Below are 57,671 nucleotides of genomic sequence, written 5' to 3' on the forward strand. Positions count from 1 at the left end.
TAGTAAGATATTTCTATACCTTATTTCTTCACAATACGCTCTGTTTTATCAAAGCCTTGTCCTTTTAATTTCATAATATAAACACCTGAAGACAATCCTTTGACATCAACTTCTATTTGATTCGTTGGAATTGAAGTTACGGTTTTCACCAAACGTCCGCTTAAATCAAATAATTGAATCGTCATTTTTGCTAAATCTACTTCTTCAGGAATAGTCACATTCACTACATCAACTGTAGGATTTGGCCAAATTGAGAAAGACAAATTATTTAAATCAAATTCATCCACTGATAAATTATTAAAATCGCTACGGCTCATAATAACAGAATACTCTTGTTTTCCGCCTCTTAGAACTCCTTTATGCGATACTTTTACTGTATAAACACCTGTTTCAGCAGCATCAATCTCTACTTTCTCAATATTATCTACATCATTATCTCCCTTCAAAGTCACTAGATTACTAAAATCTTTATTCAATCTCCAAGGAAGATACTCTACGCCATCCTTAAATACACGTAAATCTAAATCATTTACCAAAGAAGGGTTATTTTTCGCATACGCTTCATTGTAATTGTCTCTTGAAACTGTTCCTTCTGGATCAGTCCATGCCAAGGTTACAATGACTTTAATTCCACTTTCTCCTACAGTAAATTGTTTTTCATAAATTGCTCCTTGTGCTAATTCATTTTCTTCAAGAATAACTCCACTCACTTTACTACCTGCTAAAACTTGTACTCCAGCTTTCGCATTAATTAATCCCCAACCAAATTTGTGATCTGGACCTGGAGCAACTCCAGCTTCATCTGCAGTATGCACCATTAACGCGCGAATTGTAGCTGATTTAAAAGGCATTGTTCTATTTTCAATAGCCCATTGTTGCCATAAAGCAATTATGCCTGATACGGCAGGAGCCGCCATAGACGTACCGCTCTCTGTTATGTATTTACCATTATTAGGATTACCCGTTACTGGTGAAGGTAATTCGTAACTTGTTGAAAAAACAGCTACTCCTTTTGCAGAAATATCCGGTTTGATACGAAAATCGTTTGTTGGCCCATAATTACTAAAAGCTGACATAACAACACTCGCAGGCCCCGTATAACTATTTACCTGACCTACTGCAGCAACAACCACAGCATTTTTCGATACAGCTGTTCCTGTAAGTAAATCGTTTTCATTTTTACTTGGATTTATTTCTCTGTAATCGCGTCTATCATTTCCTGCAGCAACTACAGGTTGGTAATATTTATAGGCATAGGTAATCTGATCATACTCTTGACTACTCTCCATATAGGTTCCAAAAAAGCTCACAGGAAGTACAGTTGCATCCAATCCGTACGAATGATTTGAAACCAATAAAGCATCCGCTTGAGCTGCTGCTCTCATTTCTACTCCATCATCATCCCAGTCATAGCTCAAAATACTTGCTGCAGGAGCAATTCCCTTCGCTCTTGCATCTAGTCCTTGCGCACCAATTGTTCCAGATACGTGGGTAGCATGCAAGCGTCCTTCTTCAAACTGCATAAGTGCTCTTTGCCCCATAGTACCTAAATTCGGTAATTGGTTTCTCAAAGTCATGCGACTTCCGCCTGTTTGTCCTTGAAATTCCACATGTGTATTCAAAGCAGAAGCACCATCCCAAACCCCAACTTTAATTGAACGACCATCGAGGTTTAAACCTAAACTTCCGCCTGGAGCAACATCATTAACTTTAGCGGTGATTCTACTTCCAGCATTGCTTGTGATATAATAGATATAATTTCCATCTGCATCAATTCTTTGTAAAGAATAAACTCCTCCATCCTTTGTAACACCTGAAACTGGTTTGTTATTTTCTTTAGCTATTTTATAAGCCGTTGTTCTAGCTAAAGCTTTTTCTTCTCTTAAAGCTTGTAATTCCTCCTTATTTATCGGTTCATAAGCAGAAGTAATTCTTTTTTTGATTTGTTCGTTTTGTGCACTTAAGCTCACACTCCATAAAGAAAATAAGCTAAATAACAACAAAGTATTTTTTTTCATAAAGGGTACGTTTTAATTGTTTCTATTTTTGGGTGAGGAAAGTTAAGCATAATTCAAATACCAACACTTAATTTTAACTAAAAAACACCCTATTATAAATTCATTTCAAAAAAAGAGATTAACAAAAAGAGCGATCACTAACAATAACAACAGCAAACCCATCAAAAACATAGGGAATTCACATCAAATACATACACAAAAAAAAGGTTCAATTACATGCAATTGAACCTTTTTATATATTTCTTATAATAAAAAACAAACCTATCACTAGGATAAAAAATAAAGGGAATCTTTTAGAGAAACCCAATTTCCGCATGAATTCCTTGTTCTTCAAACCATACGTTTCTACAAAGAGGACATAGATATAAATAAATACGCCTAAGTAAAAATAGATTAACGGATTGTAATAGAATGCTTCTTTAAACTTTCCATGTAACAAAGAAGCTACTGCTCTTTGTCCTCCACACCCCGGACAATCTAACCCCGTATACTCTTTAATTGTACAAGTTACAACCACAGGAAAATTATTCAATCCTTTAACTATAGCGAAAACAATCCCTAATGGTATAATAAGGTAATAGAGAATCCTATAAAAAATTCGCATCCTATTCGCTTTCTTAGCTACTCGTTTATTGAGCTTGTCTTATTGCTTCTTGAATCGTTTCCATATAAGCATCCAATCCTCCCATTTGTTGAATATTATACCACGTATAAATAAACTGAAGAACTACAATACCTAAAGCTATAAAGCTAAGTATCTTCGCATTTTTTGCAGATTTAACGGATCCTTCATAGTCTCCTTGTTCATATTTTTTACCCGATTGCGAGGACATAACAATAGCAACAATACCCACAATAAGTCCAAAACAAGAACAAAAGCCTAAAATTGTAGCTACAATAGAAAGCGCCAAGTAATTATTTGGTTTAGCTGGCATTTGGTTTTGTGCTTTACTACCAAAAGTCCCAAAACTTTGTTCAAAATTAGTCTGTTCCATTTCTTAAAATTTTAACGCAATATACTACTTTTAGTCAATATTATACAAAGCGTTTGATATACTGTTCTAATTTTTCCTGATAGATACTTTGAGCTCCATCAACAATTGCATCTACATCTTCAATCGTCAATATTGGTTTCAATTTAGCATCACTGCGTAGCCAATCGAGGTATTCAGAATAAAACTCTGCTGCAGTAAATTCGCCTTCTTCTTCTAAGACTTCTTTATCTTGGAAGTAGAACTCGTCTTCATAGACAACTGCTTCTACGTCATACGCCGCTATTTGCAATAATTCTTGAAAATTTTTAGCTACGATAAAAAAGCCTCCGTCATCTCCGAAAGCGACAATTGGAGCTTTTGATAAATCTTCTTCTCCTTTATCGTATACCCAAAAAGCATAAATGCTACCTGAACTATTTGCTTCTGCAAAAGGAATAAATGCTTTGACAAATTCTTCCTCCGTTGAATAACTTTCAATCAGAGGTGTCTCTTCTGTCATTAAATAAATAGCATTTGAATAATAAGATGGAACATTTTCAGATACTTGAAACTCTAATAAGCTCTTTAATTCCTTGGGGATTTTGTACCCGCTAAATAATGCAGTAAATTCTTGTTTTACCATTGTACTCTTCATTTTCGCCTTGGATAGAGGCGCAATTTTCAACTTAAATTAAATTAAATCAACCAGCTAGTGCTCTTCTTCAAGAACCCTACTTTGATTGAATAAAGATAAAATTTTTTCTTTTACAAAAAACAATTCTACAAATATTCTTATTTTTTTCTTTACTCCTGCTATAAAATTATGATTTTCAATTAAAAAAACCACTTATAACAGTCCTTTTTACGAATAAAAAAACGCAAATAATAGCTTAAACTCACTGAACTGTCCTTTAACGCATCCTAAATACTCGCTTAATTGCTGTATTTTTGACCGATAGATATATATGTATGGCTCAATCAAAAACCATTTACCTTGCTTCAGCAATAATAACCAACCCATTTAATCACTTTTTAACGGTTCGAAAAAGGGGTTCTATTTATTTTATGTTGGCAGGAGGTAAAATTGAATCTGAAGAAACACCAATTACAGCTTTACAACGCGAATTAAAAGAAGAACTTGGTCTTGCTATGGATCTAACTAAAACCCATTATTTAGGTACCCATCAAACACAAGCAGTGAATGAACCCAATACTCTAGTTCATGCCACAGTATATCACCTTGAACTTCCGGTTCTCTCGATACATCCTCAAGCCGAATTAGAAGAAGTAAAATGGTTGACCTTTGACACCTATAAACAAGTTCCTCTGGCTAATCTTTTAAAAGAATTCGCCCTTCCCTACTGGTTAAAAAACGAAAAATCCCAGTTGTAACTGAGATTTTTTTATATATCTATCCTTGTTTCTTTACAAATTTCGTAAGAATAACAATGGTTTGTCCATCCACTTTTCCTTCAATATATTCTATATTATTTGGATCTAAGCGAATATTGCGAACAGCCGTACCTATTTTAGCATTTATAGAAGCCCCCTTTACATCTAAATCTTTAATTAGCGTAACTGTATCTCCTGTTGATAAAATATTTCCATTGCTATCTTTATGCAATTCGATTGATCCATCTCCAGCATGGTCTCCAGTCGCTTTTGCAAATTCCAATACTTCCCCCTCCAAATACATCATCTCTAAATTATCAGCAGCCCAACTTTCTTGTCTGAAGCGATTCAACATGCGCCACGCTACAATTTGAACAGCGGGAATCTCACTCCACATAGAAGTAGTCAAACATTGCCAATGCTTACTATCTAGTTCTTGTTTTTTCTCAATTTGATCTAAACAGGTCTCACAGATATAAATTTCTTTATCCGCTTCATTTGCAGCTGCAGGCGGAACTTCATAAACCTTTAATTGTCCTGTGGATTCACATAGTTCACATTTATTTCCACTTCTCTCTTTTAACTCCGCTTCCGTTTTCATAATACTAATAGAATATAATTTAAAAATGCAAATATAACTTTAAAAATCTATTTATAAAAAACAATAAAACACCTTTGCATTAAAAAGAAATACACCGATATCCTAACAATTCAATAAATTGGGTTTCTGAGTCTTTTTGTACTAAATCAGCACCTCCTTTTTTCCCTTTAGGACAGTTTTAGTTTAATTATCTTTGTTTTAGTTCCCATTATTGGAAACTATTCTTTCAATCTCAACTTTTAGCAAAGATAGTAAACACCTTATACTAAGCTTGATGACTTTAGCTCCATTCTTTTAACTGTTAGAATTTCGCGATCTCAGTTTTCATTAATTACTTCTGTTTTCCCTTATTTTAGTTAGGGTGTTCTTCGGGACTTGTTCGAGAAAAAGACTTCTATCCGAAGTATTCCAAAAGCATTCCCGAAGAACACTCGAACAAAACCAGGCCATCGACAGACCTTGAATCAAAAATCAACCTATGCTTCAAAGAAAAACAACATAGATGTGTTGTTTTCACTGCAAGTCCTTAATCATTAATCTTATACTAATACAATATAAAGCCAACTAATATTCTTGCAAAAGGTGTAACTTTACTCCTTAACAACACATTTTTTTTACAATGAAAACAGATATTGAAATCGCAAGAGAGAGTGAGCTGAAAACCATATATGAAATTGCGAAAGCGATTCATTTGTCCGATGATTACGTCATCCCTTATGGAAAAAACATGGCCAAAATCCAACTTCAAGCAGAACAGAAAGAGCAACAAAAGAAGTCAAATTTAATTCTTGTTACCTCCATTACGCCAACCAAAGCAGGTATTGGAAAAACAACGGTTTCAATAGGATTAGCATTAGGTTTAAATAAAATAGGCAAAAAAGCGATTGTCGCTTTAAGAGAGCCCTCTTTAGGACCTTGTTTTGGAATGAAAGGAGGCGCTGCTGGTGGTGGTTATGCTCAAGTTTTACCGATGGAAAATATCAACTTACATTTTACAGGTGATTTTCATGCTATTACTTCCGCACATAATACGTTAAGTGCCTTGTTAGATAATTATATCTACCAAAATAGAGCGACCGAAAATGGACTTAAAGAAATCTTATGGAAAAGAGTGCTCGATGTAAATGACCGCAGTTTGCGTTATATTACAACTGGGTTAAGAGGAAGTGCGAATGGGATTCCACAAGAGAGTGGTTTTGACATTACACCTGCTTCTGAAATTATGGCTATTATGTGTTTAGCCACAGATATTGACGATTTACGAAGACGTATTGAAAATATTCTCTTGGGTTATCGCCATGATGGCAGGATGTTTACGGTAAAAGATTTGGGTGTAGCGGGAGCAATTACTGTTTTATTAAAAGATGCTTTAAATCCAAACTTAGTTCAAACCACAGAAAATACAGCTGCTTTTATTCACGGGGGGCCATTTGCTAATATTGCACATGGTTGTAATTCGGTTATTGCAACAAAAATGGCGATGAGTTATGGCGATTATGTTATTACGGAAGCTGGTTTTGGTGCAGACTTAGGGGCAGAGAAATTCTTTGATATCAAATGTAGAAAGTCTGGTTTAGCACCAAAGTTGACTGTTGTTGTAGCTACTGCTCAAGGCTTAAAAATGCATGGGGGTATTGCGATAGAAAAAATCAAAGACAAAAGTATTGAAGGCATTAAAAAAGGGTTAGAAAACTTACAGAAGCACGTCGAAAATCTGCGTTCTTTTGGGCAAAGTATAGTGGTTGCCTTTAACAAATATGCCACAGATAGTACGGAAGAGATTGAATTGATTGAAACGTATTGCCGAGCAAATGGTTTAGGCTTTGCGGTTAACAATGCTTTTGTAGAAGGCGGCACAGGTGCTATTGCGCTAGCGGAAGAAGTACTAAAAGCTATTGAGCAAAATCCAAGTCAAAAACTTCAGTTTCCGTATACGGATGACATGTCAATTGCTGCGAAAGTAGAAGCCATTGCTACCAAAATATATGGCGCGTCCTCAGTAACCTTTAGTGCTGTTGCGCAGAAAAAACTCAATCAGATCAAACACACAGCCATGGATCAATTTCCAGTGTGTATTGCTAAAACCCAATATTCATTCTCTGCAGATGCCAATGCTTTTGGCGTAGCTCGAGATTTCTCGATTGCTATTAACGATATAGTCATCAACAATGGCGCAGAATTTATTGTAGCTATTGCGGGCGATATTATGCGAATGCCGGGACTTCCTAAAGTGCCTCAAGCCACAAAAATAGACTTAGTAAATGGCTTAGTGGAAGGTTTGAGTTAAACCCCTCACTAAGTTTGTCATATAAAAAGGCGGAAAAATTGAATTTTTCGCCTTTTTTGATTCCCTAAACTATGAATTAGACAACGAACACACCTTCTTATTTATATTTTAATTTTTAACAATTTTCAATTAATAACAAAAGTCATTATTCATTATATTTGAAAAAATTTAGAAAAATTAGCTAATAAAAATACACATATCACCTAATTTTAATGAAAGATATAATTCACCACCTTTTCTTCCCTGTTTCTAATGCCATAATGACTGTTTTAATGCTTATTTCTGTCATCTATTGGTTACTTTCGGCTCTCTTAGGTGGATTTGAAGGAATGGGAATAGACACTCAACCAGATGTAGATGCTGGTATAGATACTGATTTTGATTTGCAACAAAATCACCTTGATGTAGTCCAAGATAAAAATCACGAGGTTGATGAGCCTACAATTTCTAAAGAACCTAGTTTATTTATGAAATTACTTCATTATATGAATGTGGGTAAAGTGCCTTTCATGATTGTATTGACCGTATTCAAATTTTTTACTTGGGCTGGTTCTTTATTGACTACCGTTTCTCCGCATATAAATAAATTGGGCAATTGGTCTATCCTTATACTTATTCCGCTTGCTATAGTCGCAATCATTCTGACGCATTACGCAACAATTCCCTTAGGCCGTTTTCTAAAAAAGACGGGGTATCACGGTGATGTAGTCATTGATTTTATCGGTAGAGAGGGTTTGATGCAATCGAGTATCGCCAACCATAAACACGGAATTATGCAACTTGTCGTCAACCAAGATCCAATCAAAATCATGGTCATTAGTTCAAATGGAGATGTACTCCATTTTGGGGATAAGGTTAGTATTATCTCAAAATCAACAACTGCCAACCTATATGTTGTAAAACGCATTCAATAATTTTATCAATCACTAAACACAAATTTTATGGACTTTGAATTAGGAACAATAATAGCTATCATCATAGGCGCTTTATTTCTGTTAATTCTATTATTTTTTGCTGTACTCGCTACTTTTTACAAAAAAATACCGCAGGGAAAAGCTATTGTTAGAACAGGTATTGGCGGCACCAAAATTGCTTTTAACAAAGGAATCTATGTGGTTCCAGTGTTTCACAAAATGGAAATCATGGATATTTCGGTCAAAAAACTTCAAATTGACCGCATGCAAAAAGAAGGTTTAATTTGTAAAGACAATATTCGCGCCGATATAAAAGTTGCTTTTTTTATTCGAGTAAACAAATCGATTGACGATGTAATTAATGTAGCACAAACCTTAGGTTGTGAGCGTGCCAGTGATGTAGAGACCATGCGCAATATTTTTGAAGCTAAATTTTCTGAAGCTTTAAAAACAGTAGGGAAAAAATTTGAATTTATTGAATTGTATGAAGCTAGACGTGAGTTTAGAGATGAGATTATCAATATTATTGGTCGTGATTTAAATGGATATATTTTAGATGATTGTGCTATTGATTATTTAGAGCAAACGAATATTTCTTATTTGGATCCACAAAATATTCTGGATTCAGAAGGGATAAAGAAAATCACAGAATTAACGGCTCAGCAAAATATCAATGCGAATCTTATTCGCCGCGATGAGCAAAAGGTAATCAAGAAACAAGATGTTGAAGCTCGAGAAGCTATTCTTGAGTTGGAAAGACAATTATCCGAAAAAGAAGAAAAACAACGCAGAGAAGTTGACAACATCAAGGCGCGTGAAGAGGCTGAAATTCAAAAAGTGAGAGAAGAAGAGCGCTTAAAATCAGAAAGTGTACGTATATCTACGGAAGAAAGTTTAGCTGTATTAGAAGAAAACAAGCTCCGTCAGGTTATTATTGCAGCTAAAAACAAAGAGAGAACAGATGCTGTAGAAACGGAAAGAGTAGAAAAAGATCGTGCTTTAGAGCAAACAGAGCGAGAGCGAATTGTGTCTTTAGCCCAAATTAATAAAGAGCGTGTAGTTGAAGAAGAGAAAAAGACCATTCAAAATGTGATACGCGAAAGGGTTCAACTTGAAAAAGGAGTGGTTGAAGAGCAACAAGGGATCAAAGATGTTGAAGCTTTTAGAGAAGTAGAAAGAGAGAAACAAGTAGGAATCACTCAGGCTAGTAAAGTTGCAGAAGAAAACTTAATAAAAGTAATTAAGGACGCGGAAGCCAAGAAATTTGCACAAGAACAAATTTCGCAACAAATCTTAATCGAAGCAGAAGCGCAAAAAGAGGCTTCAATTAAACAGGCTGAGGCGCGTAAAATATTAGCGGATGCTAAAGCCCGCGAAGATGCTACTATAGGTTTAGCAGAAGCTGAAGTAATCAAAGCGAAAGCAGAAGCTACTGAACAAGAAAGCATTGTCGAAGCGGCTAAAATTCAACGCATTGCCATGGCAGAGGCAGAAGGTATTGCAGCAAAAGCGGAAGCAAAACGAAAAGAAGGTTTAGCTGAAGCTGAAGTAATCAAGGAGAAAGCCATTGCTGATGCAGATGGATTAAAAGAAAAAGCAGATGCGATGAAACAAATGGATGGCATCGGCAAAGAACACGAGGAATTCAAATTGCAACTTCAAAAAGAGAAAGAAGTGGAACTTGCAGCCCTAATGATTCAAAAGGATATTGCTAAATCTCAAGCAGATGTACTTTCATCAGCCTTACAAACGGCAAAAATTGACATTGTGGGTGGAGAAACGATGTTCTTTGAAAACATTGTTAATCAAGTAAGTCGCGCTAAAGGATTTGATCAATTGATAGCAAAGAGTAAAAATGCACAAGATATTAAAACCGCTCTTTTAGGAGATGGCACTTCAATTAATCAAGGCGAATTATTCAACAATATTAAATATTATGCCCAACAATTTAATGTTACAACCGAAGATTTAAAAAATCTAAGTATTGCAGCTTTAGTATTGAAAATGCAACAAAATGCTACCGATGATAACCAAAGTTTATTAGGCACAATTTCAGATGCAGTACAACGTTTGGGCATTGGCAATAAGAAATTATCTTAAAACACATCAAGTCACTCTTTATTTCAAAGAGTGACTGTTTGTCGTTTATTCCACTACCTTATTTTTAATTTACCTCCTACTAGATGTTCTATTTCTAGTACAAAGTATCCTTAATATATGGCTGAATTAGAAAACCAACCGGTCGAATCCTTGGATTCGAATACGTATGAGATTATTCAACGCAGACTTCAACAGCAAAAAGGGGATTTAATTCAACGATTAAATGCCCTAAATGACAATCGGAAAGAAGTTTTTACTGCTGTAGATCTAAAACTTATCGCCAATCAACGAATTACCACTGAAAACAATTGCACAGCAAGAGGTATTATTGCTTTTGACGATCTCTGTATTTTTGCATACAATGTTCACTTTGGACTGAAAACAGCCATTGAACTAACTGATGTTTTTAGTATCTATCGCTTCGAAAACAATCAATTTATACCTCAACCTCTTGATTTTATTCAAGATGATAACTTTATCAACGATTATAAAAACTTATATAAATACTACAGAGATTCTATTTTTAGCAGTTTTAGAAAAACAGAGAATTACCTCTATATGGTTTTTCAAACGGGTAAAAATGTTGATAATCTAAAAGCTTTTAAATGGTTGATTAAAGAGGAACAGCTGATTTATCAAGATGATCGAAGTATTCACGAAGTAGTTAAGCGTCCCCAGTTTGAATTTGAATGGAATAAAACAACACTGGAACATCGCCGTTTAGGGGTACATCCACATGTGTCTATTCAAGACAAAATATTTATAGAAGCTGTTGGTGGGGATATTACTTTTAAAATAGAAGATAATACGAGCAATGGACAAGGAATTTATGCTGAACCTGTAAAAAACAGAGATCAGCAACTGGATGATGCGGATTACTACTACGCTGATTTAGGGAATTTTATTGTCTTGCGCATCAAACCGTATCAGGAAGAATTTCGCGCTTTTATTTTTAATACAAAAACTAAACAGGTTATTAATGTGTCTGCCTTAAACCATACGGGTATTTTATTACCTGATGGACAAGGGATTGTTTTTTCGAATGGGTATTATTTACAAAATGGCGCCTACAAGATCTTTGATACAAACAGTAAGAATCTTGAATTCATCAAAAGCCTTGCGTCTCACAATGGGGAGGATTTCTTGTATGTTTTCTACCAGGCCGAAAGTCACATCTATACCTTAATGTCATATAACATCATTAAGCAACAAATAGAAACCCCTATTATTTGTAGTGGTTTCACTTTGTTTAACGATGGTAAACTCATTTATTTTCGCTCAGAAAATGAGGCGATTAAACATCATGTTGTTCAAATATGGCAGACTTCTTATGCTTCGACTTTACTTGAAAACAAAGAACAAAAAGAGAATCAACTCTATAAAATCGGAAATAAGGATCTGGTCAAAGCCATGGCAGAATGTCAAGAGATTATTCATCTGATCGACAAAGAAGATTCGTATGAAGGTTTGTATGATGACATTGCTAAGAAAGCGACGGCTATTGTCGATGCTTATTTTTGGATTAAAACAGAAGAAACCAAATCTTTACATGAACCCTTAGAACAAATTAAGGCAATCGCGCATACGGCAATTGATGAATTTGAAAAGGTTCAAGAACAACGCAAAAAGGCTTCTACTCGACTCACCGAATTAAAGGCTACAGTAGATAAGCAATTGTTCAATGTAAAAAATGCAAAAGGAGATACGCTCGAAAGTTTAGTTCATTTACTTGCTGCCAATAGAAAATTAATTGGCGAAGTGATTAGTTCTCGCCAGATTAAATACATCAATTTAACGCTTTTAGATGCTTTTCAGGAGCAACTAGGAAAAACAAATGAAACACTTTCGAATAAAACCATTGCCTTTTTATTAGAAGAGCAGGCCTTAGTTCAGTATGAAAGCAAGGTGTTTGTTCAAAAAGAGAAGGTTCAAGGAGTTACGAAAGTAATTGAAGCAAATGCCATCGATGAGCAGTGTAAATCCATTTCGGTTGAATTGGAATTGCTCATTGACATCCTCAATAGTTTAAAAATTGAGGATACGACGCAAGCAACAAAAATTATAGAAAAGATTTCTGTTATTTTTGCTTCACTTAATGAGGTACGAGCGCAATTAAAACGCAAAATTGATTCTTTGCGCACCAACGAATCAATTGCCGAATTTCACGCCCAATTAACGTTACTCGATCAAAGTATTATAAACTTTTTGGAATTATCCAATTCGCCAGAAAAATGCAATGAATATCATTCTAAAGTAAGTGTTCAAGTCGAAGAACTGGAAAGCAAATTTGCAGATTTTGATGATTTTATTTTAAAAATCGCCGATAAACGTGAAGAAATTTCTAAGGCTTTTGATACGCGAAAAACGCAATTAGTTGAGCAAATTAATAGGCGTACAAATGCTTTAGAGCAAATTGGTGTACGTATTTTAAAAAATATTGAAAATAAATCTTCCTCTTTTCAAACAAAAGAGGATATTTTATCCTTTTTCTCCACGGATTTGATGGTTGATAAGGTTCGTCAGCTTATTCTGGAGTTAAGGGAATTAGGTGACGTATCCAAAGCGGAGAATTTAGAAAATAGTGTAAAAACCAGTCAAGAAGATGCCCTGCGAACACTGAGAGATAAACAAGATCTCTTTGTTGAGGGTGAAAATGTGATCCGTTTGGGTATGCATCAATTTGCAGTAAACAATCAACCGCTGGATTTAACCATCATCCGCAAGAATGATATTTTGTATTATCACTTAACGGGTACTAGTTTTACCTATCCTATTAAGAGTGATAAAATTTATAGTTTCAAAACCATATGGAATCAAGATCTTATTTCTGAAAACCAAGAGGTTTATAGGGCTGAATATTTAGCTTATCATGTAATTACATCCCTAGAAAAAGATAAACAGACCACTCTTCAGGAAGCAATTAAACATCGCACAGAACAAAATTATAGCGAAGGCTACCTCAAAGGGGTTCACGATTTTGATGCACTAGCCATTAGTCAAGCTGTATTGCAATTAAAAAATGACTTAGGTATACTTACCTATTCTCCTGGTATTCGCGTAGCTGCACAGCTCTTTTGGTATCAACTTGACGATGCTTTGAGAGAGCTAGTATTGAAACAAATTAACAGTGCTTCTGCGGTGCAAAAGGTTTTCCCTTCCAGTACTAATTACCATTATATTCTGGATCAATTAGAGGAATTATATGTTCAATGGGAATCTCCTCTTCGTATACTAGACGAAAAACAAGCAGTTAGCCGCTATTTATTTGAAGAATTTTCTACGGGTATTTATTTCACTAAATCAATACAGGCGTATCAATTAAAGAAAGAATTTATTGCCTTCTTACAGCAAAAAAATGCCTATGCTACCTTTGAAAATGACATTCAGGATACTACGTTGAATCCAATAGCTTGTTTTTATTTGATTCAAAACTGGTTGTATTCTTATTTAGCTTATGCCTCCCTAGAAACGGCTAAAAAATACTTGAATGAAGCTTGCTGTCTGCTTCTCTTTGAGAAACACGCGAATTACACGTTAAAAGAGAGTAAAGATGTGCTTGTATTACAAAATTTAAAAGGCAATCACATCTTAATTAGCAAGGATTCTTACACTTTGGATTACCATATATTTATGCATAAACTCGCGGCTTTTGAAAAAACAAGCGTGCCTTTATTTAGCGAATTTATAGCAACGAAAGAAAATCTTTTAAATACATATAAACAAAGTTTGAAGATTTCTGAATTAAAACCCCGGGTTCTAACTTCCTTTGTGCGAAATAAACTGATCAATGAAGTTTATTTCCCCTTGATTGGCAATAATTTAGCCAAGCAAATTGGCGTATATGGTGAGCAGAAGCGCACAGCTCGTATGGGTATGTTACTTTTGGTATCTCCACCTGGTTATGGAAAAACAACGTTAATGGAGTACCTGGCTAATACCCTTGGTTTGCACTTTGTCAAAATCAATGGTCCTACTATTGGTCATTCGATTACTTCTATTGATCCAAATGAAGCAAAAACATCGGGTGCTAGAGAGGAACTAAAGAAAATAAATTTATCGTTTGAGATGGCTGACAATGTGATGTTATATTTGGATGATATACAGCATTGCAGTGCTGAGTTCTTGCAAAAATTTATTTCTTTGGCGGATGGGCAACGCAAAATGGATGGTATTTTTGAAGGAGAAAGTAAAACGTATGATTTAAGAGGGAAGCGCTTTTGTATTATTATGGCTGGAAACCCTTATACAGAATCAGGTGAGAAGTTTCAAATTCCCGATATGTTAGCCAATCGCGCAGAAACGTATAATCTAGGGGATGTTATTGGCAATACCGACCATTTGTTTAAATTGAGTTTATTAGAAAATGCCATTGCTGAAAACACCTACTTACAACAATTGAGTAGTACTAGTTTTGATGATTTCTATCGTTTAATTAACCATATAGAAACGCAATCTGAAGATACGCTTTCTTTAGAAGGCAATTTTAGCAATCAGGAAATTGAAACCTTTACGACGGTTTTAAAAAAGGCAATTATCATTCGTGATCTTGTACTAAAAGTCAATCAGCAGTATATTTTAAGTGCGAGTATGGACCAAGCGTATCGCACAGAACCGGCCTTTAAATTACAGGGCTCTTATCGCGATATGAATAAAATGCTCAGCAAAGTTGTTCCCTTGATGAATGACAAAGAAATTGAGGAACTCATTTTAACGCATTACGAAAATGAATCTCAAACGTTAACCTCTGATACGGAAGCTAATCTTTTAAAATTAAAAGAATTGGCGAATCAGCTTTCGCAAACGGAACGAGAACGCTGGGAGGATATCAAGTCTATATTCCTCAAGCAAAATAAATTAGGCTTTGCAGGTAAAGACAATCAAGCAGCCCAGGTTTTAGGTCAATTGATGGATTTCAACCAAAATCTAGAAAGCATTGCACAAGCGATTAAAATAAAGTAAAAGAAGAACGATTTGTACCCTTACAGATCGTTTTTCTTTTTTATACCTTTGTCCTCGAAAACAAACGAGTATTCAATCTTCTAATTAAACGTATGTCTAAACACATCGCTCGAATAGCTGTTACAGTCTTATTCTTCTTTTTTGGTGGTATATCTGCCTCATGGGCCTCTCGAATTCCGACCCTCAAAGAATATTTTGAAGTTAATGATTCTGCTTGGGGGTTTGTCCTATTATACATCTCCATCGGAACGTTAATATCCTTGCCTTTTGCAGGCTCTATCATTGCAAAACTAGGAAGCAAGCGATCAACCGCTTATTTCTTATTGTCTTATTTTGTTCTTTTGATTGGTATTGGCTATTGGGATATCCTGTGGCAATTAAAGATTAATTTAGTTTTATTTGGTGTTTTTAGCAATCTAACCAATATATCAATTAATACACAAGCGATAAACGTTTCTAAACAATACAAAGGACAAATAATCGGTTCTCTTCATGGTACTTGGAGTATTGGAGGGTTTGCCGCTTCTTGGCTAGGAGCGGAAATGATTAGTAGCTATGTACCGCCTTTAAATCATTTTATCTACTTTTCAACGGTTGGAATTATAGCTTCTCTTTTTATGTTTAAATTTTTAGTTGCTGATACCCCTACTGTCGAAAAGGTTCAAACAACCCAAAGCAAAAAATGGAATTGGCCTGATAAAAATTTAGCCATCCTGGGCTTATTGGCTTTTTTCTCTATGGTTACCGAGGGGACAATGACGGATTGGTCTAGTGAATACATGAAGCACATTGTTTTGGCTCCCATCGAACTCGTTGGTTATGGACTAACGGCCTATATGTTTACGATGGCTAGTGGCCGTTTTATCTCAGATTATACGGTACGGAAATATGGGGAGCGCAAAACGCTATCGGTCTGTGGTTTACTCATCTTTATTGGCTTAGGAGCTGCTGTATTATTTCCTTCGGTATATACCACTATTCTCTCTTTTATGGTAGTCGGTTTTGGTGTTTCAGCAGTCGTTCCTATGGTGTATCATCTTGCAGGAAATAGCACAACTATGCCTCCTCAACAAGCTTTAACTTTAGTAACGAGTATCGGTTTTATTGGCTTCTTTTTAGGTCCACCAGTAATTGGTTTTATCGCACAGCAATCCTCATTAAAAACTGCTTTTGCCCTAATTGCTGTTCTTGGTTTATCGATTACCTTTTTAAATCGCTTTATTAAACTAAATGATTCCCATTAAAATAATTCATCGCGCTGAATTGAATCGCAAGAACTCATACAAGTGTTCATTTTTATTTCTATATTTGATTATATTTTAAACTATTATTAATGTTTACATTTTTGCAAGCTTCACCAGATGCAATTACTACTGCCGTGACTGATTTAAACGAAGTAGTAACACAAGAAAGTCAAATTTCTGCTTTAGATTTCGTAATGAAAGGGGGGATTTTTATGATTCCTATTATCCTTTTGTTCATTTACACCATTTATATTTCCATCGAACGGTATTTATACATTCGAAAACAAACCAAATATGATGCAACCGTTCTTCCGAGTACTTTAAATTTATTGGAAAAAGGCAATATGGATTCGGTAGAATTAACCTTGTCAAGAGATACTAATTCATATGCTAAAGTAATCTTAGAGGGTACACATTCTATTGGAAGACCTATTACAGAAATTGAAGGTAATATGGAACGACTTGCTTCTATTGAAATTGGAAAAATGGAAAAAAAGATGAGTCACCTTGGGTTAATTGCTGGTATTGCTCCAACATTAGGTTTCGTAGGAACAATTCTAGGTGTTATTCGTATTTTCTATAACATTAGTATTTCTGAAGATATTAGCATTGCTAATATATCGGGAGGGCTTTATGAAAAAATGATTAGTAGTGGTTCTGGTTTAGTAGTTGGTATCATAGCCTATGCTGCTTATCACTTATTGAATACATCTATTGACACTTATTTGCTCAATACGCAGCAAACGATTTTAGATTTTATTAATGCAATACAAAGACCAAATGGCAATCAAAAGAAATAAACGTTTTAAGGCGGAAATCGCAACTTCCTCTTTAAGTGATATTATGTTCTTCTTGCTTTTATTTTTTCTTATTTTATCGACATTAGCCAATCCCAATGTAATAAAGATGATGCTACCAAAGGCAGCGTCTAATGAAAAAACAAATAAGCAACACTTGACTATTTCGGTTACAGAAGATAAGCGTTTTTTCCTCAATAAAACCGAAGTACCTTATGAAGAATTAGAACAGGTATTATTAGCTGAATTAGGAGGAGATACCGATCAATCTGTGGTTATTCGAATTCCATTCAATTCACAAATTCAAGAATTAGTAGATGTCTTGCAAATAGGGGTCAAAAACAACATCAAATTTGTAATTGCTACCCAAAAACAATAAAGTTATAAAAAAAAGGAGCGATAATTTTATCGCTCCTTTTTTAATTCAATTTAAACTGATATACAATTTTACCAACTTGTTTGGCTGGTGCTTTATCATTGGGTTGCCATTTGGTTTGTAAAGCCGCTATTTTTGCTTGCTCTAATAAACAATTGGCTGTATTGGTAGTTCCTTTAACTCCTGCTCTTGCATCGATAGTATTTCCGGCTTGATCTACCCATACTTCAACAACTACTGTTCCTATTTCATTACAGATATACTTTGGAATCGCTTTTACTGTAGCACTTCGTCCATCGAGTGAATACCCAATGCCATCTCCTCTTCCATCTCCGTGGCCATTGCCAACACCGCCTCCGGAACCACTGCCAATTCCTGTACCTGATCCACTGCCCGTACCGCTTCCACTTCCTGTACCATTGCCTGTTCCTGTACCATAATATCCGCCATTGGTAGATAATCCTCCTTTTCCTTGCCCGGTAGTTCCACCACCGCCAGAACCATTTCCGCCATTCATAAAGCTACTAATTGCATCTTTCGTTGTATTGGATACATCTGGTTTTGCAGGTGTAGCTGCTTTTTTCTCTGTGGTTGCAACTTTCTTTTCTGTCGTTTTCTTAGCTACATTTTCCAACTGTTTCTCAACTACAGGCTTTGTTTTCTTCGTTTCTTCTTTTTTATTGACTACCACAGCACTATCATCTCCTTTTTCATAAGCCAAAACCTTCGCTTCTTCTACGGGTTCCGCTTTGGCAATTTGCTGTTCTTCTTCCACAACCTCAACGGGTTTTGAAGAAGTAGTCAAATGATCGCCGGGGGTGCCTTCTAAAGAAATGGCAACACCATTTCCGCCACCACCTCCACCACCAAAATTGGTATAGGAAGTCTGGTTATCTATAAATTTGATAAAGAATAAAAGAAGGAAAAACAAGAGTGTAATACCCAAGGTGATAAAGATTGACGTTTTTTCCTCTTTTGAATATTTTAAATTCATATCAACGAATAAGTGCGATTAAAAAGTTCATTTATAATAACAAATGTACTTATTTTTTTGATTATACTCTTTTTCTTAGCGTCATTTTAAGAAGTAACTACAATACTTCCTTTGTCCTCATCTTTTACAATGGATAAAGATAAGGGAATTCGCTCTTGCAATTCATCTACATGGGAGATAATTCCCACGATTCGATTCTCTTTGTGTAAACTACTTAACGTTTCAAAAACAATCGTAACCGATTCTGCGTCTTGGGTTCCAAATCCTTCATCAATAAAGAAAAAATTCTTATTTGACTTAGATAAACTCTGTATACTTTCTGCCAACGCTAAGGCCAAGGAGAGAGAAACTTGAAAACTTTGTCCGCCTGATAAGGTTTTAACACTACGAGCTTTTCCGTTATTCAGATAATCTATAATTTCAAAATCATTGGTTTCATTGAGTTGTAAACTCAACTGATTATTGGTCAAACGATGAAAACGCTGATTGGCAATATCGCAAAGGTTACTCAAATAAATACTCGATACATAATTAACAAACCCAGCTCCCTTGAACATATTATCCAAAAGATTGATGTTTTTTAATCGCTTTTCAACCTGATTAAACGCTTCTAAAAGCGTTGTTTTTTCTTTGTATTCTTTTTCCAAACGCTCTATATCACCCGCTAATCTCACTACTAAGGTTGTTTGCTCTTTGACTTGTTGTTCTAAGCTTGCAACCGTTTCTTCTTGCATTTGAAAACGAGATTGATCAAAAGCAATCGATTCGAGTTTGGTTGACAAATGCTTGACTTGATTGCGCAGTACTTCTAATTTCAATACAAATGCTTGAATGGCTGCTCGAGTTTCTTCTACTTGTATATTTTTAGCCAAAATGCTTTCTACGTCTTGAATCGTCTGAAATTGAAACGCTTCGAGTCCTTGATTTACCTTTATTGCAATGCTTTGTAAGGCAACCGTTAATTCCTCTAGGGATGCCTGTATATTTTTCTGCTCTGTTTCTAAAGACGCGAGAACTGGCACCAACTGCTGTAGGGTTTGTGTGAGTGATTTATACGATTGCTCCACCTCAACAATCTTCTGCGCTTTCACTTTAATTTCCTGCTCCAAAGTCGCTTTTTCTTCGGCTAACTTTTCACGGAGATTAATTAAGTGGATTTGCTTTTCTTTGGATTCAATTTCTGCTTCCAATCTCGCTTGTTTAAGCTCAAGGTCCACGAGTCCATCGGTATATTTTTCTACATTACTTCTAACGATGTCCGCGTCTTTTATCGCCTGTTGTTGTTGATATTCTGCTTTTTCAATCGCTTCATTAAGTTGTATGGCTTTTTGTTTGAACTGTTCGAGTTGTTCTATATTTCCACTTTCAACCTCATTCCAACAATAGACCTCTTTGTGTTTGTTCGTTACTTCTTTCTTTTCTTGAATTTGGATTAATAGCTCCTTATATTGAACTTGAAGTAGGTGTTTTTTATCAAGCAAAGCTTGAATTTCTCTTTCTTTATGATTTAACGCCTGTTCATCTTCTTTTATTTTATCTAGTTTTACTTCTAAGTCAACAAGCAACTTTGAGACATCTTCTCCTACTAGAATTGCTGGATGTTCAAGTGCACCACACAAAGGACAAGCTTCACCTTCATGTAAGGCGGAAGCATACTGAGCCAATTGTTGAGAAACACGCAAATGATTCAATTCACTTGTGGCTAACGCATGAATTTGCTGATTCACTAGCCGTTGTTGAGCTAGCCGCTGTAACCATTCTTCTTCTGTTGTAAAATCTAAGTGTTCCAGTGCTTGTTCCAAGCGCTGAATTTCTTGTTGTATTTGTGTTTGCTTTGTTGCTAATTCACGTTCTGCGCGTTGAAAATAGTCAAGATCCGTAAACCATTTATCTAAAGCCATCAATCGCATTGGATCTATTCGATCTCCTTTTAATTTCTTGAGCTGCTGCTCGCTGACTTCAATATGGGTTTGTTTTTCTACTAATTCTCTCTTCGTTTCTACAACGATTTCCTTACCTTTAGTTAAACGTTCTGCCAATCCATTTTTGGCCACTGTGGTTTCTTGAATAGCCTGTACGATTTGCAACTCTACTAATTCTGCTTTTTCTCTTTCTAGTGCCTCATATTGCGTTTCAATCTTACTAAACGCTGCTTTTACTTGGAAAAACTGTATTTGTTTGCCTTGAAATTCTTTTTGTTTTTCAAGGAAATTGGCTTGTTTCTCTTGGAGTTTTACCGTTATTTGTTGCTGTTCTAGGAGTAGAGAACGAAACGTTTTATCTACTTTTTCATATTGTGCTAATGCTTGTTCTTGCGCACGCACGTTTTCTGCTTTTTCTTCTAATTCTTGTAGACTCTTGCGACTGTCTTCTAAGGTTTCGAAATCACTCTTTACGGCTTTTAGTTGTTGATAAAGTTCCTGCTCTTTTTTGTATATACTCGTGATTTGCTTTAACTGTTGGTCTTCTTTTTGATGTTGCGTTGTATGCGCTGCAATTTGCTCTGGAGTAAGCAACGAAAAACGCTGCAATTGCCCTTGTAGGTGGTCGTATTTTTGGCGTGTTTCACTATACAACGTTTTGGTTTTCCCAGCCAAATCGAATCGATCTAAACCAAAAATCTCTTGCATCATCTTGGTTCTGTCTTTTCCCCCTAATTCAATAAATTCTTTAAATTTCCCTTGGGGAATACTAATGGTGCGTTTGAAATTCTCATAGCTCAAACCAATTACCCCCTCTATATCCAAATCAGGCAAAGGAATCCACTGCTCTTCTTTCCAGTGATACAACACGGCATCTCCACGTTTTACATCTTCAAAACGCTTCGAATTGCGTTTAAATTCTCTGTAAATTCGATATTTTTCTTCTTTAAAATTCAAAAATTCAAAATCAATACTCAAGCGATCTGATTTTAAGTTCATCATGTTATATGCGCGATTATCTCGTGCATTTAATCGCTCACTTTCTCCATAGAGCCCAAAAGAAATGGCTTCTAAAATAGAGGATTTACCGGATCCTACTTTTCCAAAAATTCCGAACAACCCCGCTTGAATTAACTGGGTAAAATCAATGACTTGTTTTTCTTGGTAAGAGTAAAAACCTTCTAAGGCTAATTTAATTGGTATCATGTAAGTCTTAGTTTATAATTTCATTGAATAAGTCCATTATTTCCGCATTAGGTTCTTGCCCGTTGTTTTTTTGTTTAAAATAATCGGCAAATAATCCTTGTATATCTTGTTCGAGGTTGACTTGTTTTCTTTGATTTTGATTGGATTGATGGGCTAAATTAACCACAGGTATAAGGGTAATAATACCATCATGGGCTTGATGAATTCGCTTAATATCGTCTGCTTTTAAAAAGGTATCACTAACAAGTGTTAGCTCTACTAAATGGTCTGGATTCTCTTGCAACCATTCCACCGCTTCATCTACAGATGAAAATCTTTTTCGCGTCAAAGGACGTCCTTTCGTCAATGGGATTTTTTGATAGGTAGCTGTGGTATTGGGTTCTATTTCAACAAGCATCACATATTTTTCTTGTCCTGCTTCGCTAAAGCTATAACACAACGGACTACCCGCATAGACCACAGGGCGCTCCACCTCTCCAATTTGATGCGCGCGATGTAAATGTCCAAGGGCTGTATATTGTATTTGTTTGGGGATACTATCACTGTAGATTAAATCAGCATTTCCGATTTTTAAGGGTTTCTCTCCATCGGGTTCTTCGAGTTCTTCACCCCCCTTTTTCATCATATACAGATGGGAAATCAAAAGATTCACTCCTTGGGTATCACAATAGGCTTGCGCAAGGGTTTCCCAACTATTTTGCAATACTTCATTCAATGCGATTGTTTTATCTGCTACATGCAGGGCCTTTTTCAAACGCACTTCGTTTGCATAGGGTGTATGTATGATGCGGATAGGAAAAGGAATGTGATTAAAGGTAAGTTCTACAAATCCTTCTACCGATTGGGTTATTGCAAAGGTTTCCTTGTCTTCAAAAGGCTTGACCACGGTATTGGGTAAGCCTATTAATAGAATGCCACAAGCGCGTGCCAACGGATCGGGGGCATCAATTCGCTCAGGGCTATCGTGATTTCCTGCAATTGCCAAAACAGGACGTTGTCCATTACGCGTTAAACGGCGCAGGGTTTTATAAAATAAATCCTCCGCTTCAATTGGGGGGTTAAAGGCATCAAATAAATCACCTGCAATTAGAACTGCATCTACTTGGTGTTGATCTGCAATCTCACAAATTTCATTCAACACTTCTCGCTGTTCTTCTATTCTAGAAAAATTATCCAAACGCTTGCCTAGATGCCAATCTGCCGTATGTAATAGCTTAATTTTCATTGTTACTTTGGTGTTTACTCTTCAAAGATAAGGGATTAATTGGAAATGGTGATGGGTGAAGGGTTATGGATTGAACATCCCTAAATAGGGTTGACCCTTGACAAAAAAGAGGTCGAATCAAAAATAACGCTCTATTTTCAATTCGACCTCTTTTCTATGCTGCGATTGATTTAAAGTTCTTTATTGCATTAATCAAATTCTTCAGCCATTGCCCAAAAAACTAAATCTCACATCCTTCTGGACCGCAAGCATTGGCATCTGGATTGCCTTTCATTTCAAATTTAGGTTGGCTTTCTTCAAACGCTTGTGTTAAGGCTTCTGCAAATGTATCTACGGGCTGTGCTCCAGAAATACCGTATTTGCGATCAATTACAAAAAACGGAACTCCAGAAATCCCTAATGTTTGGGCTTCATCAATATCGTTTTTCACCTCTTGGGTATGCGCTTCACTAGTCAATAAAGCGATAACCTCTTCTTTATTTAAACCAATATTCGTGGCTATTTCAGTCAAAACTTCAATTTGTCCTACATTTTTTCCTGCTGTAAAATGAGCATAAAATAATGCTTCTTCCATTTCATTTCCCTTGCCTTTGCTTTGTGCGAAGTGAATTAAACGGTGGGCTCTAAATGTATTTACTGGAATTGAAATGTCTTGTCTAAAGTCAATATCTACCGCCAATCCTGCTTGTTGCAACTGAGTCATCATTCCTTCAATTTGCTCTTTTGGCATTCCTTTTCTAGTCACTAAATAATCGATTGTCGATTCTGCTACCCCTTCAACGGGTAAAGTAGGATCTAATTGAAAACTCTTCCATTCTACTTCAACCTTATCCTTAAAAGGCAATTGTTCTAATGCGTCTTCAAAGTGTTTTTTTCCTACATAACAAAAAGGACACATCACATCGGACCATATTTCTACTTTCATTGCTATACATTTTTAAATTAAAATAAGGGCTTTTTCCATCCCCTTATTTCAAAGATACAATTTAATGAGGATTTGTTGCTAAACCTTTAACAGATGCTCCTTTCGTTTTTTTATCTCGCATCCAATACTCAAACATATAGCTTACAAATTGCTCATTTTTCATTTAACAATGCTAATTAGTATTATTCCTTTTTTAGTATTTTCAATCCACCAAAACACAGAGAAACTATGAAACAATTCTACCTCTTATTTATTTTTATTTCAACCTCAATTTTGTCCTATGGGCAACTGCATAAAAAGGTTTATTTTTTAGGTAATAGCTATACCTATTACAATAATTTACCAAGCTTAATCCAAAAGACAGCTCAGTCCATGGGAGATGTATTGGAATATGATTCAACCACAGGTCCAGGTCTTTCTCTTCAAGATCATATGTATAACCCTGCTGTTACTACTAAGCTCAATAGCAAAGCATGGGACTACGTTATCTTACAAGACCAGAGCCAACGTCCTGCTTTGGATGATTACTACACCTTTCCTTACGCTGCTGTATTAAATGATCGCATTAAAAACTCATCGCCCTGTGCAAAGACGTTATTTTATATGACTTGGGGTTATAAAGAGGGAGATAAAACAAATTGCAATCGCGGATTAACCCATATGTGCACCTATGAAACCATGGATGATAGAATCTACTATACCTATATGCGTTTAGCTATAGCAAACAAAGCACATGTATCTCCAGTAGGTAGAGTATGGCGCAAAATTCGTCAGCAATATCCTGTATATGAACTATACGATGCAGATAAATCTCATCCTTCCTTACTGGGGTCTATGGTAGCTGCTTATACTTTTTACACTCTTATCTACAAAAAAGACCCTACTACAATTTCATTCAATACTGGATTAACTACTGAACAAGCACGTAACATCAAACGCCTTGTAAAAGAGCTCGTTTACGATGATTTAGAACAATGGTTTGTGGGTGTACACTACACCAATGAGGCTACTTTTGAATTTGAAACTATGGATGTACCAACAGTAACCTTCACCAATACAACGGCTTCTTTTGAACAGGTTCATTGGGATTTTGGTGATGGTAAAACTTCTAATGAACCAAACCCTGTTCACGTTTACGAACAAACAGGGGTATTTACAGTTACGCTCACTGTTACAAGTTGTAGCGAAACGTATACCAAACAAGCTGTGGTTACAATCGAAACTTTAAGTACGTTGAAATTTGGTAATACTAATTTTTCAATCTATCCAAATCCAACGCATGATTATCTACTAATTCAAACTGAATTAGAAGCTACTTTTCAAGTGTATGATCTAACAGGCAAAAAGCTTCATCCTGTTATCTCCATACAAAATGGTTTTTATCAATTGGATGTTCGCCACCTAGCGAGAGGGACGTATTTACTACAAATTGAAACATTAAATGGGCAAGAAAAATATAGATTTGTAAGAAAATAATCTCTTTATTTAAGGAAAGAAAATAAATCTTTCAATTTTTTTGCCTAGTTTTACCACTGTATAAATTAATTATTAATTCACCTTATACATTTTTTATACAGTTGTCTATATATTATCACACTATCAACTCTATAGATTAAAGCAAAAGGAAGCGTATTGGCTTCCTTTTGTTATATACGTTTATTTTATATTTTTATAGTGTTACTGCAATAGGATCACCCGTTTTTTTGATTTATTTCACCCAACTCTCTTTTCCTGCAATAATTCCCGAAATCAAAAGTGTAGTGGACATCACCAACAGGAATACTAAAGAATAAATCCAATCTTTCGACAGGTCAAATAATGCTCCAAAGATAGGTGGACCACAAGCGGCAATAAGGTAGCCAAAAGATTGTGCCATACCTGATAATTCCGATGCTTGCACTGTACTTCTGGTACGCAAAACAAATAACAACATGGATAAACTAAAGGCCAATCCACTGGCTAATCCAATTAGAATACACCAAAGTACAATATACTGCGTTCGGAAAATGATAATACCCAAAATTCCTGTCAAGAACAAAACGCCAACCCCAATAGCTAAGCCTTTTTGATTGTTCATTTTACTTGCGATGATTGCTCCAATAAAAGTCATGGGTAATTGTGCAAATTGTACATAAGACAAAATCCATCCAGAGTCTTCTACGGACATTCCCCAGGTTTGCATTATTTTGGGTAACCAAGCCGCTAAACAATAAAATAAGAGAGATTGAACGCCCATAAAAACCGTTACTGCCCAAGCTAAGCCTGATTTATACAGTTTAACTGTTGGTTCATCTAGGGCAAAGTCGCCTTTTATTTTATCTTCCTTCTTCTTTTTTACTTGTGGAATCCACACCAAAATCGTTACCAACGAAAGAATCAACCAAATACCAATAGACCCTTTCCATCCCATCGCAGTAGTTGACCCCAAATGGATACTAAATCCTGCGGCCAAGGCTGCTGTTAGATTCATTGCCACCGAATAGATACCCATCATACTTCCCACTTTATGTGGGAAATTGTTTTTAATAAAAGCGGGCATTAATACATTTCCAACGGTAATAGCCGTCCCCACTAAAGCCGCTCCTAGAAATAGAGAAACAATACTTCCCAAAGGACGAATGAATAAGCCAATGCTCAATAAAATTAAGGACAGTAGCAATACCACTTCCATTCCGTATTTTCGAGAAAACCTTGGAACAATACCCGACAGAAAAGCAAAAGCCATTAAAGGAATCGTTGTAACTAGTCCAGCAGTGGTATTTGATAAAACTAAAGCTTTACTTATTTCACCAATCACAGGGCCTACTGAAGTTAGAGGTGCACGAAGATTTGACGCAATAAAGATAACGCCGAGTAACATCAAGATTTCTTTCATCTTTGAAGTTTTTTCCAGGTGCTTAGGTATCGTATTGCTCATATTTATTTGTTGCATTTGTTTGACAGGTCAAAATTAAAAGGAAATAAATGATTATATTCGGCATATATCATAACTAAAACGACAAATATGTATGGACCCGAATTAGTCGATCAAGTCAATAAAAATGGTTTTGTTTGGCATGCAGAAAACTGGAAACACAACAATGAGTTTCACCATCACCACAAAGCACAGCTTGTTTTTGTAGAATCGGGTTACCAATATCTACACACCCAAGACAACCAGTTTTTGCTGCCTCAAAATCATGCGGCTTGGATTCCGTCGAACCTCCCGCATAAAACGACCTCTGCTTCTGAATCTGTTTCTTTGCGCACTTTATATTTTAATACAGATGGAATGCCTCCTTTTTATGATGATTTGTATTTATTTTCTGTTCCGACCGTATTGAGAGAGATGATTATGTACACGGAAAAATGGTCCTTAAATAGAAAATATCTGCAAAGTGAACAAACCTTTTTACTAGCCATTTTAGAAGAACTGCCTTCGTTTATTCAAGCGTCAATTCCCTTGATTGCTCCAGTACCCAAATCGGCTCATTTATTAGCTGTTACCGCTTCTATTCATCGATCCTATACTACTGCTATTTCAATTGAAGATCTAGCGGCAAAAAGTTTTATAAGCATGCGAACTTTAGAACGGCAATTTAAAAAAGAAACGGGTATTAGTTTGGCTAAATACATTCAAATGGTACGCATCATTAAATCCTTGGAGCTCTTAAGTGAAGGGCATTTAACGATTGGTGAGATTGCTTTTCGCGTGGGTTATACGAGTGCACAATCCTACAGCAATGTCTTTACTAAACTCTTAGGCAAACGCCCGAGTGCTTATTTTGAATCTAATACAAAATAGGAAAGCCAACTTTTTCAAGTTGGCTTTCCTATTTTAGGGTATTAATTAATTCTCTACAGGTAAGAAATTGTATTCTTTTGCATAGAATAACATTTGTTCTTCAAATGTTTTAGGTTGTTTAATTACATAATCTGTAACTTCACCTTTATCATTTGTAACTGGAACAATATATGGATTTACAAATCCTCTATAGGGTGCAGCATTAAACTTCGAATTGCGTTCAAGTACTTCTTTGTGGATAGCTTGATCGACTTTCACTCCATAGGTTTCTACTAATTTTTTAGCTGCATTGTAGTCTCCTTCTGATTTGATGCGTTGCGTTTCTTTTAGTAATTCTCCAAATAGAGCGTGTAATTTTTCGTAGTTCGTAATATTGAAATAGGTTTTTCCATCGCGCACTACTTTCTCAATTACATTGTCTTTTTTACCTTTTTCGAACACCCAAGCACTTACCCATTGGCGGTTTCTCATATGAGCCTCTTCAATATCTGCTCCTGGTTCAAGGCGAACTAATTGCGTCATTAATCCATTTCTGATATATCCATCATAAGCAGCCATACCAACCGATTTCCAATCTTCTACCAATCCTATTTCTTGTAATTTAGGGTTGTATAAATAGAATAAACCAACTAAATCAGCACGTCCTTCTTCTAAAGTTGAAGCATAGCTTTTTAGGGTTTCTTTTGGTTGACCGATTCCTGGGTTGATTTGTCCCGAAGCATGTCCAATTACCTCATGCAAAGCGGTGTGTAATTTATCGGCTAATTCGCCATATTTCTCTTCCAATTGTACTTCCTGCTCATCATTTGCAAACTCTTTTAGTTTACCTGATCCTCCAGCGTGATTATACGAATCGATAATATTACCCAATGAAATTGATTTTGATCCGTGTTCGGCTCTAATCCAATCTGCATTTGGCAAGTTTACACCAATTGGTGTTGAAGGCGAAGAGTCTCCAGATTCAGAAGCAACAATTACCGTTTTATAAGTAACTCCCGTAACGTTTTTCTTTTTGTGCTCCGCCATTAACGGTGAATTGTCTTCAAACCATTGGGCTTCTTTAGTAAGTACTTCCATTTTCTTAGACATGTCAAAGTCTTTGATTTGTACTACACTTTCATAAGAAGCTTTGTGTCCTAATGGATCATTATATACTTCGATAAATCCGTTGTTGTAATCAATATTACCTTCCGTTGCTCCAACCCATGCTACATTGTAATCGTCCCATGTTTTTAGATCACCCGTTTGGTAGTATTTGATTAATAGTTTCAACGCATCTGCTTGTTTTTGATTTTCAGCAACCGTTACTGCTTTTTCCAACCAAAAAATGATTTTGTCAATCGCTTGGCCATACATTCCGCCGCTTTTCCAAACTTTCTCAACTAGTTTGCCATTTTCCTTTACTACTTTAGAATTTAATCCTGTAGAAAGTGGGCGCAAAGGATCGGGGCTTTTCATTTTGTTATAAAACGCTTCTACCTCAGCTTCAGAAATTCCATCTCCATAGAAATTAACGGCAGAACCTTCTACTAAGCCTTTGGCTAAATCAAGATTTACTTTTTTGTTGTCTACCTCATTAAATAATATATCGGCAACCCCTGCATCTAAAGTTGTTTTCGTTGCTTCTAACAAAGTTGTGAAATACGCTTTATTGAAACCAGGTTTGATTTTCTCATTCGAATAATGGTGGTGAATACCATTGGAGAACCATACTCTTTTTACGTAAACAACGAAGTTTTTCCAATCATCTGTTCCTTTATCGCCTGCATAGTTTACATAAATACTTTCTAAGGCTTGGCGAATTTTTAAATTGTGTTTATAATTCTGGTCCCAAATAATATCGCGTCCAGCATATCCTGCTTGACTTAAATAGTAAACTAATTCTTTTTCTTTCAAGGTCAAATCTTCCCAACCTGGAATTTGATATCTCAAAACTTCAATATCAGCAAACTGATCTACACTAAATTCAAAATTATCGGTTGCTTCCACTGTATCTTTTTCTACTTCCTTTTCTTTGTTTTTTCCACATGATATTGCCATTGCCGAAGCTAATACAATACATGCCATTGTGTTTAATTTCATAATTGATTCTTTAATCGTGTTTCAACAAATATATAAAATATGAATGTACGATTCACATTTCAATACTGTCAAAAGAGTTTATTTTGTTTTTTTGGGGCCGTTTTTCGGTCTATTTTTTTTAGTCTATTTTTTTAAAAAATCATCCGTAAAATGCGTATCTGAACTTGGCTTACTAAATTTCTCTTGATTGTAATCTTGCGATTGATTACGGGGAATTGATAGTGATTGCCAAGCTTGATTTTTGATCAATTTACCAATAAATACGATTTGTCCAATATGATAGGGATAATGCGCCAATTGACGGTACAAGGCTTCACCCACGGTATGATCTTGATTTCTAATTTTGATCTTAGCCTCAATATTTTCAGAGGTAATTGTATCCAATACCTCAAATAAGATTGTCCAGCTTTTTTCCCAATTGGTTATTAATTCATGCCTATCATAAATTCCAACAGCAAATTCACGATCTCTATCTCTCCACTCTTTTTCTCCATCTTCTGTAAAAAAATTGGTGAAACGCGACGTTAAATTTCCCGATATATGACGCATCAACATAGCAATAGAATTACTTTCTTCATTGTATTGCCAATTCATTTCCTCTTGAGATAACAGCAAGATTGTTTTATCTGCTAATAAGCGATAATACTCAAACTGTTTGCGAATACCTTGTACTTCTTGTATTGTCATGAATTGCTTGTATTTAATTTCTTCTAATTTACTGCATTTTAAAGATAAATAGGTGTTAGAGCTAAAAAAAAATGGCATCTAGGGTACTCTAAAAGTACTTCATAAAGCCGTTCTAATTTCACCTTTATTTTTTTATTTTTCACAACCAAATAAAGCATATTGGCACAGTAGTTGTGTTTTTATTCAAAACGTTTTTTCATACTACTTTTGCCCTATACGTCCCCTAATTTCGTATAGGGCATTTTTTTTATTCAACCAAAAAGCCTTATTTTGTAGTAAACTATCTTCTCAAATACGATGCTGTTAGAAATGAAAAGAACGTTCTTTAGGCTTTTAACGCTCAAAGACAAAGAAGCTTTATTTGCTATTTACTCCGATAAAGAAGCCATGCAATACCGGACTACACCGCCTTTTGAAACCCTTGATGAAATTGATGGTTATCTTGAACAGGTAGAACAAGAGCATCGATCAGGCAAAAAATTTCGTTGTGCTATTGTTCACAAAGAAACGAATCAATTGATGGGTACTGCTGTATATACGATTCTCGATCAGGAGTCTGCGGAAATAGGTTTTTCCATTGGGAGAGCTTTTTGGAAAGGAGGCTATGGAACGGAAGGAACCTGGGGATTAATTGACCTCATCAAGCAACAAGAGCCCTATATCCGACGTATTATTGGCGTTGCACAAACAGCAAATGAAAAATCAGTTCGCATGATCGAACGCATGTCTTTTACTTTTATCGAACAACGGGACGATAAAAGTTTTTTTGAATACAAAATTTAAAATAAACAACACCCCCTTTATTTACAGTCTTTTGAACCAAATAAAAGGGTTGTGTTTTTTTAAAATAACCTGGGTGTAAGGTTGTTTAGACCGATTTATTCCAATAAATTTGCGGCAATTCATTTCAACTATGTCTTCACTTTCCCCATCGATGCATCCCATATACAACCTACAATTTATTTTAGTTTGTTTGAGTTCTTTGTTATTCTCTGCTAGTTTTAATATGCTAATTCCAGAATTACCTGATTATTTATCGAGTTTAGGTGGAGCGGAATACAAAGGATTAATCATTGGATTGTTTACGATTACAGCGGGAATTTCAAGGCCTTTCAGTGGAAAATTAACCGATAAAATAGGACGAGTTCCCATTATGGCCATTGGTTCGATTGTTTGTTTTGTTTGCAGTTTACTCTACCCTATTTTAACCACGGTTTCTGGTTTTTTATTCTTGCGATTATTACATGGTTTTTCAACTGGATTTAAGCCTACAGCTACTGCAGCTTATGTGGCAGATATTGTTCCGAAAGAACGCTGGGGGGAAGCCTTGGGATTACACGGCATTTGTTTTAGTACAGGGATGGCCATTGGTCCAGCAATTGGCAGTACCATAAAAATTTACACTTCTATTAATTTTTTGTTTTATACTTCGGCTTTATTTGCACTCTTATCGATTTTGATTTTGTTGAATATGAAGGAAACACTCAAAGAAAAAGAGAAATTTTCCTTTTCACTTTTTAGAATTTCTCGCAAAGATTTGTTTGATTTCAATGTTTTTCCCGCCGCTTTAGTTACTTTTTTATCCTATATCGCTTATGGGGTTATTTTGACTTTAATTCCAGATTGGACGGGCCATTTGGGACTTGAAAACAAAGGTATTTTCTTTATGATTTTCACCATTTCTTCTTTGTTAGTTCGCTTTTTTGCAGGAAAGGTATCCGATCGATATGGGAGAGTTATAATTATTAACATTGGCTTATTTTTATTGGTTCTCTCACTTCTCATTATTGCGTTTTACCAATCGGTTAATGGCTTATACTTAGGGGCGTTTATGTATGGAATTTCCCTTGGTGTTTTATCTCCTGCCTTAAATGCATGGACCATTGATTTTAGTTCACCGGATCAAAGGGGTAAAGCTATTTCTACGATGTATATCGCCTTAGAAGCAGGGATTGGCGGAGGTGCATTTGCCGCGGGTTGGTATTACAGAGACCATATTGATCATATTCCGACTACGATGTATGTCAGTGCAGGAATCATACTTTTGAGCTTGATCTATATGTTTTCCAAAAAATTCAAAACACACTAATCCTACCTCGTATTAAAGTATTTCGCAGGTGTTATACCCCTATGATTTTTAAAAAATTCAATAAAAGCGCTATCGGATGAAAAGTTCAATTGATCGCTGACTTCTGAAAGGGTTGTTTTTTCAGCTAAAAGTTCAATCGCTCGATAAATGCGCCACTGTTGACGCCAAGCTTGGTAAGACATATCTGTTTCGCGTTTAAAAATTCGCGTAATTGTTTTTTGACTCGCTCCAACCTGTTTTTCAAATTCATGTAAAAAAGGAGGTACGTTTTTTTCAAGCATAAATTGATGCATGAAGGATTGCAAGCGATAATCCGAAGGAATACGCAATTCATGGTCTACTTCTTGCGCCTCATAGAATTCATCCCAAAATACTTGAAGTATATGTTGCTGTTGTACGGTTGGCTCTCCTATCCAATCCCACCAACAGATTCGCTCAATGACTTGTGCTAATAAAGGAGAAACGATTCGTGCTTGTAACCCTAAGTCTACAAGTTCAGTTTTTCGAATCGATAAATAGATGGATCGATAAGCTACCACATTTCTAAACGTTACCCGATGTTCAAGACCCGCTGGAATATACAATATCTTTTGTGGGGGTAGAATTATTTGACAATTTCGCGTTAGCAAAGTCATGCATCCGCTTGGAGCATATAGAATTTGTGCATGGTCTGTATGGCAGTGAAAGCCAGAATCATGTTGCACCAGATCTGAAGCCAAACCGATTACCTCTTGCTCAATTTGCCTTAAATTTAATTCTTGTTCTTTTGTCAAATAAGCCATTTGTCCGATTTTTGATATTTTTTGCTTTTATCCTGTTATAAAGATAGCTTGAATTCTTCGGAATTTTGCTTTGTAACTAAAAAAGAGATGAAAGCAAAATTACAACTAAGTTTTATGGTTCTTCTACTGATGTTTCCTCAGTTTGTTGAAACCATTTACAGTCCAGCTTTACCGAGTATTACAGCCTATTATCACATTACAGAAACACAGGCCTTACTAACTATTAGTACGTATTTTATAGCCTTTGCTTTAGGTGTAATCTTTTGGGGGATTCAAAGTGATTATCTTGGGAGAAGAAAAGCCATGTTAGGAGGTTTGGTAACCTATCTACTTGCTTCTACATTTGCTTTAGTAGCGCCAAGTTTTGCCTTTCTTTTAGCGGCTCGAATACTAGCGGCATTTGGAATTGCGGTGGGATCTGTGGTTACCCAAACCATGCTGCGCGATAGGTATACCGGTCTAGAACTCAATAAAGTTTTTTCCATCATGGGAATTGCACTATCCATTAGCCCCGTAATTGGTTTATTTTTTGGAGGAATAACCGTTTCTTTTCTGGCGCATTTCGGTGTTTTTGCTTTATTGGCTATACTCGCCTTTTTTGTGCTTATTAAAGCATATTATCAATTACCTGAAACCAAACCAACACAAGTTAAAATCACTAAAAAAGAGCTTTTGTTACTTGCCAAAAAAATGTATACCGATCGCTGTATTTGGCGCTATGCTTTGTTAATAATGAGCTACAACGTTTTGTTGTTTAGTTATTATTCCTTTGCTCCTTTTATTTTTGAATTAAATGGATATGACTCCTCTGTCTATGGTTATAGTGGGATTATCTTAGCTATAGGATCATTTGGAGGAAGTTATTTCAATAAAATTTATATCACTAAAGGTATCGTAAGTTCTACCCTAATTCTCCTATCAGCTAGTTTAGCACTTGTAAATGCGCTATTAGTCTTTTTACTGGTCGATTCTATGTGGTTTTTACTTCCTGTATTAGGGATTGTAGCCTCTTTTGGAATTGCTATTCCAAATATTCTAAGTCAGGCTCTACTTCCTTATAAAACTGCGCTTGGTTCGGCAGGTGCTCTATTTGGTTTATTGTATTACTTACTTATTGGCTTGGGCTTATATTGCAGTAGCCTTATTGGTAACTTAGGAAGTGTATTACTTGTATTTGCTACTCTTGCATTGGTGTTGGCACTTACTTTACCGAAACAGAAGTAATGCCCTTATTTTTCATCAAAAGCGAGACGTGTAACAATTGGAAAGTGATCGGAATTTCTAAAATCGCTATAGGTAGTAAATGCTTTTACTTCAATACTCGGATCAACAAAGACATAATCGATGCGCATGGGATAATAGGGGAAATCGTAGCTTTTTCCAAATCCACTACCCGCTTCAGTAAAGGCATCTTTGAGGTCTCCTTTAATATTGCTATACACATAGGAAAAGGCACTGTTATTCATATCCCCGCATATCACTTTGCGGTGAGAAGCATCTTTCATATGGGACTGGATTAATTCCGATTGCAATTGTTGCTCTTTGAACGCATTTGAAATGCGTCTAAAAATGCGTTTTGATTTTTCTTCATCCAATTTCTCATGGATATCTGGACTAATACTCACCGACTGCAAGTGAATACTATACACTCGAATTGTATCCGATTGAATTAGTAAATCCGCAAAGATGACATTGTTATTGGAATTTGGCAATTTAATTTCTCCTTTGTCTATGATTCTATATTTAGAGTAAATAGCTTGTCCGGTAATAATTTTATCTCCGTGTGAAACTATATATTTATAGGGATATTGTTTAAAACTCAGCCCTGCACTTTTAGAATATTCTTGTAAACACAAAATATCGGGATCTTGTAAATCAACAAATTCTTTTATTTTTTGCGGTACTAACTCATCGGGAATCCATTTAAATAAATTGAATAAACGAACATTATAAGTCATCAACACAATATCATTTTGAGCTGTTGCTTCGTTTTTGCCTGTAATCTTGTAAAACTTAGTAATAAAAGTAATACCCAATAACAGCGTTAAAGCAGATAGAATAATTTGCTTTTTTACTTGAATCCCCCAATAGAGTAAAAAGAAAAAATTAATTAATAAAAGAGAGGGCAGAATTAGGGTAAAAACGGATAAAATCGGAAATAATTTTGGGGCTAAAAAAGGCAATACATAGCCTAATAATGTTCCTAGTACAACCAGAACATTAAAAGAAAATATAATTTTATTAAACCAAGATAATTTCCTCATATTTTATTTATTTCCCTGACGAAAAAGAAAATCCTTTTCATCTTTGCTTAAACTTTCATATCCAGACCTGCTAATTTTATCCAAAATAACATCGATTTGCTTTTGGACAGCGGCCGCCTTGTTGTTCTCTTTATTACTTTCTTTGTTGTTCTCTTTATCTCCATTTTTATTGACATAGACCTTCTTAAAGGTTGATTTTTCTTTGGCTGTTCGCTTTTTGGGCTTTGCCAGATCAATGCCTTTTTTCAATAAAACCATATAGCCAAAACCGACAAGTGCCCCACCTAAATGGGCAATATGTCCACCTACATTGCTTGATGACAATTGGAATAAATCAATGACAATAATAGCACCTGCAATATAAATCATTTTTATTCTACCTAAAAGCGCTAAACGCACTTCCATAGTAGGAGCAAAAGTAGCTAAGGCAATGAGAGGCGCCATAATCGCTGCAGAAGCTCCAACTAGCCCATATCCCATTTGAAAAAAGAAAGAGCATAAATAATAGAGCATACTTCCACCTATTGCTCCAATAAAATAGACAAACAAAAATTGTCGAGATGAAAAAAAGGTAAAGAAAAGATTACTAACAAAGAATAACATAATCATATTCAATAGTAAATGCCAAATATTTGCATGTACAAAAGAATAGGATACAAAGGTCCAAAAACGACCTAAGGTAGCCACTCCATCCGCTACAAAAGCGACATAGGGAAATACGCTATGATATACCGCAGAAAAAACGATTGAAAGTCCGTATAACAAAACAAAAGCCACAACATTGGCAATAATCAATAGTTGAACTTTATCTCCTAATTTAAGATTCCTCTTTAAATCATCTATTCCTTTCATCTTCTTAATTCCAACGATTGTGTTTGAACTGATTTTGTTTCCAATACCTCACTAGTAAAAATCCAGTAATTGCACCTCCTACGTGAGCGAAATGGGCAATTCCCGTTCCACCACCAAAAATGCTAAAACCTCCAGTAAATCCACCGATTAAGTCAATGGCTAAAATTCCAGGCACAAAGAACTTTGCTTTAATAGGCACTGGAATAAACATCATCATTAACTCCGCATTAGGAAACATATAGGCAAAGGCTACTAAAAATCCATATACGGCTCCCGAAGCTCCTACAACAGGTGTATTAAAAGCTGACAGCAGCGCATGTAAATCAGCCGAACCTAAAACAGATTCCCATTGGAGATTATACTGTCCTCCTCTTAATAAAGCATAGATTTCTGATTCTTGATAACCTGCACTAACTAATTGACTAACGCCATGAGACACAGCATAGAAATTCACGCCCATATGCAATAAAGCTGCTCCTAAACCTGATACTAAAAATAAAAGGTACAATCGCTTGGTTCCAAAAATTGTTTCTAAGGTAGTTCCGAATGAAAATAAGGCGAACATATTAAAAAATATGTGCATATATCCACCATGCATAAACATATAAGTCAAAGGTTGCCAAAATTGAAATTTAGCATTCCCAAAATAATACATCGCTAAATAGTCATACGTTGCAGGCACGAACATACTTCCTACAAACAAAAGAATATTTATAATTAATAACTGTTTTACTCCTTCTGATATTCTCATTACAGTATAAATTTTCGTTCAATATCTTCTACTTTCATCGTGATAAAAGTAGGTTTCATAAATGGCGATATGTTGGGTTCTTTACAACCAAATAAAGAATTCACAATATCTTCTTGTTCTATTTCATTTAAAATTGTTCCTGATTTTACGGCCAAACTTTGCGCCAATGTTTTTGCAATTCGCTCCGTTTGGATGTAATTGGTTTCAGGAATTCCCTCTTGAAAGCTAGTAATCAAATCATCTAAAACAATTTGAGCTTCACTTTCCGCCACATTAACCGGTAATCCCGATAAAATAACGTGATCTTCTTTCATCGCTTCGAAATCAAATCCCATTTGTTTCAATGAGGTTCGGATTTCTTTTAACAACACCACTTCATAGGGTGCATAATACAAAGTTAATGGAAAAAGCAATTGCTGAGAAACCGCATTTGATTTGGTAATATTCCCAATAAACTTTTCATATAAAATACGCTGATGTGCCCGGCCTTGGTTGATAATAACCATTCCTGATTTAATGGGGCTAACAATATATTTTCTCTGAATTTGAAAAGTACGAGAAGCAGATGTTGTTCCCGTATTTTCATCAAATAAACTTCCCGTTATTTCTTCTTCTTCAAAAGTTAAGCCACTCACATCAATTGCACCTCCTTTTCCTTTTAATCCTTCAAAAACTTCTTGCCAAGCACCCACTTCTGCGGCAGATGATCTTTTACTTTCGGTTTTATTGGATTTACTAGCAAAAATAAAAGATTCATCGGCTTTTCTTCCTTCTTGTTTAAACGATGAAAAATCGAGATTTGACTTAGACGTTGTCCCTTTACTTTCAAAAACTTCAGAATCTACTTCTTCTACTTCTTCCTCTTTACGCAAAAAGGAACTTTCTTCAAAAGGATTGAATCCTCTTTCTACAAAATCGGATCTTTCTTCATCTAACAGGCGCGTTGAGGCTTGTTTAAATGGATTAAAGATCTCTTCTTCGGGATTTAAGAATTCGTTGCTAAAAGGATTATAATGGGTATCTATTTCAATCAAAGGGGTATCCACTTCTTTATCCTTAAACTCATAAGGAACATCTAAAGCATCATCCCGATGAAAATCAAGTACAGGTGCTACATTAAACTGTCCTAAGCTGTGTTTAATAGCCGAACGCAAAATACTGTATAAAGCCTGTTCATCGTCAAATTTTATCTCTGTTTTGGTTGGATGAATATTGATATCAATGGAATTAGTAGGTACCGTTAGATAAATAAAATAAGTAGGCTGTGTTCCGTCTTTTAACAAGCCTTCATAAGCAGCTAAAACAGAATGATGGAGGTAGCCATTTCGAATAAAGCGATCATTAACAAAAAAGAACTGTTCTCCGCGGCTCTTTTTTGCAAATTCCGGTTTACCAATAAAACCGCGAATTGTAACGATTTCCGTTATCTCTTCGATGGGTACTAATTTTTCATTGGTTTTGACTCCAAATACATTAACAATTCGCTGACGCAAATTAGAGCTCGGTAAGTTAAACACTTCACTTCCGTTGTGAATCAGGGTAAAACTAATGGCAGGGTGCACTAAAGTAATGCGTTCAAATTCATCAATAATATTTCGTAATTCGACATTATTAGACTTCAAGAAATTTCTTCTTGCAGGGATATTAAAGAACAGATTTTTAACGGAGAAAACGGTTCCTGGTGGTGTCACAGTAACTTCTTGAGTCATCACTTTAGATCCTTCGATCACCAGGTGAGTTCCCAGTTCACTTGTGTGCATACACGTTTTCAAATCTACATGTGCAATCGCAGCAATAGACGCTAAGGCTTCACCTCGAAATCCTTTGGTTTGTAGGGCAAATAAATCTTCTGCTTTGGAGATTTTTGATGTTGCATGGCGTTCAAAAGCCATTCTGGCATCGGTTTCATTCATTCCCTTGCCATTATCGATTACTTGAATTAAGGTTTTCCCAGCATCTTTCAGTACCAATTTAATTTCCGTTGCATCTGCATCAACCGCATTTTCAATCAATTCCTTAACAACAGAAGCGGGTCGTTGAACCACTTCTCCTGCGGCAATTTGATTGGCTACGTGATCTGGTAATAATCGAATAATATTAGACATTTAAAAAATGAAGATTTTTTTTGATTAAAAATTTTTACTCTATTTCTACAAATTTAATTAAATAAATAGGGGAATTACTTCCTTAACTATTTTTTCACTTTTCAATTTGTATAATAAAAAAAAGCCTGCTTTTACACAGGCTTATCTTTTTGTTTTTATAAACGATTTAAAGCAATCATTTTCAGGGCAGTGACCGCGGCCTCTATGCCTTTATTCCCCATATCTCCGCCGCTTCGAGCGAGAGATTGTTCAATTGTGTTATCTGTGAGAACACAAAAGATAACTGGAATATCCGCTATTAAGTTTAAATCTTTAATTCCGTGTGTAACGCCTTCACAAACAAATTCAAAATGCATCGTTTCTCCTTTGATAACACAGCCAATAACAATAACTGCATCTAAATCTTCAAAGCGCTCGATTATGCGTTTCGCACCAAAGATGAGTTCAAAGCTTCCGGGAACATCCCAACGAATTAAACTTTCTTCTGCTAGACCACAATCTAAAAGTGTTTTTTTAGCTCCGTCAAATAAACCATTTGTAATTGTATCATTCCAATTCGAAACTACAATTCCAACTTTCATATCTTGAGCGGAAGGCAATGTTGTTTTATCGTATGCGGATAAATTTTTATTTGCTGTTGCCATATTATTGAGCAAGACCGATTAAAGATTCTACTAACGTTGCTTCCATTGCTGTTGAGTAGTTATTCTTAATCTCTGTAAATAATTTTAATGCTTCTGCTTTTTTTCCATCTTCTAAAGCAGCAAGTCCTGCTTTATATAAGAATCGAGGTGTACTGAAATCATTTTTATTGTGATCTGCTGCTTTTTTGTAATACTCTAAAGCATCTGCTTGTTGTCCTAATTCAGAGAAAGCATCTCCAATAGCCCCTAGAGCTAAAGATCCTACGATGATATCTGAACCTAATTTATATTGTTCTAATTGTTCAATCGCTTTTTTATACTCCCCTTGATTTAGGTAAGTAGTTCCCGCATAATAATGCGCTAGATTAGCTGATTGTGTACCTTTATAGTTTTCAATAATGCCTAAGAATCCCAATTTACCTTCTCCACCATTTAAGGCTAAGTTGAATAAAGATTGTTTATCTGCTTCGTTTGTAAAAGCATCATTATAGTAGGCTTGTGCTTGAAACATCTCATTAGATGCTTCTTCGTTTTTAGGTTCAACTACAAACTTATTATACCCAACATAACCAATAGTAACCAAAGCAATTGCTCCAACGATTCCAAAAATTGCTTTTTGGTTTCTCGCTACCCAACCTTCCATTTTGTTTGCTCCTTGATCTAAGGAATTAAATACCTCTGCCGTAGTACTTTTAGAAGTATCAACTGAACTATACTGATCAAATTCGTTATCTGCCGTTTCGTCTTGCGGTTTAGGAGCTTTATAACCTCTTTTATTATAAGTTGCCATGTATAAAAAGTTTAATGAAAGGCAAAAATATGATTTTTATTGTAATATAAAAGTGCTTACTATTAATATTTTTGATAATTTGCAACCAAATTAGACAATACTATCACTCACTCGTTAAAAACACCTATATTCCCGTGTATTTAAAAAAAATAGATCTTCTAAATTTTAAAAACATTGAAGATAAATCTTTTGAATTTAATGCTAAAATAAACTGTTTTATTGGACTCAATGGCGTTGGTAAAACCAATATTTTAGATTCCATCTATTATATTGCTTATGGGCGTAGTTATTTTAATCCCATTGCAGTACAAAACATCAAACACGATGCTGATTTTTTTGTTATAGAGGGTCTGTTTGAAAAAAATGAGCAAAGTGAGCATATTTTATGTAGCTTAAAAAAAGGGCAAAAAAAAATCCTTAAACGCAACAATAAAAACTACGAGCGTTTTTCAGATCACTTCGGGTTTATTCCTCTAGTTATTATTTCTCCTTCAGACAGTGATTTAATCACTGAAGGGAGTGAAACAAGACGCAAATTCTTGGATAGTGTTATCTCTCAAATGAACAGTAGCTATTTACAGTTATTGATTCAACATCAAAAATTAATTACTCAACGCAATGCTTTGTTGAAGAGTTTTGCAAGCAATGCTTTTTTTGATCGGGATACCCTTGAGATTTACAATGAGCAAATTGAGACTATTGCTCAACCTATTTATGAAATACGCCGGAATTTTTTAAGTGAATTCATTCCTGTTTTCAATCAATATCATCAACTGATAACCGATAGTAAGGATGAGGTTCATTTGGTTTATGAATCACAATTAGAACACCATACGATGCGTGAGCTATTTGATCAAAACATACAAAGAGATCGAGCCTTACAATATACTTCTGTAGGTATTCACAAAGATGATCTTGTTTTTTTACTCAAAGGAAGTCCAATTAAAAAATTTGGATCCCAAGGGCAACAAAAATCTTTTTTAATTGCTTTAAAATTGGCTCAGTTTGAGTTTTTAAAGAAGCAACATGGCACTTCTCCTATTTTGTTATTTGATGATATCTTTGACAAATTAGATGAGCTTCGGGTACGTCAAATTTTAGAATTAGTCAACCTAGATACGTTTGGTCAAATGTTTATTACAGATACCCATTTAGAGCGAACAGAAATGCTTTTAAACTCCATCAACCAAGATTTTAAAATCTTTACTGTAGAATAAAACACCCTGATTTCAATTCATACGCTATGATACAAGAAAATATCTCTTTAAAACCCTATAACACCTTTGGTATTGACGTTAAGGCAAAACGCTTTATTGAAGTCAGTTCCCTTGCTGAATTAAAAGACCTTATCCAAGCTACTCCTGGCGAAGACTATTTTGTTCTAAGTGGAGGAAGTAATATGTTATTGACGCAGGATATAGATCCACTTGTAATCAAACTAAATTTAAAAGGGATTCAGGTTATTGAAGAACACGATGATTTTATTCTCATCGAAGCAAAGGCTAGCGAAGTATGGCATGATTTTGTTCAATGGACCTTGGCGAAGGATTATGGTGGATTGGAAAACTTATCCTTAATTCCGGGGCATGTTGGTACTACACCTATTCAGAACATTGGTGCTTATGGCGTTGAAATTAAAGACACTATGATTAGCTGTAAAGCACTGAATATAAAAACGTTAGAAATAGAAGAATTTACGCAAGCTCAATGCCAATTTGACTATAGAGAAAGTATCTTTAAAAAAGAAGCTAAAGATCAATACATTATTCTTTCTGTCGTTTATAAATTGACCAAAAAAGACCATATTCTACATACTAATTATGGTGTAATTCAGGCAGAATTAGCCACTATGGGCATTACATCTCCAACCATTCAAGCGATTAGTCGTGCTGTTATTGCGATTCGCAGTAGTAAATTACCTAATCCTGCAGAAATAGGGAATAGTGGAAGTTTTTTCAAAAATCCGATTATTTCCAAAGACTTATTCGAAATCTTGCTAAAAAAGTATCCAACACTACCATCTTACCCAATTAATGAAGCGTCTATTAAAATTCCCGCAGGTTGGTTAATAGAAACGATTGGATACAAAGGATATCGAATTGGCGATGCTGGCGTCCACCAGAAACAAGCACTCGTATTAGTAAACTATGGAAAAGCGGAAGGAGTGGAAATAAAAAAACTATCCGAAACAATTCAGAATGAAGTGTTTAACACTTTTGAAATCAATTTAGAAACTGAAGTGAATATCTTTTAGATATATTGCATAAAAAAGTGATTATTGATACCTTTGCACCTTGCTAAAAAGTTACATACCCTATGCTAACCATCTTATTTTACATACTGATAGGTATTCTCCTCTTTCAGGCTCTTTATTATGTCGTATTATATAGTAATATTGCATTCAATGGGTCTTTAAAGAGTAAACCTAATGTTCAGGATACGCCCGTTTCTGTCGTGGTGTATATCAAGGATAATGAGGCAGAACTCCCTCTATTTCTCGAAGCCTTAGTTGCCCAAGAATATACTTGTTTTGAACTTGTTTTGGTCGATAATGCATCCGAAGATGAAAGCTTAGTGTTACTAGAGCAATTTGTAGCCCAACATAAATTTGCTAAATTAGTTCATGTGAACAACAATGAAGCCTTTTGGGGGAATAAAAAATATGCTTTAACGCTAGGTATTAAAGTTACGTCTTTTGATACTCTTTTATTCACTGAACCTAAAGCATTACCTAACTCGCCTCATTGGATATCGAGTATGGCTTCTCTTTTTACGGCTAGAAAACAAGTAGTCATTGCGCATACTTCTCTACAAAAAAAGAAAAAGAGTTTAAGCAATAAATATGCGAGATTTCAATTCTTTTTAAAAACGCTCCACAACTTTGTTTGGGTTGAGATGGGTAAACCTTTCTGTGGAAATAGTTACAATCAAGCCTATAAAAAAAATCTTTTCTACCAAGTAAATGGTTTTATCAAAGAGATGAAAATTACCCATGGGGAGGAGCAAGAATTTATTAGACATATTGCTACTAAATCAAATATAGCTCTTACGATTGTTCCTGAGAGTATGAATACCATCGAGCTGAAAACGTCTTGGCATACTTCGTTTCAAATCCAAAGAAAAAACGATTTACTATTGAAGCGAACCAATTTTTTCAATCAACTGAAAATAAGATTTTATCATTTCACCATCTTAGTATCTTATGTATTATTTGCTGTTCTATTGCTCCATTTATATCAGTGGGAAATTGTGCTGGGAATTTTTGTTATTCGCTATTTAATTACTATCTTCTACTTTGCAAAAATTTTAAAGAATTTCAATGAAAAGGATTTAGTTTGGCTGTTTCCTTTCTTTGAATTCACTCATATACTATCTGGCCATTATTTTGCGTTTAAACACTTTATCACACGTAAGAAAATTTGAAAACAAACGGAACTAATCAAAATATAGAAGCAGCAAAAAAAGGAGATCAATCAGCCTTTACTTCTCTATTAAATCAGTATTGGCATGAAGTATATCACTTTATCCTTAAACAAACAGGAAACGAAACCGATGCAGAAGACATTACTATTGAAACTTTTTCTAAGGCCTTTAGTAGTATTGAATCCTATGATGCTAAATTCGCTTTTAATACGTGGCTTTTAACTATTGCTAAGCACACCTATATTGATTTGATTCGAAAAAGAAAAAATGTTTTATTTGTTGATTTATCAGATGAAGAGAATCAACAATACAATAATATAATTGACGAATCAGAGACGATTGAAGATGAATTAATCCGAGAGCAAAATTTAGAAATATTTAAAAATTACATTCGCCTCTTAAAACCCCATTACCAAGAAGTAATTGAACTGAGATTCTTTCAGGAATTATCATATAATGAAATTGCGAGTATTCTCAATGAACCTTTAAATAATGTCAAAATTAAAATAATGCGTGCAAAAAAATTATTGGCAGAAATTATTTTAAAACAAATTGATCAAAATTTTACCATTTAGAAGACAAACCACATCGATTCCTACGACGAATCAAGTCCAAAAGATACACAAAAAACGAGGTTGGCTTTAAGCCACCTTTTTTTAGGGTATGCAGACAAAGTACACCTCTTTTACCTACCTTATTTCTTATCCTTATTTTCCACTCCTTTCAAAACATTCAAATCTAAAAATACTGTTTTCCAAATCATTACCTTAAAACAAGTGTACTAAATTAAAACTCACTTTGTTAATAAAACTGATAAATATCACCATAAAGGACAAATTTGTCTTCTATATTTGAAGTACAAAAATAAACTAATAAAGTGATACTTATGAATTCGAAATCACGCAATTTAAAGGAGCAACTTGGAGTACTCGCATTGGCTTTAAGTTTAGTATTTTTGGGAGGTTGCTCTCAAAAAGAATCGCAAGTTACCAAGAATGCCGATTGGGCAGAAGGACTAGTAGTTCATGGTGAAAAGGAAGCTGAATTAACCTCTCCTCCTTTTGTACCAAAGCCCGTTGGTAAAAGAGCGGCTACGAAATTAAACGTAAATCTAGAAATTCTCGAACAAGAAGGTGAAATAGTAGATGGTGTAAAGTATATGTATTGGACCTTTGGCGGTACAGTACCTGGTAGCTTTATTCGCACCCGTGTGGGCGATGAGGTTGAATTCACGCTTAAAAATCACCCAGACAATAAATTACCTCATAATATTGACCTGCATGCAGTAACGGGTCCTGGAGGAGGTGCCGCATCTTCGCTTGTAGCACCCGGGCATGAGGTTACTTTTTCTTTTAAAACACTTCATCCTGGCTTGTACGTTTATCATTGTGCAACTGCTCCGGTAGGTATGCATATTGCCAATGGTATGTATGGATTAATTCTGGTAGAGCCAGAAGGAGGACTCGCTCCCGTTGATAAAGAATACTACATCATGCAAGGGGATTTCTATACGCAAGGCAACTATGGTGAAAAAGGGTTACAACCGTTTGACATGACAAAAGCCATCAAAGAACAACCTGATTATGTTGTGTTCAATGGGCATGTAAATGGTTTGGTCAATGACAATGCCATCACAGCTAAAGTTGGAGAAACCATTCGATTATTTGTAGGGAATGGTGGTCCGAACTTAGTTAGTTCTTTCCATGTTATTGGAGAAATTTTTGATCGCGTACATGTAGAAGGAGGTGATTTAATTAATGAAAACGTACAAACCACGCTCATTCCTGCGGGAGGAGCTGCCATTGTAGAGCTAAAAGTAAATACACCTGGTACATTTGTATTGGTTGATCACTCCATCTTTAGAGCCTTTAATAAAGGAGCTTTAGGAATGTTAAAAGTTGAAGGCGATGAAAATGAAAAAGTATTTGCTGGTAAAATTAGAGAAGGCATCTACTTACCAGAAGGAGGAACTATTCAAACCATGCCCATAGACGCTGGTAAAAAAGCTATCATTGAAAACAAAACGCTTGCTCAACAGATTACAGACGGAAAAAATATATTTACAAGAACTTGTTTTGCTTGTCATCAAGCGGAAGGTCAAGGGATAGAAGGTATATTCCCTCCCCTTGCCAAGTCCGACTACCTCAATGCAGATGTAAGTAGAGCTATTAAAACGGTAATCAATGGATTACAAGGTGAAATTACCGTTAACAAAATTCAATACAACTCAATCATGACGAGTCAAAACTTAAGTGATCAGGAAATTGCTGACGTACTGACCTATGTATATAATAGTTGGGGGAATAACAAGACCACCGTTACCCCACAAATGGTACAAAAAAATAGATAAAAATGTTTGCTCACCTAATCCTCAAACCTCTTGTATTTTTTCTGAGCGTACTGACCTTAACTGTGTCGTATGCTCAGCAAGATACACCTATGAAAACCATCAAAGCAGGAACCTTTGTTCCTCTATATCGGAGCACATCGGATGGATACGTCAAAGTCAATGCGTTTAAACTTGATCAGTATGCGGTTACGAACGAGCAATTCACTGCATTTTTGAAGAAAAATCCAACGTATCAACGTTCGCAAATCAAAGCTATTTTTGCGAATAAAAGTTATTTATCCCATTGGAAAGGTGACTTAGATTATGGCGATTTAAACCCTAAGGCACCTGTAACGAATGTATCTTGGTTTGCGGCAAAAAAATACTGTGAATGCCAAGGAAAACGCCTTCCTACTATGGATGAATGGGAATATGTAGCCATGGCGGATGCAAATAATATGGATGCTCGAGAGAAAAAAGACTACAATCAATATATTTTAGCTTGGTATGAAACACCTAAAACCTATCTGAATCCAGTGGGCAGTACCTTTAAAAATTACTGGGGTATCTATGATATCCACGGTTTAATTTGGGAATGGGTATCCGACTACAATTCGGTCTTCTTATCTGGTGAGAGCCGAAAAGACAAAGGCAATGACGAGAACTTATTTTGTGGGAGTGCTTCAATAAATGCCACTGATTTAATGGACTATGCTGCCTTTATGCGTTATGGCTTTAGAGGAAGTCTTAGAGCTAATTTTACCACAAAGAATTTAGGTTTTAGATGTGCTCAAAACCTCTAAAAAAAAGAATATGAAAAATATAGCTATTGCATTTGCCTTGTGTTTTACTTTGTGTTTTACAGGTTGCAAAAAAACTGGAACAGTAGAGCCAATCGCAACACCCGCAGCAAGGGAACAACTGACGGAACAATCAACGCCTAAACAGGAAATATCAGACCTCTCGATTTACAATCTTCCCTCCACTTGGACTACCCAAGACGGAACAGATATAGAACTTAAGGATCTTCAAGGTAATGTCTTGGTAATGGTTATGATTTATACCTCTTGCAAAGCTGCTTGTCCGCGATTAGTAGCCGATATGCGCAACATAGAAGAAAGAGTAAAAGGCAAAAATTTGGCCAAGGTAAAATATGTACTTGTAAGTATAGACCCTGAAGTCGATACTCCAGAGCGACTAAAAGCCTTTGCAAAAGAAAATAAAATGGATGGCAATCAATGGTTATTTTTGCGTTCATCAGAAGAAAATACACGCGAATTTGCAGCTACTTTGGCTGTAAACTATAAAAAAATATCTCCCTTAGATTTTTCTCATTCGAACATTATCAGCGTATTTAATACCCAAGGAGAATTAGATTATCAGCAAGAAGGATTGGGGATAGACTATGCGCCTACAGTTAAGGAAATAGAGAAACAATTAGCTTCCATTGACTAGAAAAAAAATTAGTTATAAATTCAATAAGATACTGCTCCAGTAGGTTGACTTACCTCAAGGGCAGTATTTTTTTTAGCTCTATTTCTTTTTGACTACAAAAAAACTCAGAGATATCTCAGATTGAATACTTTCTTATCCATTAAAATCAAGAAACAGCAACAGCAACTCCCTGTTAAACAGAATTGTACAATAACTCATCTGCATGCGGAATACAAGTTAACTTCAATGCCTAAAGACGCATTATTGCAAGATCTATCCCTAGAGCAATGGAAGCAGTCAGCAACGTCTTTAAGAAGACGATAGGTAATTGACTAAGACAAGCCACCATACCGGATAAAACTACCTAAAACAAGCATTACAAGGCTAATTATCGTTACAGCTAAAATATGAAAGGTCATCAAAGGAAGTTTTTTGACATCTACCTTAAGTCGAGGTAAAACAAAAAATTGAGCACTCAAAGCAAATAGTACTATCGTTAGTAAACAAACTAACTTAAAAGAGATAACGCGTTCAATTGGCGTTTCGAAAGCAAACCAAGTGGCTAACTTTACATTATACAGGTAGGCCATCCTTATTCCCGTGATTACCAGCACCAACAAAGCAGGCATGCCAATCCATTCATATCTGCTTTCAAAATTAAACAGCTTTTCTACCGATTTTTCTTTCCAAACCTGAGGTAATATCACCGTAGACAATATAATATGACCACCTACCCAAATGGTAGCTCCTACCAAATGAAGAATTAATAAGAAATGCAACTCGTTCATGATTTGTTAATTAATACGCTTATAAAATCCTCATCAGTAAGGGCTTCTCTTTTTCATTATACCCTTCTAATTTAAACATTAACTAGCTGAAAGGAAACAAAATATGGTATAAATTTTGCTGTTTTTAATAAATAACACGAATAAAAAAAATTAAATAACGCTATGATCTTTTCCTCAGAATTCATTTTTCCTAATTTTAGACAAGAAGCACCTCTGCGTACAAAGGCGCTTCTATTAAAACTAAAAAAAATTAATTCATTTTGTGTTCTAATGCAATCGCACTAGGAAACAAAATATTATTCTCTAAATGAATATGTTTATGTAAGTCTTCTTCAAACTCTTTCAACATGGCATACGTAACCTTATACGTATTACATGCATCCGCAGGGGGCGTATAATTATTGGATAGGGCAGCTATTTTACGAAAACGCTCCCCTTCACCATCATGTTCATGCATCATCATAGCCACTGGATTTTCAACTGTTCCAAAATGAGGAACTTCAATCGGCTGTCCGGTTATCGTTGCTCCTACCATTTTACGCACGAAGGGAAATAAAATCAGTTCCTCTTTTTTCAGATGTTGACTTAACTCTTCAGCACATCCTAAAAACAAAGCATTAATTTCTGCAAGCTCGGGATGTCTTTCTCCATGTACTTTATTCAATTTCGCAAGAAACTGTACTAATACAGGAATTTTTTCTTCGATATAGCGATGATGTGTTTTTTCAATATAGTCCGCTAATAAATCAAGTGGCCAATGTCTAAAATCAATATTATTTTCCGCCTGTTGACTTAATAGACGTTCTAGTTCACCTACTAATTCTTCTGCATTCACTGCTTTTTTTTCGCATACTTCATCAATAGTACGTCCTCCTTTACAGCAAAAATCAATGCCATATTTATTGAATACTGCTGCTGTTCTAAAATCTTCTGCTACAAATGAGCCTACTGTTCTATTTTTCATAATTTCTTTTTTTAATTGTTAATTTAAATATGAATAGCACGATGGCAAAAATACCTACGGCAAATAGTACATCACCGATTGTACGAAGCCATTTTAGTGTAATCATAGTTGGTTGTTGCATCAATTCACTGGATCTCGCATACCACATTCCGTGTTGAATACTTTCGACTGCTTGCCATATACCGATTGGAAGAAGACTCAATAAAGCCATAAGTAACAAGCCCCAATTCAGGGACCAAAAACCTATTTTCAACCATTTATCATTCCACGGTACGTTTCTATACATACTTCTCAAGACAAATAACATCAATCCTATACCTAACATACCATACACACCAAACAGAGCTGTATGTGCATGAAGCGGGGTTGTATTCAATCCTTGTACATAATACAAGGCTATAGGAGGGTTAATAATAAAACCAAATACACCAGCACCTAAGAAATTCCAAAATGCTACAGCTATCATAAAATAAATAGGCCATTTATAGTCTTGCAACCATCCTTTATGTTTAGATATCTTATAGTTTTCAAAAGCTTCATATCCAATTAAAGTTAAAGGCACTACCTCCAACGCACTAAACGTTGCTCCTAAAGCCATAACCGCGGTTGGTGTACCCGAAAAATACAAGTGGTGAAACGTTCCTATAATTCCTCCTGACATAAAAACAATCGTAGAAAATAAAGCTCCATTGGTAGCCGTTTTTGTTTTAATTAATCCCATTCTCACAAATAAGAAAGCCAAAACAACTGTTGCAAATACTTCAAAAAATCCTTCTACCCATAAATGTACGACCCACCATCTCCAATATTCAGCAATGGCTAAATTCGTTTGTCTTCCCCACATTAACCCAGCACCATAGAACAACGCAATAGCACCACATGAAATTAAAAATAGAATAATAAGGTTGCGATGACTTCCTCTTGCTTTTAGTACCGGAATCAAAGGTCTAATCATAAGTGCTAGCCATACAAAGAGTCCTACAAACAAGAATATTTGCCAGAAACGTCCTAAATCAACGTATTCATATCCTTGGTGTCCAAACCAGAAGTTTTGTACTAAATCCAATTTTTGCATGATACCAAACCATTGTCCAATCATAGACCCCAAGACAATAATTAGCAAAGCCACAAATAAGAAATTTACTCCGAATACTTGAAACTTAGGATCTTTTCCTCCTACAGCAGGAGCAATATATAAACCTGTTCCCAACCAAGCAGTGGCAATCCAAAAAATAGCCAATTGAGTATGCCACGTACGCGTAACGGAATAAGGTAATATTTGATCGATTGGAATACCGTATAAACCTTGTCCTTCTACTCCATAATGGGCAGTGATAATACCTAAGCCCACTTGCAATACCATCAATAAACAGACTACCCAAAAATACTTTTTAAGCATGGTCATACTCTTCGTGGTAACTCCATTAGAAACAGGATCTGCTACAGGTATTAATTCTTCCTCTTCTTTTTTGGAAGCTACGTGGTAATAAATAAGAACACCTACAGCAAAAATAAGTAGAATTATACTCACCCCAGACCAAGCTAACAAAGGTGTAGTGGCCTTATTACCAACTAAATCATCTGCAGGCCAATTGTGCGTATAACTTACCTCACTATCTGGTCGATTGGTTACCGTTGCCCAAGTAGCCCAAAAGAAAAAAGCATTCATTTGTTTTAGCCTAGTTGGGTCTTTAATCGCCTTAGTGGGGATTGCATAATCTTTGCGCAACTGATCAAATTCAGGATCATCTGTAAATAATTTGCTGTAATAGGTATCAAGGTATAAACGCGCTTGATTTCTTTCTTCTGTAATAGTTAAAACGCCTGTAGCATTATCATACGTATTCGATCGAATCATCTGCTGTAGACGCGCTTTTACATAGGCTTGTTCTTCTACGGTGACTTCCGCATACGATTTACCATATTCGCCATTTGCATAATAATCCAACAAGAATAAGGCTTCTCGATGTAAATAGTCTGCGGTCCAATCCGGAGCTACATAAGCCCCATGTCCCCATATCGAACCAACTTCTTGTCCGCCTATACTCTGCCATACATTTTGACCATCCTTAATATCACTTGCTGTCAAGACAACTTGACCCGTGCTTGTTTTGATTTCCGTAGGTACTGGCGGTGCTTCTTGATAAATTTCTATACCAAAGTAACCAAGTACTCCGAATGAGAATAACATAACTACCGTAAATGCTATCCATAATTTTCTTTGACTTATATTCATATTATTTAATAGAAGATGTTTTTATCCTTTATTTTTTTATAAAAAAAGAGGTCTAATTTTTAAACCTCTACATCTTTAAAAAAGTATCCCCAGACTTGGTACCATTGGCTAACTCTTTCAAAGTAGTTGTTTCTAACATTTGTTTTAATCCATTGCGAATTTCTTTAAATTTAAAATGTACAGGACAGGGATGTGTTTCTGAGCACTGCGCTAAGCCTAAGCCACAACCTTTATAGATTGAATCTCCATCGATAACATTAACCACTTCACAAAGTTTTATGTGCTCGAGATATTCTACAGGTATTTCATAACCTCCTCCGACTCCTTTAACAGATACAATAAGGCCACTTTTCGACAGCTTCTGAAGTATTTTAGCGGTAAATGCCTCAGGAGCATCTATTTCCTTTGCAATCTCTTTAAAGCCTACTCTTTCTCCATTTAATGAGGCAACAGCAATAAAGACAACCGAACGAATGGCATATTCACAAGCTTTGGAAAACATAACTATATCGTATTTATAGTACAAATATAAAACATTTATTCAAATAGAAGACAAAAAAGTCTTTTATTTGAATAAATAAAAAGCGATCTGAATTTTTCCTTCAGATCGCTTTCGTATTTCTTATTTTCAAACAAATTATCGCAAGACAATTTCTTTAATTACGTCTCTTTTGAGCTGGTCGTTGAGCATTTGTTTAATTTTGTCTTTTCCATATCCCAATTCATCTCTCACAATAGCGGAAGACAACTTTACGTATAACACCTCACGCTTAAAAACTAAGTCCGTCGTATAGGAAGCGATACCAGGGCCTAAAACTGCTTTCCATGCTTCGTATACTTCAAACTCATTCAACCCATTATCAAGATTGTTTTCCGTTCGAAAAAGCTGTAACAAATCAGACATTCCCTTACCTTCTCTTGTACGAGGGCTAATTTTTTTAGGATTATATGGATTGTATTTACTCACTATTCTTCTTTAATTTGGATGGGATTTGCCCTTTTATAATAATACGTCATTTTATTTTCGTTTTCCATCACCAATTTCTCTTGACTCACGGTGATTACCTTTTCTTTCCAAGTAGAAAAATCCGTTTTATAATCAAGCCAAATAGCTCCGTCTTTTTCTTCAATTGTGAAAGATTCAGGCACATCATTCGTCAAAAACTCGCCATTGAATTGGGGCACCACTTTATAACGTACACCCGTTTGATTTTCTTTCAGTTCAAAATAATCAACCGTAGAATTGATGGTATAATCTTTTTCCGTTCCATCAGGTAATTTTGCTTTTTCAATTTCCCAATAGCCATTGATATGTTGCTCAATCGCTTTTACATCCGCTTTTGATTGACAAGCTTGTAAAGTTACAAGTACGAATAAACTAACTATTATTTTTATGCTGCGCATCTTAAGTTCTATTTAAAGAATGAATCAACGAATTCATATTTATTAAACACTTGTAAATCTTCTAAACCTTCTCCTACGCCGATATAGCGAACTGGAATTCTAAATTCATCCGAAATACCAATTACAACTCCCCCTTTTGCAGTACCATCTAATTTAGTTACAGCTAAAGAAGTAACTTCCGTTGCGGCAGTAAATTGCTTGGCTTGTTCGAAAGCATTTTGTCCGGTTGAACCATCCAATACTAACATGACGTCATGGGGTGCATCAGCAATTACTTTCTGCATAACACGTTTCACTTTAGTAAGCTCATTCATCAAATTCACTTTATTGTGCAAACGCCCAGCTGTGTCAATAATTACCACATCTGCGTTTTGGGTAACCGCCGATTGTAAGGTATCAAACGCTACGGAAGCAGGATCACTACCCATTTGTTGACGTACAATAGGAACACCTACGCGATCTGCCCAAACTTGCAACTGATCAATAGCAGCTGCTCTAAACGTATCAGCAGCACCTAAAACAACATGTAAACCAGCCTTTTTAAACTGATAAGCCAACTTTCCTATTGTTGTTGTTTTTCCAGCTCCATTTACACCAACCACCATAATGACATACGGTTTCTTATCTTTTGGAATCTCAAATTCAGTTGATTCACCAAGTGTTGTTTCGGATAACAAACTGGCAATTTCTTCTCTAAGAATTTGATTTAATTCGTCTGTTCCCACATATTTATCACGGGTAACTCTAGCTTCAATACGCGCTATAATTTTTAAAGTCGTATTTACTCCAACATCTGAGCTAACCAAAACCTCTTCTAGATTGTCTAAAACATCGTCATCTACCTTTGATTTACCCGCTACTGCTTTGGTCAATTTAGAGAAAAAAGAACTCTTAGATTGTTCTAATCCTTTATCTAAAGTTTCCTTTTTTTCTGAAGAAAATATTCTTTTAAAAAAACTCATAACATTCTTATTAGTTGATACAAATATAAAGAATAAAAGTATACCATATCACAGCATCTGTGATAACTCAATGATATAAAAATGAAAAAAGCTACCTAGTAAGGCAGCTTTTATTCATAATATTTTAATGGTAAATTACTTCTTATTTAAGAAATCTTCAACAAAATCAGGAGCCATTACAGACTCAACAAATGTATAAGCACCTGTTTTTGGAGATCTAACCATTTTAATTGCTTTAGTCAACTTTTTAGAAGTTGTTCTTAAAGATGCTACGGTTTTCTTTGCCATGACTACTAATTATTTAATTTCTTTATGAATAGTAACTTTTTTCATGATAGGATTGAATTTCTTAATTTCCAATCTATCTGGTGTGTTTTTCTTGTTCTTAGTAGTGATGTATCTTGAAGTACCTGCTAAACCAGATGCTTTATGTTCTGTACACTCTAAGATTACTTGGATTCTATTACCTTTCTTTGCCATCGTTTTCCTTGATTTTTATGGTGCGAATTATTTTATAAATCCTTTTACTTTTGCTTTTTTCAAAACAGCAGTAATACCTTTCTTATTAATTGTTTTTAATGCAGTGGTAGACAATTTTAATGTTACCCATCTGTCTTCTTCAGCAATGTAAAAACGTTTTTTAATTAAGTTTACAGAAAACTTTCTTTTAGTTTTATTCATCGCGTGAGATACGTTGTTTCCAACCATCGCTCTCTTTCCAGTAATTTCACAAACTCTTGACATTATATCTAATTCTTTTATTATCAATACTCAAAATCAGGGTGCAAAGAAACGAAAAAGTTTTTTACCAAACAATATCTTTTAATTATTTTTTTAATATTTCGTTATAAACCAACTCTAACGCTCTGCTAATTGTACGTTCAATTACCTGTTCTCTTGGCTGACCTAATTCATATTTTACCGCATACGTACCCTTACTGGATGAAATCCCCACATATACTGTACCTACTTCAACCGCTGAATCCCCTTTGGTTGGCCCAGCATTTCCAGTGGTCGAAACCGCATAGTCAGAATGGAATTTTTGACGGGCTTGCTCGGCCATTTCACACGCCACTTGACTACTAACAACACTATAATCAGTTATAGTCTCTTTTTTAACCCCTAAGACCTCTTCTTTAGCTTGAGTAGCATAAGATACCACACCCCCTTTAAAATAAGCTGAGGCGCCTTCTTTAGCACTAAACAGAACGGCTAGTCGACCACCCGTACAACTTTCTGCACAAGCAATTGTTTTGCCTTCTGCTTTTAATTTTTCAATAACAACATCAGAACGACTCAAGTCTTCATAAGCGCGAATGTGTTCTTTCACTAACGGCGGAATAGCTGCAATAATTCTATTTAATCGATTTTCAATTTTCAATTTATCCTCTCCTGTAGAAGACAAACGCAAACGCACCCTACCTCTACTTGGCAGATAAGCCAATTGCACATCCGCAGGTAATGCCTCTTCCCAATCTGTTAAGTATTCCGCTAAAAGGCTCTCGCCAATTCCGTAAACAACACTTGTTTTATGGACGTTAAATCGCAACGTAAACTGCTCTTTTAAGATTGGCGTCAAAACATGCTCTACAATACCTTTCATTTCAAAAGGAACACCAGGTAAAGAAACATAGTGTGTTTGCTCTTTTTTAAGCAGCATACCAGGAGCTGTTCCCAGCTGATTAAACAAAACCGTTGCTTTAGAAGGAACCAGTGCCTGTTTTTGATTGATCTCTGACATGGGCCTTTTAAAAAGGTTCTCTATCATTTGTTTTACATGAGCGAGAACCGCTGTATTTTCCACCAAAACATCCTCAAAAAAATCGCAAAACACTTGTTTGGTTAAATCGTCTTTCGTTGGACCAAGGCCTCCCGTTATCACAACCAAGTCCACGCGATTCAACTGTCTATTCATCGCTTCTTTTATAGCGAGTTCTGAATCAGAAATTGACAGTATCTCTACCATTTCAAACCCTAATTTATCGAGGTAATTAGCTAGATAGTTCGAATTGGTATCTACGATTTGTCCAATCAAGATTTCATCTCCTATGGTTATGATAGTTGCTTTCATTCTACGACAATATGATAATCTTTCGCAATTTCTTTTGCTGCAGAGCGCAAGTGCTTTTTCAGCAATTTATACACTTCTTTTATTTCTTTGGTTTTTCCTTTTCGTTCAATCCACTTTTGAATGCTATTAAACTCTTCAAACGCTTGATCCATCCCTAAAGTTTCTACAATAGGTTGTAAGATGGTTACGTGTTTTTGAAGCTTTTCATAATTCTTAGCATCAATGTGTTTTTTTATCTTGTCTAACCGCTTAGACATTTGTTTGACGTAAGAAACAAGTTCTTCTACAACGAGTTCTTCTTTATTATTATGCTTGGCATATAATGATTTTACATCATAAAAAAGGGCCATAAATAGTTATTTTACAATTATATCAAAAACTCTTTTATCTTCTAAGAAACCTTCTAAAGTATCTCCCGCGCTAACTTTCCCAACCCCTGCAGGCGTACCTGTGAAAATTAAATCTCCTTTTTTCAATGTAAAGTACTTAGACACTTCTGCTATTAATTCATCTATTTTCCAGATCATTTGTTCCGTAGTAGCTTGTTGTACAGGCAATCCATTTTTGAGCAATGAAAAGCTCAAATCATCTAGAGATTCAAAAACCGTCTTAGAGATAAAATTACCTACCACAGCAGCATTATCAAAAGCCTTTGCTTTTTCCCAAGGCAATCCCTTTTCTTTCAATTTACTTTGTAAGTCACGGGCTGTAAAATCAATCCCCAAAGAAACTTCTTCATAATACTTAGAAGCAAATTTCGCATAAATATGCTTCCCAAGTTTAGTAATTTTCACAACTACTTCAGCCTCATACTGAATATCTTGTGAGAAATCTGGAATAACAAAAGGAAGTTCTTTTCCTAAAAGAGCGCTATCTGGCTTAATAAATAAAACAGGTTCATCGGGTCTTTCATTATTCAATTCCGCGATGTGTTCTACATAATTTCTTCCCACACAGATAATTTTCATACGTCGATTGTTTTATAATTTATTATTCAGCTTTCTCAATTTGATTGCCGTTAAAACTTTTTTAGTGTATAAAGGAAAATCCGCATTTTGAATCCAACCGTAATATCCGGGTTCGTTTTCCAAGACCTCATCCACTAAAACACCTTTGTGCTTGCCAAAGGTAAACACCTCTTTCCCCTCTTCATTCAAGGCGATAAAACCTGCAAAATCAACACTTTTTTTTCTGGTTGTATATTCAGATAAAAGGCGCATATCATTTTCTAAATCCCCATATCTGTCTAATTGCGCTTTTAATATCTCATACGTAGCATGGGTATCAGCAGCTGCA

The 57,671-nt window shown here is 35.5% G+C and carries 53 protein-coding genes (1 of these 53 running past the window's edge); 20 read left to right on the top strand and 33 right to left on the bottom strand.

The features are described 5' to 3' along the window. Positions 1-20 precede the first annotated feature (20 nt). The 4 genes from ACMHJ2_RS09685 to ACMHJ2_RS09700 form a co-directional block, all read right to left on the bottom strand. Positions 21-2,018 (bottom strand): S8 family serine peptidase, encoded by a 1,998-nt coding sequence (locus ACMHJ2_RS09685; RefSeq protein ID WP_413512694.1) that lies wholly within the window; start codon positions 2,016-2,018, stop codon positions 21-23. 232 nt (positions 2,019-2,250) lie between these two features. Beyond that, the gene (locus ACMHJ2_RS09690; protein ID WP_413512695.1) at positions 2,251-2,622 is read right to left on the bottom strand and encodes a DUF2752 domain-containing protein; all 372 of its coding nucleotides are present in this window, start codon (positions 2,620-2,622) and stop codon (positions 2,251-2,253) included. Positions 2,623-2,647: 25 nt separating this feature from the next. After that, positions 2,648-3,013 carry a CD225/dispanin family protein gene (locus tag ACMHJ2_RS09695; RefSeq protein ID WP_413512696.1) on the bottom strand — a complete coding sequence of 122 codons (366 nt, stop codon included), beginning with the start codon at positions 3,011-3,013 and terminating at the stop codon, positions 2,648-2,650. A 40-nt stretch (positions 3,014-3,053) separates the two neighbouring features. Next, positions 3,054-3,647, bottom strand: coding sequence for a cell wall assembly protein (locus ACMHJ2_RS09700; RefSeq protein ID WP_413512697.1), 594 nt, complete (start codon positions 3,645-3,647; stop codon positions 3,054-3,056). 314 nt (positions 3,648-3,961) lie between these two features. On the opposite strand from ACMHJ2_RS09700, the gene ACMHJ2_RS09705 reads away from it, so the two are divergent. Continuing rightward, positions 3,962-4,384 (top strand): NUDIX hydrolase, encoded by a 423-nt coding sequence (locus ACMHJ2_RS09705; RefSeq protein ID WP_413512698.1) that lies wholly within the window; start codon positions 3,962-3,964, stop codon positions 4,382-4,384. Between the two features lie 19 nt (positions 4,385-4,403). On the opposite strand, the gene ACMHJ2_RS09710 is transcribed toward ACMHJ2_RS09705, so the two are convergent. After that, on the bottom strand, positions 4,404-4,985 hold the full coding sequence (locus ACMHJ2_RS09710) for a PhnA domain-containing protein (RefSeq protein ID WP_413512699.1): 582 nt from the start codon (positions 4,983-4,985) through the stop codon (positions 4,404-4,406). Between the two features lie 619 nt (positions 4,986-5,604). Between ACMHJ2_RS09710 and ACMHJ2_RS09715 the strand changes: the two genes are divergently transcribed. The 7 genes from ACMHJ2_RS09715 (at position 5,605) to ACMHJ2_RS09745 (ending at position 17,665) form a co-directional block, all read left to right on the top strand. Further along, the gene (locus tag ACMHJ2_RS09715; RefSeq protein ID WP_413512700.1) at positions 5,605-7,272 is read left to right on the top strand and encodes a formate--tetrahydrofolate ligase; all 1,668 of its coding nucleotides are present in this window, start codon (positions 5,605-5,607) and stop codon (positions 7,270-7,272) included. 212 nt (positions 7,273-7,484) lie between these two features. Further along, positions 7,485-8,186: a hypothetical protein gene (locus ACMHJ2_RS09720; RefSeq protein WP_413512701.1), complete on the top strand. Its 702-nt coding sequence runs from the start codon at positions 7,485-7,487 to the stop codon at positions 8,184-8,186. 27 nt (positions 8,187-8,213) lie between these two features. After that, the gene (locus tag ACMHJ2_RS09725; protein WP_413512702.1) at positions 8,214-10,286 is read left to right on the top strand and encodes a flotillin family protein; all 2,073 of its coding nucleotides are present in this window, start codon (positions 8,214-8,216) and stop codon (positions 10,284-10,286) included. A gap of 117 nt (positions 10,287-10,403) precedes the next feature. Further along, complete coding sequence (locus ACMHJ2_RS09730) at positions 10,404-15,245, top strand: DNA repair ATPase (RefSeq protein ID WP_413512703.1); 4,842 nt, start codon at positions 10,404-10,406, stop codon at positions 15,243-15,245. A 92-nt stretch (positions 15,246-15,337) separates the two neighbouring features. Next, entirely contained in the window at positions 15,338-16,489 is a 1,152-nt protein-coding gene (locus ACMHJ2_RS09735) for an MFS transporter (protein WP_413512704.1), read from the top strand. Between the two features lie 89 nt (positions 16,490-16,578). Then, on the top strand, positions 16,579-17,289 hold the full coding sequence (locus ACMHJ2_RS09740; RefSeq protein ID WP_413512705.1) for a MotA/TolQ/ExbB proton channel family protein: 711 nt from the start codon (positions 16,579-16,581) through the stop codon (positions 17,287-17,289). Then, complete coding sequence (locus ACMHJ2_RS09745; protein ID WP_413512706.1) at positions 17,270-17,665, top strand: ExbD/TolR family protein; 396 nt, start codon at positions 17,270-17,272, stop codon at positions 17,663-17,665. The genes ACMHJ2_RS09740 and ACMHJ2_RS09745 overlap by 20 nt, the downstream gene beginning before the upstream one ends. A 40-nt stretch (positions 17,666-17,705) precedes the next feature. Here the strand turns inward: ACMHJ2_RS09745 and ACMHJ2_RS09750 are convergent, their stop codons facing one another. The 4 genes from ACMHJ2_RS09750 to ACMHJ2_RS09765 all read right to left on the bottom strand — a co-directional run bounded on the left by ACMHJ2_RS09750 (position 17,706) and on the right by ACMHJ2_RS09765 (position 23,934). Continuing rightward, entirely contained in the window at positions 17,706-18,656 is a 951-nt protein-coding gene (locus ACMHJ2_RS09750; protein ID WP_413512707.1) for an energy transducer TonB, read from the bottom strand. Positions 18,657-18,742: 86 nt separating this feature from the next. Beyond that, a complete protein-coding gene (locus tag ACMHJ2_RS09755; RefSeq protein WP_413512708.1) occupies positions 18,743-21,784 on the bottom strand; it encodes an AAA family ATPase in 3,042 nt (1,013 codons plus the stop codon). 7 nt (positions 21,785-21,791) lie between these two features. Continuing rightward, positions 21,792-23,009, bottom strand: coding sequence for a metallophosphoesterase family protein (locus ACMHJ2_RS09760; protein WP_413512709.1), 1,218 nt, complete (start codon positions 23,007-23,009; stop codon positions 21,792-21,794). A gap of 220 nt (positions 23,010-23,229) precedes the next feature. Then, positions 23,230-23,934 carry a DsbA family oxidoreductase gene (locus ACMHJ2_RS09765; RefSeq protein WP_413512710.1) on the bottom strand — a complete coding sequence of 235 codons (705 nt, stop codon included), beginning with the start codon at positions 23,932-23,934 and terminating at the stop codon, positions 23,230-23,232. Between the two features lie 228 nt (positions 23,935-24,162). Between ACMHJ2_RS09765 and ACMHJ2_RS09770 the strand changes: the two genes are divergently transcribed. Further along, positions 24,163-25,410: a PKD domain-containing protein gene (locus ACMHJ2_RS09770; RefSeq protein WP_413512711.1), complete on the top strand. Its 1,248-nt coding sequence runs from the start codon at positions 24,163-24,165 to the stop codon at positions 25,408-25,410. 232 nt (positions 25,411-25,642) lie between these two features. Here the strand turns inward: ACMHJ2_RS09770 and ACMHJ2_RS09775 are convergent, their stop codons facing one another. Further along, positions 25,643-26,809, bottom strand: coding sequence for a CynX/NimT family MFS transporter (locus ACMHJ2_RS09775; protein WP_413512712.1), 1,167 nt, complete (start codon positions 26,807-26,809; stop codon positions 25,643-25,645). Positions 26,810-26,938: 129 nt separating this feature from the next. Between ACMHJ2_RS09775 and ACMHJ2_RS09780 the strand changes: the two genes are divergently transcribed. Continuing rightward, positions 26,939-27,718, top strand: a complete 780-nt coding sequence (locus ACMHJ2_RS09780; RefSeq protein WP_413512713.1) for a helix-turn-helix domain-containing protein — start codon at positions 26,939-26,941, stop codon at positions 27,716-27,718. A 45-nt stretch (positions 27,719-27,763) separates the two neighbouring features. Here the strand turns inward: ACMHJ2_RS09780 and ACMHJ2_RS09785 are convergent, their stop codons facing one another. Both ACMHJ2_RS09785 and ACMHJ2_RS09790 read right to left on the bottom strand, forming a co-directional pair. Further along, entirely contained in the window at positions 27,764-29,800 is a 2,037-nt protein-coding gene (locus tag ACMHJ2_RS09785) for a dipeptidyl-peptidase 3 family protein (RefSeq protein ID WP_413512714.1), read from the bottom strand. A 123-nt stretch (positions 29,801-29,923) separates the two neighbouring features. Beyond that, complete coding sequence (locus ACMHJ2_RS09790) at positions 29,924-30,487, bottom strand: DUF1572 family protein (RefSeq protein WP_413512715.1); 564 nt, start codon at positions 30,485-30,487, stop codon at positions 29,924-29,926. Positions 30,488-30,796: 309 nt separating this feature from the next. On the opposite strand from ACMHJ2_RS09790, the gene ACMHJ2_RS09795 reads away from it, so the two are divergent. Together ACMHJ2_RS09795 and ACMHJ2_RS09800 are read left to right on the top strand one after the other, a co-directional pair. Further along, positions 30,797-31,270: a GNAT family N-acetyltransferase gene (locus ACMHJ2_RS09795; RefSeq protein WP_413512716.1), complete on the top strand. Its 474-nt coding sequence runs from the start codon at positions 30,797-30,799 to the stop codon at positions 31,268-31,270. Positions 31,271-31,400: 130 nt separating this feature from the next. Then, a complete protein-coding gene (locus ACMHJ2_RS09800) occupies positions 31,401-32,576 on the top strand; it encodes an MFS transporter (protein ID WP_413512717.1) in 1,176 nt (391 codons plus the stop codon). Positions 32,577-32,578: 2 nt separating this feature from the next. Here ACMHJ2_RS09800 and ACMHJ2_RS09805 read toward each other — a convergent pair whose 3' ends face one another. Beyond that, positions 32,579-33,358 carry an AraC family transcriptional regulator gene (locus ACMHJ2_RS09805; RefSeq protein WP_413512718.1) on the bottom strand — a complete coding sequence of 260 codons (780 nt, stop codon included), beginning with the start codon at positions 33,356-33,358 and terminating at the stop codon, positions 32,579-32,581. Between the two features lie 87 nt (positions 33,359-33,445). Between ACMHJ2_RS09805 and ACMHJ2_RS09810 the strand changes: the two genes are divergently transcribed. Next, positions 33,446-34,582: an MFS transporter gene (locus tag ACMHJ2_RS09810; protein ID WP_413512719.1), complete on the top strand. Its 1,137-nt coding sequence runs from the start codon at positions 33,446-33,448 to the stop codon at positions 34,580-34,582. Between the two features lie 5 nt (positions 34,583-34,587). Here ACMHJ2_RS09810 and ACMHJ2_RS09815 read toward each other — a convergent pair whose 3' ends face one another. From ACMHJ2_RS09815 to ACMHJ2_RS09840, 6 genes are all read right to left on the bottom strand, one after another. Continuing rightward, the gene (locus ACMHJ2_RS09815) at positions 34,588-35,622 is read right to left on the bottom strand and encodes an endonuclease/exonuclease/phosphatase family protein (RefSeq protein WP_413512720.1); all 1,035 of its coding nucleotides are present in this window, start codon (positions 35,620-35,622) and stop codon (positions 34,588-34,590) included. A 3-nt stretch (positions 35,623-35,625) separates the two neighbouring features. Next, positions 35,626-36,474 carry a rhomboid family intramembrane serine protease gene (locus ACMHJ2_RS09820; protein WP_413512721.1) on the bottom strand — a complete coding sequence of 283 codons (849 nt, stop codon included), beginning with the start codon at positions 36,472-36,474 and terminating at the stop codon, positions 35,626-35,628. A gap of 4 nt (positions 36,475-36,478) precedes the next feature. Then, positions 36,479-37,225, bottom strand: coding sequence for a rhomboid family intramembrane serine protease (locus ACMHJ2_RS09825; RefSeq protein ID WP_413512722.1), 747 nt, complete (start codon positions 37,223-37,225; stop codon positions 36,479-36,481). Further along, complete coding sequence (mutL, locus tag ACMHJ2_RS09830) at positions 37,225-39,330, bottom strand: DNA mismatch repair endonuclease MutL (protein WP_413512723.1); 2,106 nt, start codon at positions 39,328-39,330, stop codon at positions 37,225-37,227. Before mutL ends, ACMHJ2_RS09825 begins: the two co-directional genes overlap by 1 nt. 155 nt (positions 39,331-39,485) lie before the next feature. Beyond that, positions 39,486-39,974 (bottom strand): 6,7-dimethyl-8-ribityllumazine synthase, encoded by a 489-nt coding sequence (ribH, locus tag ACMHJ2_RS09835; RefSeq protein ID WP_413512724.1) that lies wholly within the window; start codon positions 39,972-39,974, stop codon positions 39,486-39,488. Between the two features lies 1 nt (position 39,975). Beyond that, entirely contained in the window at positions 39,976-40,764 is a 789-nt protein-coding gene (locus tag ACMHJ2_RS09840; RefSeq protein ID WP_413512725.1) for a tetratricopeptide repeat protein, read from the bottom strand. Positions 40,765-40,898: 134 nt separating this feature from the next. Between ACMHJ2_RS09840 and recF the strand changes: the two genes are divergently transcribed. The 7 genes from recF to ACMHJ2_RS09875 all read left to right on the top strand — a co-directional run bounded on the left by recF (position 40,899) and on the right by ACMHJ2_RS09875 (position 47,971). Further along, positions 40,899-41,981, top strand: coding sequence for a DNA replication/repair protein RecF (gene recF, locus ACMHJ2_RS09845; protein ID WP_413512726.1), 1,083 nt, complete (start codon positions 40,899-40,901; stop codon positions 41,979-41,981). Positions 41,982-42,007: 26 nt separating this feature from the next. Further along, positions 42,008-43,018: a UDP-N-acetylmuramate dehydrogenase gene (gene murB / locus ACMHJ2_RS09850; protein WP_413512727.1), complete on the top strand. Its 1,011-nt coding sequence runs from the start codon at positions 42,008-42,010 to the stop codon at positions 43,016-43,018. A gap of 62 nt (positions 43,019-43,080) precedes the next feature. Then, on the top strand, positions 43,081-44,187 hold the full coding sequence (locus tag ACMHJ2_RS09855) for a glycosyltransferase (protein WP_413512728.1): 1,107 nt from the start codon (positions 43,081-43,083) through the stop codon (positions 44,185-44,187). Then, positions 44,184-44,762 carry an RNA polymerase sigma factor gene (locus ACMHJ2_RS09860; RefSeq protein ID WP_413512729.1) on the top strand — a complete coding sequence of 193 codons (579 nt, stop codon included), beginning with the start codon at positions 44,184-44,186 and terminating at the stop codon, positions 44,760-44,762. The genes ACMHJ2_RS09855 and ACMHJ2_RS09860 overlap by 4 nt, the downstream gene beginning before the upstream one ends. Before the next feature lie 311 nt (positions 44,763-45,073). Beyond that, positions 45,074-46,537 (top strand): copper-containing nitrite reductase, encoded by a 1,464-nt coding sequence (gene nirK / locus ACMHJ2_RS09865; protein ID WP_413512730.1) that lies wholly within the window; start codon positions 45,074-45,076, stop codon positions 46,535-46,537. Between the two features lie 2 nt (positions 46,538-46,539). After that, positions 46,540-47,319, top strand: coding sequence for a formylglycine-generating enzyme family protein (locus tag ACMHJ2_RS09870; protein ID WP_413512731.1), 780 nt, complete (start codon positions 46,540-46,542; stop codon positions 47,317-47,319). A 10-nt stretch (positions 47,320-47,329) separates the two neighbouring features. Continuing rightward, entirely contained in the window at positions 47,330-47,971 is a 642-nt protein-coding gene (locus ACMHJ2_RS09875) for an SCO family protein (protein ID WP_413512732.1), read from the top strand. A gap of 311 nt (positions 47,972-48,282) precedes the next feature. On the opposite strand, the gene ACMHJ2_RS09880 is transcribed toward ACMHJ2_RS09875, so the two are convergent. From ACMHJ2_RS09880 to ACMHJ2_RS09945, 14 genes are all read right to left on the bottom strand, one after another. Then, positions 48,283-48,738, bottom strand: coding sequence for a CopD family protein (locus tag ACMHJ2_RS09880; protein ID WP_413512733.1), 456 nt, complete (start codon positions 48,736-48,738; stop codon positions 48,283-48,285). A 250-nt stretch (positions 48,739-48,988) separates the two neighbouring features. Beyond that, positions 48,989-49,702 (bottom strand): iron-sulfur cluster repair di-iron protein, encoded by a 714-nt coding sequence (gene ric, locus ACMHJ2_RS09885; protein WP_413512734.1) that lies wholly within the window; start codon positions 49,700-49,702, stop codon positions 48,989-48,991. Next, positions 49,692-51,938, bottom strand: coding sequence for a nitric-oxide reductase large subunit (locus ACMHJ2_RS09890; protein WP_413512735.1), 2,247 nt, complete (start codon positions 51,936-51,938; stop codon positions 49,692-49,694). Before ACMHJ2_RS09890 ends, ric begins: the two co-directional genes overlap by 11 nt. Before the next feature lie 67 nt (positions 51,939-52,005). Continuing rightward, positions 52,006-52,440, bottom strand: coding sequence for an RrF2 family transcriptional regulator (locus tag ACMHJ2_RS09895; RefSeq protein WP_413512736.1), 435 nt, complete (start codon positions 52,438-52,440; stop codon positions 52,006-52,008). Positions 52,441-52,575: 135 nt separating this feature from the next. Further along, positions 52,576-52,905, bottom strand: coding sequence for a DUF721 domain-containing protein (locus tag ACMHJ2_RS09900; RefSeq protein ID WP_413512737.1), 330 nt, complete (start codon positions 52,903-52,905; stop codon positions 52,576-52,578). Beyond that, positions 52,905-53,342, bottom strand: a complete 438-nt coding sequence (locus ACMHJ2_RS09905) for a hypothetical protein (RefSeq protein ID WP_413512738.1) — start codon at positions 53,340-53,342, stop codon at positions 52,905-52,907. Before ACMHJ2_RS09905 ends, ACMHJ2_RS09900 begins: the two co-directional genes overlap by 1 nt. An 8-nt stretch (positions 53,343-53,350) precedes the next feature. After that, entirely contained in the window at positions 53,351-54,304 is a 954-nt protein-coding gene (ftsY, locus tag ACMHJ2_RS09910; protein WP_413512739.1) for a signal recognition particle-docking protein FtsY, read from the bottom strand. A 135-nt stretch (positions 54,305-54,439) separates the two neighbouring features. Continuing rightward, positions 54,440-54,592: a DUF4295 domain-containing protein gene (locus tag ACMHJ2_RS09915; protein ID WP_413512740.1), complete on the bottom strand. Its 153-nt coding sequence runs from the start codon at positions 54,590-54,592 to the stop codon at positions 54,440-54,442. A gap of 9 nt (positions 54,593-54,601) precedes the next feature. After that, entirely contained in the window at positions 54,602-54,784 is a 183-nt protein-coding gene (gene rpmG, locus ACMHJ2_RS09920; protein ID WP_090678208.1) for a 50S ribosomal protein L33, read from the bottom strand. Between the two features lie 27 nt (positions 54,785-54,811). Continuing rightward, the gene (rpmB, locus tag ACMHJ2_RS09925) at positions 54,812-55,048 is read right to left on the bottom strand and encodes a 50S ribosomal protein L28 (RefSeq protein WP_413512741.1); all 237 of its coding nucleotides are present in this window, start codon (positions 55,046-55,048) and stop codon (positions 54,812-54,814) included. A gap of 82 nt (positions 55,049-55,130) precedes the next feature. After that, entirely contained in the window at positions 55,131-56,375 is a 1,245-nt protein-coding gene (locus ACMHJ2_RS09930) for a CinA family nicotinamide mononucleotide deamidase-related protein (protein ID WP_413512742.1), read from the bottom strand. Then, complete coding sequence (locus tag ACMHJ2_RS09935) at positions 56,372-56,725, bottom strand: hypothetical protein (RefSeq protein ID WP_413512743.1); 354 nt, start codon at positions 56,723-56,725, stop codon at positions 56,372-56,374. Before ACMHJ2_RS09935 ends, ACMHJ2_RS09930 begins: the two co-directional genes overlap by 4 nt. A 6-nt stretch (positions 56,726-56,731) precedes the next feature. Then, positions 56,732-57,343 (bottom strand): fumarylacetoacetate hydrolase family protein, encoded by a 612-nt coding sequence (locus tag ACMHJ2_RS09940; RefSeq protein WP_413512744.1) that lies wholly within the window; start codon positions 57,341-57,343, stop codon positions 56,732-56,734. 12 nt (positions 57,344-57,355) lie between these two features. Then, positions 57,356-57,671: the 3' end of an exonuclease domain-containing protein gene (locus ACMHJ2_RS09945; protein ID WP_413512745.1), read on the bottom strand. 458 nt of this gene lie beyond the right edge of the window; the window shows 316 of its 774 coding nt (coding positions 459-774); its start codon lies beyond the right edge, outside the window; it ends in the stop codon at positions 57,356-57,358.

Origin of the sequence: Myroides odoratus, from assembly GCF_965118575.1 — a bacterium.
GTDB lineage: Bacteria > Bacteroidota > Bacteroidia > Flavobacteriales > Flavobacteriaceae > Flavobacterium > Flavobacterium odoratum_B.

Excerpts from the sequence above, each read along its gene's own strand:
- ACMHJ2_RS09685 (WP_413512694.1), bottom strand. The coding sequence starts at position 2,018 with ATGAAAAAAAATACTTTGTTGTTATTTAGCTTATTTTCTTTATGGAGT.
- ACMHJ2_RS09690 (WP_413512695.1), bottom strand. The coding sequence starts at position 2,622 with ATGCGAATTTTTTATAGGATTCTCTATTACCTTATTATACCATTAGGG.
- ACMHJ2_RS09695 (WP_413512696.1), bottom strand. The coding sequence starts at position 3,013 with ATGGAACAGACTAATTTTGAACAAAGTTTTGGGACTTTTGGTAGTAAA.
- ACMHJ2_RS09700 (WP_413512697.1), bottom strand. The coding sequence starts at position 3,647 with ATGAAGAGTACAATGGTAAAACAAGAATTTACTGCATTATTTAGCGGG.
- ACMHJ2_RS09705 (WP_413512698.1), top strand. The coding sequence starts at position 3,962 with ATGGCTCAATCAAAAACCATTTACCTTGCTTCAGCAATAATAACCAAC.
- ACMHJ2_RS09710 (WP_413512699.1), bottom strand. The coding sequence starts at position 4,985 with ATGAAAACGGAAGCGGAGTTAAAAGAGAGAAGTGGAAATAAATGTGAA.
- ACMHJ2_RS09715 (WP_413512700.1), top strand. The coding sequence starts at position 5,605 with ATGAAAACAGATATTGAAATCGCAAGAGAGAGTGAGCTGAAAACCATA.
- ACMHJ2_RS09720 (WP_413512701.1), top strand. The coding sequence starts at position 7,485 with ATGAAAGATATAATTCACCACCTTTTCTTCCCTGTTTCTAATGCCATA.
- ACMHJ2_RS09725 (WP_413512702.1), top strand. The coding sequence starts at position 8,214 with ATGGACTTTGAATTAGGAACAATAATAGCTATCATCATAGGCGCTTTA.
- ACMHJ2_RS09730 (WP_413512703.1), top strand. The coding sequence starts at position 10,404 with ATGGCTGAATTAGAAAACCAACCGGTCGAATCCTTGGATTCGAATACG.
- ACMHJ2_RS09735 (WP_413512704.1), top strand. The coding sequence starts at position 15,338 with ATGTCTAAACACATCGCTCGAATAGCTGTTACAGTCTTATTCTTCTTT.
- ACMHJ2_RS09740 (WP_413512705.1), top strand. The coding sequence starts at position 16,579 with ATGTTTACATTTTTGCAAGCTTCACCAGATGCAATTACTACTGCCGTG.
- ACMHJ2_RS09745 (WP_413512706.1), top strand. The coding sequence starts at position 17,270 with ATGGCAATCAAAAGAAATAAACGTTTTAAGGCGGAAATCGCAACTTCC.
- ACMHJ2_RS09750 (WP_413512707.1), bottom strand. The coding sequence starts at position 18,656 with ATGAATTTAAAATATTCAAAAGAGGAAAAAACGTCAATCTTTATCACC.
- ACMHJ2_RS09755 (WP_413512708.1), bottom strand. The coding sequence starts at position 21,784 with ATGATACCAATTAAATTAGCCTTAGAAGGTTTTTACTCTTACCAAGAA.
- ACMHJ2_RS09760 (WP_413512709.1), bottom strand. The coding sequence starts at position 23,009 with ATGAAAATTAAGCTATTACATACGGCAGATTGGCATCTAGGCAAGCGT.
- ACMHJ2_RS09765 (WP_413512710.1), bottom strand. The coding sequence starts at position 23,934 with ATGAAAGTAGAAATATGGTCCGATGTGATGTGTCCTTTTTGTTATGTA.
- ACMHJ2_RS09770 (WP_413512711.1), top strand. The coding sequence starts at position 24,163 with ATGAAACAATTCTACCTCTTATTTATTTTTATTTCAACCTCAATTTTG.
- ACMHJ2_RS09775 (WP_413512712.1), bottom strand. The coding sequence starts at position 26,809 with ATGAAAGAAATCTTGATGTTACTCGGCGTTATCTTTATTGCGTCAAAT.
- ACMHJ2_RS09780 (WP_413512713.1), top strand. The coding sequence starts at position 26,939 with ATGTATGGACCCGAATTAGTCGATCAAGTCAATAAAAATGGTTTTGTT.
- ACMHJ2_RS09785 (WP_413512714.1), bottom strand. The coding sequence starts at position 29,800 with ATGAAATTAAACACAATGGCATGTATTGTATTAGCTTCGGCAATGGCA.
- ACMHJ2_RS09790 (WP_413512715.1), bottom strand. The coding sequence starts at position 30,487 with ATGACAATACAAGAAGTACAAGGTATTCGCAAACAGTTTGAGTATTAT.
- ACMHJ2_RS09795 (WP_413512716.1), top strand. The coding sequence starts at position 30,797 with ATGAAAAGAACGTTCTTTAGGCTTTTAACGCTCAAAGACAAAGAAGCT.
- ACMHJ2_RS09800 (WP_413512717.1), top strand. The coding sequence starts at position 31,401 with ATGTCTTCACTTTCCCCATCGATGCATCCCATATACAACCTACAATTT.
- ACMHJ2_RS09805 (WP_413512718.1), bottom strand. The coding sequence starts at position 33,358 with ATGGCTTATTTGACAAAAGAACAAGAATTAAATTTAAGGCAAATTGAG.
- ACMHJ2_RS09810 (WP_413512719.1), top strand. The coding sequence starts at position 33,446 with ATGAAAGCAAAATTACAACTAAGTTTTATGGTTCTTCTACTGATGTTT.
- ACMHJ2_RS09815 (WP_413512720.1), bottom strand. The coding sequence starts at position 35,622 with ATGAGGAAATTATCTTGGTTTAATAAAATTATATTTTCTTTTAATGTT.
- ACMHJ2_RS09820 (WP_413512721.1), bottom strand. The coding sequence starts at position 36,474 with ATGAAAGGAATAGATGATTTAAAGAGGAATCTTAAATTAGGAGATAAA.
- ACMHJ2_RS09825 (WP_413512722.1), bottom strand. The coding sequence starts at position 37,225 with ATGAGAATATCAGAAGGAGTAAAACAGTTATTAATTATAAATATTCTT.
- mutL (WP_413512723.1), bottom strand. The coding sequence starts at position 39,330 with ATGTCTAATATTATTCGATTATTACCAGATCACGTAGCCAATCAAATT.
- ribH (WP_413512724.1), bottom strand. The coding sequence starts at position 39,974 with ATGGCAACAGCAAATAAAAATTTATCCGCATACGATAAAACAACATTG.
- ACMHJ2_RS09840 (WP_413512725.1), bottom strand. The coding sequence starts at position 40,764 with ATGGCAACTTATAATAAAAGAGGTTATAAAGCTCCTAAACCGCAAGAC.
- murB (WP_413512727.1), top strand. The coding sequence starts at position 42,008 with ATGATACAAGAAAATATCTCTTTAAAACCCTATAACACCTTTGGTATT.
- ACMHJ2_RS09855 (WP_413512728.1), top strand. The coding sequence starts at position 43,081 with ATGCTAACCATCTTATTTTACATACTGATAGGTATTCTCCTCTTTCAG.
- nirK (WP_413512730.1), top strand. The coding sequence starts at position 45,074 with ATGAATTCGAAATCACGCAATTTAAAGGAGCAACTTGGAGTACTCGCA.
- ACMHJ2_RS09870 (WP_413512731.1), top strand. The coding sequence starts at position 46,540 with ATGTTTGCTCACCTAATCCTCAAACCTCTTGTATTTTTTCTGAGCGTA.
- ACMHJ2_RS09875 (WP_413512732.1), top strand. The coding sequence starts at position 47,330 with ATGAAAAATATAGCTATTGCATTTGCCTTGTGTTTTACTTTGTGTTTT.
- ACMHJ2_RS09880 (WP_413512733.1), bottom strand. The coding sequence starts at position 48,738 with ATGAACGAGTTGCATTTCTTATTAATTCTTCATTTGGTAGGAGCTACC.
- ric (WP_413512734.1), bottom strand. The coding sequence starts at position 49,702 with ATGAAAAATAGAACAGTAGGCTCATTTGTAGCAGAAGATTTTAGAACA.
- ACMHJ2_RS09890 (WP_413512735.1), bottom strand. The coding sequence starts at position 51,938 with ATGAATATAAGTCAAAGAAAATTATGGATAGCATTTACGGTAGTTATG.
- ACMHJ2_RS09895 (WP_413512736.1), bottom strand. The coding sequence starts at position 52,440 with ATGTTTTCCAAAGCTTGTGAATATGCCATTCGTTCGGTTGTCTTTATT.
- ACMHJ2_RS09905 (WP_413512738.1), bottom strand. The coding sequence starts at position 53,342 with ATGCGCAGCATAAAAATAATAGTTAGTTTATTCGTACTTGTAACTTTA.
- ftsY (WP_413512739.1), bottom strand. The coding sequence starts at position 54,304 with ATGAGTTTTTTTAAAAGAATATTTTCTTCAGAAAAAAAGGAAACTTTA.
- ACMHJ2_RS09915 (WP_413512740.1), bottom strand. The coding sequence starts at position 54,592 with ATGGCAAAGAAAACCGTAGCATCTTTAAGAACAACTTCTAAAAAGTTG.
- rpmG (WP_090678208.1), bottom strand. The coding sequence starts at position 54,784 with ATGGCAAAGAAAGGTAATAGAATCCAAGTAATCTTAGAGTGTACAGAA.
- rpmB (WP_413512741.1), bottom strand. The coding sequence starts at position 55,048 with ATGTCAAGAGTTTGTGAAATTACTGGAAAGAGAGCGATGGTTGGAAAC.
- ACMHJ2_RS09930 (WP_413512742.1), bottom strand. The coding sequence starts at position 56,375 with ATGAAAGCAACTATCATAACCATAGGAGATGAAATCTTGATTGGACAA.
- ACMHJ2_RS09935 (WP_413512743.1), bottom strand. The coding sequence starts at position 56,725 with ATGGCCCTTTTTTATGATGTAAAATCATTATATGCCAAGCATAATAAT.
- ACMHJ2_RS09940 (WP_413512744.1), bottom strand. The coding sequence starts at position 57,343 with ATGAAAATTATCTGTGTGGGAAGAAATTATGTAGAACACATCGCGGAA.